Raw genomic sequence first — 56,817 nt, forward strand, 5'->3', positions numbered from 1 at the left:
TGGCGCGCCAGTTCGGCGAGCGCGTTCACGGCGGCGATTTCCATTTCCTTCGTCACCGTCGTCGCGCCGACGTCGAGCGCGCCGCGGAACAGGAACGGGAACACCAGCACGTTGTTCACCTGGTTCGGATAGTCGGTGCGGCCGGTCGCCAGCACCGCGTCCGGACGCACTTCGAGCGCGAGTTCCGGCAGGATTTCCGGCGTCGGGTTCGCGAGCGCGAGGATCAGCGGCTTCGCGGCCATCTGCTTGACCATCTCCTGCTTCAGCACGCCGCCGGCCGACAGGCCGAGGAACACGTCCGCGCCTTCGATGACTTCGGCAAGCGTGCGCGCATTCGTTTCGCGCGCGAAGCGTTCCTTGTCCGGGTCCATCAGCTCGGTGCGGCCCTTGTACACGACGCCCGCGAGGTCGGTCACGGTGATGTTCTCGCGCGGCAGGCCGATGTCGACCAGCAGCTCCAGGCACGCGAGCGCCGCGGCGCCGGCGCCCGACGACACGAGCTTCACTTCCTTGATGTCCTTGCCGACCACCTTCAGGCCGTTCGTCACCGCGGCTGCCACGACGATCGCGGTGCCGTGCTGGTCGTCGTGGAAAACCGGGATCTTCATCCGCTTGCGGCATTCGCGCTCGACGATGAAGCAGTCCGGCGCCTTGATGTCTTCGAGGTTGATGCCGCCGAACGTCGGTTCGAGCGCGGCGATCACGTCGACCAGCTTGTGCGGGTCGGACTCGTTCAGTTCGATGTCGAACACGTCGATGCCCGCGAACTTCTTGAACAGCACCGCCTTGCCTTCCATCACCGGCTTCGACGCGAGCGGCCCGATGTTGCCGAGGCCGAGCACCGCGGTGCCGTTCGTCACGACGCCGACCAGGTTGCTGCGCGCGGTGAAGCGCGCGGCGTCCAGCGGATTTTCGACGATCGCCTCGCACGCGAACGCGACACCCGGCGAATACGCGAGCGACAGGTCGCGCTGGTTGATCATCTGCTTGGTGGGCGCAATCGCGATCTTCCCGGGGGTCGGGAATTCGTGATAATCGAGGGCGGCTTCGCGAAGCTTGGTCGTGGCGGGATTCGACATGAGAGGCAGGTTGTAGTGCAGATTAGAATGGCGATTCGACACGCATTGTAGCGCCATTCCCCGCCACGATTGCTTACAGTTCCGGCGCATGTGCCGCGACCGGGATGCGTGAAGCGCCCCGGCCGCGCGCCGCGCGCAACCTGTCCCGCCGGCGTCGTCCGGCTCTCGCGAGACCGCCGTTCATGCTTTCCGAATTCTCCCTGATCGACCGCTACTTCGCGCAGCGCGCCCGCGCGCACACGCGCCGCGCAACGCTCGGCATCGGCGACGACTGCGCGCTGATCGCGCCGCCGCCCGGCGAGGTGCTCGCGGTGTCGACGGACATGCTGGTCGAAGGCCGCCACTTCCTGCCGAACGTCGATCCGCACGCGCTCGGCCACAAGGCGCTCGCGGTGAACCTGTCGGACCTCGCGGCGATGGGCGCCGCGCCGCTCGGCTTCACGCTCGCGTTCTCGCTGCCCGCGCCGCGCGAGGACTGGCTCGCCGCGTTCAGCGCGGGCCTCTTCGAACTCGCGGACCGCTACGACTGCGAGCTGATCGGCGGCGACACGACCGCCGGCCCGCTGAACCTGTGCCTCACGATCTTCGGCTCGGTGCCGCCGCAGCACGCGTTGCGCCGCGACGCCGCGCGGCCGGGCGACGACGTGTGGGTGTCCGGCACGCCCGGCGACGCGCGCGCGGGCCTCGGCCTGCTGCGCGGCGAATGGACGACGAACGAGACCGACGCGGCCGTGCTGCGCCGCGCGCTGGAGCGGCCCGAGCCGCGCGTCGCGCTCGGCCTCGCGCTGCGCGGCGTCGCGCACGCGGCGCTCGACGTGTCGGACGGCCTCGCGGGCGACCTGCTGCACATCCTCGAACGCTCGAACGTCGCCGCGCTGATCGACGCGGACGCGCCGCCGAAATCGGCCGCGCTCGCGAAGCTGCCGCGCGACGTGCAGCGCCAGTGCGCGCTCGCGGGCGGCGACGACTACGAACTGTGCTTCACCGCGCCGCCGGACCGGCGCGCGGCGGTCGAGGCGGCCGCGCAACAGGCGGGCGTGCGCGCGACCCGCATCGGTACAATTACTGCACTCGACCCGGCCGACCCGCAACGCGCGACGCCGTCGATCTCCTGGCGCGACGCGTCCGGTGCGCCGCTCAACCTGACGCTGCAAGGCTTCGACCACTTTCATGCCGACTGACCCCACGCCCGCTCCGGCCGATCCGCTGCCAAATCTGCCGAATCCGCCCGCGCCGCGTCCGGCCGGACCAGCAGCCGCCGCGCCGCGCCGCGCCGACGCGCCGTTCATGCTCACGCATCCGCTGCACATCGTGTCGCTCGGTTTCGGCAGCGGCCTGTCGCGGCTCGCGCCGGGCACCGCCGGCACGCTGTTCGCGTGGGCGTCGTTCGAAGTGTTGAGCCGCTACCTGACCGTGCTCGACTGGGGCCTGCTGATCGTCGTCGGCTTCTTCGCCGGCATCGGCATCACCGGCTTCACCGCGAAAAAGCTGCGCACCGACGACCCGTCCGCGATCGTGTGGGACGAGATCGTCGCGTTCTGGCTCGTGCTGCTGATGGTGACGCCGATCGGCTTCACCGGCCGGCTGTGGGCGTTCGTGCTGTTCCGCTTCTTCGACATGGTGAAGCCGCCGCCGATCCGCTACTTCGACCGCCGCCTGAAAGGCGGTTTCGGCATCATGTTCGACGACCTCGTCGCCGCGTTCTTCACGCTGCTCGTGATCGCGCTGTGGCGGATGTCGGTCTGACGACCGCGCACCCACCCTTACCGGACCTCACCCGATGCCCACCGACACCGTCGTCCATCAACTGGCGATCCGCGCCGGCAACCGTCTGCGCGACAGCCGCCTGATGCTCGCGACCGCCGAATCCTGCACCGGCGGCATGGTCGCGACCGCGATCACCGACATCTCCGGCAGCAGCAACTGGTTCGAACGCGGCTTCGTCACGTACTCCAACCAGGCGAAGAGCGAAATGATCGGCGTGCCGCCCGAGCTGATCGAAAAGCACGGCGCGGTCAGCGAGCCGGTCGCGCGCGCGATGGCCGAAGGCGCGCTGCGCAACAGCCGCGCGCAGGTGTCGCTCGCGATCACCGGCGTCGCCGGGCCGGGCGGCGGCACGCCGGACAAGCCGGTCGGCATGGTGTCGTTCGCGTGGAGCAACCGGCTGCACACGAGCGTCGAGACGCTGGTGTTCAAGGGCGACCGCGAACAGGTGCGCGTGCAGGCCGCCGCGCACGCGTTGCGCGGGCTGCTCGCGCTGCTCGACGAAAAGGAACGCTGAACGCGTGACGGAGAAGCGAATGGGCAACACACAGGCCGCCGTCGACGAACTGATCCGCCGCTTCGGACTGGAACCGCATCCGGAAGGCGGTTACTACAGCGAGACGTTCCGGTCGCCGACCCAGGTGCTGCGCGACGGCGCGCCGGACAGCGACGGCACGCGCGCCGCATCGACCGCGATCTACTACCTGCTGTGCAACGGCGCGTACTCCGCGTGGCACCGGATCCGCTCGGACGAGGTCTGGCATTTCTATGCGGGCTCGCCGCTCGAAGTGCATGCGATCGACGAAGGCGGCGTGCTGTCGACGCGGCGGCTCGGCCACGCGCTCGAACATGCGGACACCGTGTTCCAGGCGGTCGTGCCGAAGGGTCACTGGTTCGCCGCGCGCTGCTGCGATCCGTCCGCGTATGCGTTCGTCGGCTGCACGGTCGCGCCGGGTTTCGAATTCAGCGAGTTCGAGATCGCGGACACCGCCGCGCTGATAGCCCGCTTTCCGCTGCACCGGGCGCTGATCGAACTGCTCGGCAAGCCCGCGGCATCGAAGGATTGAACGCCGCCGCGCCGGGTTTCGGGTTCCGCGAATTCGAGATCGCGGACGCCGCCGCGCTGTGACGGCCGGCTATCCACGGCATCGGACGCGGATCGAACGGCCCGGCAAGCTGGCGGCGTCGAAAGGTTGAACACCGCCACGCCGCCGATGACCCGCATGGTGGCGGCAACGGCAAAGAACCCGGATCAGCGGAACGCGTTGATCCGGTCGCGCGTGTCCTCTGCGGCGCGCGCGGCGGCTGCCGCGAAGTCGTCGCCCTTGCCCGCATAGATGATCGCGCGCGACGAGTTGATCAGCATCCCGGTGCCGGCCGCGTTGCGCCCCGCGCGCACGGTCGCCTCGACGTCGCCGCCCTGCGCGCCGATTCCCGGAATCAGCAGCGGCATCTCGCCGACGATCCCGCGCACCGTCTCGATCTCCTTCGGGAACGTCGCGCCGACCACCAAACCCAGTTCGCCGCTCGCGTTCCACTTCTGCGCGGCGAGTTGCGCGACCACCTGGTAGAGCGGCTTGCCGCCCGTCTCCAGGAACTGCAGATCGGAGCCGCCCGGATTCGACGTGCGGCACAGCACGATCACGCCCTTGCCCGCGTGCTCCAGATACGGCTCGATCGAGTCGAAACCCATGTACGGGTTGACCGTCACCGCGTCCGCGCGATAGCGGTCGAACGCTTCGCGCGCGTACTGCTCGGCGGTGCTGCCGATGTCGCCGCGTTTCGCGTCGAGGATCACCGGCAGGCCCGGATGCCGCGCGTGGATATGCGCGATCAACTGTTCGAGCTGGTCCTCGGCGCGAAACGCGGCGAAGTACGCGATCTGCGGCTTGAATGCGCACGCGTATGGCGCGGTCGCATCGACGATGTCGCGGCAGAACGCGAAGATCGCGTCCGCGCGGCCGGCGAACGCGGCCGGAAACTTCGCGGGCTCGGGGTCGAGGCCGACGCACAGCAGCGAACCGGTGCGCTGCCAGGCGGCGTCGAGGGTCTGGGTGAAAGAGGACATGGTGAGAAAACTCGCGGCGAGCCAGAGAAGAAAACGGCGCGTATTTTAACCGGGCTCGCCGCCGCGCCGCCGCCCGCGTGCGCAGAGCGGCGGCGCGCGGTCAGCGCGCGCGGACGCCCTTCGCGGCGCGGCCGTCGCGCGCGCCGGCCCGCGACCGGCCCGGCCGGTGCACGCTCGCGGCCGCGCGCATGTCCATCCGCTCGACGGTGAAGTCGAACTGGCGGACCAGCCGCTCGCCGCGCGCGAGCGCGGTCATCCCGTGCGCGTCGCCGCCGCCGGGCATGTTGACCGCGTCGATCGGATGATCGACCGGCTCGAAGCAGAAGAAGTCCGCGTGCTGCGGCGTGTACAGCACGTAGTAGTCGGTGTCCGCGCTGATCGACAGCGACAGCCGCCGCCGCGCCCACACCACCGCCGCGCGCCCGCTCCAGCCGCTGAACGCGTGGTTCACCACGCTGTCCGGCAGCGGATACGCGACGCCGAACTGCCACGCGGGCGGCGCCGGCACGTGGCGCACCGGCAGCCAGTCGTCGCCGGACAGCCACAGGCCGCTCGCCGGCGCGGACAGTTCGGTGGACGCGTCGCGCGCGAGGAACGGATGCAGCCCGAGCCCGAACGGCATCGCGTCGCGGCCCGCGTTCTCGATTTCGAGCGTGACCGACAGCGTGGTGCCTTCGAGCGCATAGGTGAGCGCCGCGCGATACGCATACGGCGCGCCGTCGCTGCGGTCGAGCGCGAGCCGCACGCGCTCGCGCTCCGCGTGCTCGATCTGCCAGTGCGCGAGCCAGCCGTCGCCGTGGATCGGCAGCGGCTCGCACGCGCGGTTGCACGGCACGTCGATGTCGCGGCCGCCGAAGCGGAACCGGCCCCGGCCGATCCGGTTCGAATACGGCAGCAGCGGATAACACGCGAGTTCGTTCGGATCGGTGAGCGAACCCACGTGCTCGCAGCGGCGGAACACCGGTTCGAGCACGCCCTCGCTGCGCCAGTCGAAGCGCGTGAGGCCGCCGCCGAGCTGCGGCGCGACGTCGATGCGCAGATACGGATTCGCGAGCGTCACGCACGCGACCTCGCCGGTGTCCGCGCCGCCGATCGCGACGGCCGACGTGCTCGGCCCGGCGAGCACCGGATGCTGGCTGGCTTCGAGCCGCGCGCGGCGCGCGGCGGCGGGCGAGCCGGTGGAATGAGACGGATGACGCACTGCGGAATTCGCGACGCTCATATCGTGCTCCTTGTCGATGAGAGTGGGCGCTTTAGTACTTACGCTCATCTCATGCAAAGCTGAGAGGCATGGATGGTCGCCGCCGTCGACGGCGGCTCGTGGCCGGCCTGTTTGCACGCGACGATGCCGCGCGGACGGCCGCTTGTTCTGTGGTACTGGCGATGCCGACTGCTACCGACTGCGTCTGTTGCCGTACTGCAACGATCGACCCTCTGTCCGCGAAACCGGCGGGACCGCGCGCGCTGCGCGGCTGCCGTGTTGCGATGCCGACCTGCGTTGTCTCCTCGTGTACCTCGTACCTCGCGTACCGCATGAACCTCGCATACCCCACGCCGCTCAACCGCGCGGCGCGCCGGCGAACACCGGCTCCGGCAATCCGCGCCGGCCGACTTCGGCGGCGAATATGCCGCCCGCATGCGGATTGCCGGCGAGCGCAGCCGGACTCATCTCTTCACGCGCGCTCGTCACGTAGAGCGTCGTCAGCCGCGCACCGCCGAGCGTAACGCAGCTAGGCTGCGGCGTGGGAACGGTTACACGTTCGGTCTCGCGGCCCGACGCATCGTAGCGCACGACGCGCGCGCCGCCCCACTGCGCGTTCCACAGGCCGCCGTCCGCATCGACGGTCGAGCCGTCCGGCACGCCGTCCGCCTCCGCGAGCGCGACGAAGCGGCGGTCGTTCGCGATGCGGCCGTCCGCGCCGTAATCGCACGCGCGGATCTCGCGCCGCGGCGAATCGCAGTAGTACATCGTCGCGCCGTCCGGGCTGAACGCGATGCTGTTCGAGATCGCGGGCGCAGGCAGCGGCAGGCGTTCCAGCGACAGGTCGCGGTTCAGCCGGTAGAAGCCGCCGACAGCCGACAGCGGCGAGCCCTCGTCCTTCGTGCCGAACACGAAGCGGCCCTGGCGATCGCAACGGCCGTCGTTCACGCGCGTGTTCAGGTCCGGCTCGATCTCGACGAGCGGGTCGATCCGCCCGCTGTCCAGATCGAAGAACGCGAGCCGCGATGCGAGCCCGAGCAGCAGTAGTCGCGGGTCGTCGCACAGCGCGAACGTCGCGAGCCGCTCCGGCATCGGCCATCCTTCGCGCGAACCGTCGGACGGATCGTAGCGCCACAGCCGCGCGCCTTCGATATCGACCCAGTACAGCCGGCCCGTGCGCGCACACCACGTCGCGCCCTCGCCGAGCGCGTTGCGCGCATCGACCGCCAGCGTCGCTTCCGTATTGCCGCTCACGCCGCTCATGCCCAGCCTCCATCGACGACGATGTCCTGCGCGGTGATCATCCCGCTGTCGTCGGCCGCGAGGAACAGCGCCATCCGCGCGAGATCGGCGGGCAGCAGTTCCGCGTCGATCAACTGGCCTTCCTTCAGCGCGCGCCGGCCGGCGTCGTCGAGCCACAGCCGCTTCTGCTTGTCCGTCATCACCCAGCCCGGCACCAGCGTGTTCACCCGCACGCCATACGCGCCGAGTTCGCGCGCGAGCCCGCGCGTCAAACCCTGCACCGCCGACTTGCTCATCACGTACACCGGGTACCCGGCGTTCTTCAGCATCCAGCTGATCGAGCCGAGATTGATGATCGAGCCGGCGCGCGCGGCCTTCATGTCTCCGGCAACCGCCTGCGCGGCGAACAGCTGATGCCGCACGTTCACCGCGATGCCCGCGTCGAACGATTCGGGCGTCACCTCCGCGAGCGCGTGGCGGCGGTCGTTCGCCGCGTTGTTCACGAGCACTTCGACCGGGCCGAGCGCGGACTTCACGTCCGCGACCGCCGCGCGCAGCGCGTCGACGTCGGTCAGGTCGCACGGCACGAACAGCGGCGCGTGGCGCAGGTCGCCGAGCGCGTCCGCGAGCGCGGTGCCGGCGCTTGTGTCGATATCGACGAACGCGACGCGCGCGCCCTGCGCCGCGAAATGCTCGACGAACGACGCGCCGATCCCGGTCGCGCCGCCGGTGATCAGCACGACGCGATCGACGAGGCTCGGATAACGCGCGAACCGCTGATGGGCGGCGTCGCGCTGCACGTTTTCTGGAGACGGCATCGTCCGGTTCCTTTCGGTTGCTGCGGTCGGCGCGCCGCTCAGTCGCGCGCGCCGCGGTTCTTCAACTGGTCGAGCAGCACCGCCGCGAGCAGGATCGCGCCGCGCACGAGGTACTGGTAAAACGCGTCGATATTCAGCAGGTTCATCACGTTCTCGACGGTGCCCATGATCAGCACGCCGATCACGACGCCGGAGATCGTCGCGCGCCCGCCGAGCAGCGACACGCCGCCGAGCACGCACGCGGAGATCACGTTCAGCTCGAAACCTTCGGCCGCGTTCGGCTGGCCCGACGTGATCCGCGACGCGAGGATGACGCCCGCGAGCGCGGTCACCGCGCCCTGGATCAGGAAGATCCACACGCGCGTGCGCTCCACGTTGATCCCCGCGAGCCGCGACGCCTCCGGGTTGCCGCCGATCGCGAGCGTGTTGCGCCCGTAGACCGTGTGGTTCAGCATCACGCCGAACACGATGAAGCAGACCAGCGTGACCCAGATCGGCAGCGACACGCCGAAGAACGACGTGACGCCGAGTTCGATGAACGTGTCCGACGACACGCCGACCGCCTGGCCGTGCGACACGATGAACCCGAGGCCGCGCACGATCTCCATCGTCGCGAGCGTCGTAATGAGCGCGTTGATCCGCAGATACGCGATCACCGCGCCGTTCACGAAGCCGATCGCCGCGCCGGCCGCGACCGCCGCGATGATCGCGATGAACGTGTTGTCGGTCGCGTTCAGCACCATCGCGCACAGCACGCCCGCGAACGCGACCGTCGAGCCGACCGACAGGTCGAAGTCGCGCGACGCGAGGCAGAACATCATCGTGCACGCGACCATGCCGATCTGCGAGATCGACAGCGCGAGGCCGAGCATGTTCTCGATCGAGAAGAAATGGTCGACCGTCAGCGACATCGTCACGAACATGATCGCGAAGATCACGATCAGGCTGTATTCGGTGATCTGCTGCCACCACTTCTGGCGATCGCTGGTGCTCGGGACCAGCGCGTCGGCCGCGTTGTGCGCGACGCCCTGCGCGACGTTCTTCGCCGCCTCGGCCGCGAGGTTTTCTCTAGCTTGCATTTGTCGTCACTCCTCCGGTGTGCTGCTGTTTCCCGCTATGCCGCCTGCGCGTGCGAACGCTGCGGCAGCGCGAGATCGAGCACCGCGTGCTCGCTCGCCGCGCTGCGCGGCAACTCGCCCGCGATGCGGCCTTCGCGCATCACGACGATGCGGTCCGACACGCCGAGCACTTCCGGCAGTTCCGACGACACCATCACGATCGCGCAGCCGCGCGCGGCCAGTTGATAGATCACGTTGTAGATTTCGTGTTTCGCGCCGACGTCGATGCCGCGCGTCGGCTCGTCGAGAATCACGACCTTCAGGTCCGGCTCCGCGAGCCAGCGCGACAGGATCGCCTTCTGCTGGTTGCCGCCCGACAGGAAGCGGATCTTCTGGCGGCGGCTCGGCGTGCGGATCTTCAGGAGCTTGATGAAGCGGTCCGCCGTCTCGGCCTCCTTGCGGCGGTCGAGGAACATCCCCGCGCGCAGGAAGTGCCGGCGGCAACTGATGTTGATGTTCTCGGACACCGACGCGATCGCGATGATGCCCTGCTCCTTGCGGTCCTCCGGACACAGCACGATGCCGTGGCGGATCGCCTCGCCCGCGCTCCTCACGCGGATCGGCTTGCCGTCCAGCGCCAGTTCGCCCGCGCGTTTCCTGCGCGCGCCGTAGATCAGCTGCATCAGCTCGCTGCGCCCCGCGCCGACGAGCCCGAAAAAGCCGACGATCTCGCCCGCGCGCACGTCGAAGCTCGCCGGCTCCGCGAGCGGATGCCCTTCCACGCCGCGCACCGACAGCCGCACGTCGCCCGTCTCGCGCGGCGTGTAGTTGTAGATGTCGGTGATCTCGCGGCCGACCATCTCGGCGACGAGCGTTTCGCGCTTCACGCCGTCGAGCGTGTCGTGCGACGCGATCTTGCGGCCGTCGCGGAAAATCGTGCACGCGTCGCACAGTTCGTAGATCTCGTCCATCCGGTGCGAGATGTAGATCAGGGCGCGCTGGTCCGCGCGCAGTTCGCGCACGAGCTTGAACAGCACTTCGGTTTCGCGGTGCGACAGCGAACTGGTCGGCTCGTCGAGCGCGATCACGCGCGCGTTGCGCAACAGCGCCTTGCAGATCTCGACCATTTGCCGCTGCGCGATCGACAGCTTGCGCAGCTTCGCGGCCGGGTCGAGGTCGACGCCCATCGCCGCGAGCCGCTCGCGCACGAACTGCCGCGCCTCGCGCCGGCGCACCCAGCCGAACGCGTTCGGCAGCGCGCCGAGCAGCAGGTTCTCCGCCACCGTCAGATCCGGCACGTACTGCAGTTCCTGGTGGATCACCGCGACGCCCGCGCCGATCGACGCCGCCGCATCCGGAAAACGCACCTCGTTGCCGTCGATCAGGATGCGGCCCGAGTCCGGCTGGTACTCGCCGCCGAGGATCTTCAGCAGCGTGGACTTGCCCGCGCCGTTCTCGCCCATCAGCCCATGCACCTGGCCGGCCTGCACGTCGAACGACACGCCCTCCAGCGCACGCACGCCGGGGAACACCTTGCCGATATTGTCAAAACGCAGCGTCGCTGACACTTCGGTTTCCTCTCATTCAAATCCACTGCGGCCGCGCGGCCCGCTTTGCATCATTTCGCAACGCACGCTCCCGCCCGTGCGCGCGAAGCCGGCCGCGCGGCCGGCACGGCGCTTACTTCGACGCGAGGCCCATCTGCTCGCGCACCTGGCCCACGTTGTCACGCGTCGCGAGCATGCCGGTCGTCAGCGTGAGCTTCGGCGGCTCCTTGCCCTGCGTGATCCACGCGTACATCAGGTCGGAGGTTTCCTCGCCGTGGCGCTTCGGGCTGATGATGACGGTGCCGTAGAAGCCGGTCGGCTCGGGCTTCTTGAACTCGTTCAGCGCCGAGTCCGAGCCGCCGATACCGATGCCGATCATGTTGTCGGCCTTGAAGCCGCGCCCCTCGGCCGCGCGCACCGCGCCGAGCACCGCCTCGTCGTTCAGGCCGTACGCCACCCAGTGCTTGAACTGCGGGTTCTTCGTCAGCGCGATGTTCGCCGCGTTGAACGCGTTCTCCGTGTCGGTCTTGGCCTGCGGCGCGGCGATCACGTTCGCCTTCGGGAAACCCGCGGCGACGAGCGCGTCGGTCGCGCCGGCCGTGCGGTCGTGCGCGGTCGGCAACTGCTCGTAGGTCACGTCGATCGCGCCGACTTCCTTCATGTCCCAGCCGCGCTTCTTGATCTCGGCCGCGATCCCGTCGCCGGCCTGCTTGCCGATGTTGTACGCGGAGATGCCCATGTGCGGGACCGCCTCGATCGGCTTGCCGGAGCCGTCGACGAGACGGTCGTCCACCGTCATCATCTTCAGCTTGTCGGCCTTCGCCTTCGCGACGATGCCCGGTCCGAGCTTCACGTCTGGCGTGCAGATGATGAAACCCTGCGCCTTCTGCGCGGCGAGGTTGTCGATCGCGCTCATCACCTTCTCGCCGGACGGCGCGCCGATCTTCACGAGCGTGAAGCCGTTCTGCTTCGCGGCGATTTCCGCGAACTTCCACTCGTCCTGGAACCACGGCTCCTCGGGCTGCTTGACGAGAAAGCCGATCTTCACCGGATCGGCGGCCTGCGCGATCGGCGCGTGGCACAGCACAGTCGCGGCGGCAGCGGCGAGCGTAAGGAAGATTCTTCGTTGCATGGTGCGTGTCTCCTGTCTCTTCGGTAACGGAAGGTCTCGGCCGCTTCTTGTTGTCTTCCTCGCGGCGCGCGCGGCCGGCGCGCCGTCGGATTGCTGCTTGATCGGGTGACTGCGTCCGCGCGCGTCGCCGCGCGGCGGGTGCTGCGCCGGCGGTCAGTCGTGATACAGCGCGGTCCGGCCGCCGTCGATCGTGATGCACGTCGCGTTGATGAACGGCGCCTCGTCCGACGCGAGGAACACCGCGGTCATCGCGACTTCGTCCGGCCGGCCGATCCGCTTCATCGGCGCAAGCGCGAGCGTCTGCGCGCGCGCCGCGTCCGGGTCCGGCTGGCTGTCCCACCAGTCGCGCGTCAGTTGCGTCTCGACGTAACCCGGCGCGATCGCGTTCACGCGCACGTTGCGCGGCGCGTATTCGATGCCGAGCGCGCGCGTGAGCCCGAGCACGCCGTGTTTCGCGACCGGGTACGGAAAGCAGCCCGGAATGATCTGGAACGCGTGCGTCGACGCGATGTTCACGATGCTGCCCGCGCCGCGCTCGACCATGCCGGGCAACACCGCGCGGCAGCCGTTCCACACGCCGTCCAGATCGACCGCGAAACAGCGGCGCCAGTCGTCGTCGGTCATCGTCAGCGGATCGCAGAACACGTTGATCCCCGCGTTGTTCACCAGCACGTCGAGCGGCCCGAACGCGCGCTCCGCCTCGGCGACTGCCGCGCGCACCGACTCCGGCTTCGTCACGTCGGTCTCGACCGCCAGCACCGGCGCCGACAGGCCGTGCGCGGCGTCGATCTCGCGCGCGGTCGCCCGCGCCGCGTCGCCGTCGAGTTCCGCGAGCACCACCGCCGCGCCCTGGCCGGCGAACGCGTGCGCGATCGCCGCGCCGATCCCGCGTCCGGCGCCGGTGACGAGCGCGACCTTGCCGGCGAGCCGGTTCACCGCTTCACTCCCTTCAGCGCGATGCGCCAGCCGTTCACGAACGCGTCCGCGTGCGAGCGGGTCGCCGCCGCGTCCTGACCCGGCTTGTACAGCGCGGAGCCGAGGCCGAAGCCGCTCGCGCCGGCCGCGAGGAACGGTCCCATGTTGTCCGGCTGGATGCCGCCGACCGGCAGCAGCGGCACCTGCACCGGGAACACCGCGCGCCACGCCTTCAGAACCGCCGGCCCCAGCTGCTCGGCCGGGAACATCTTCAGGCCGTCCGCGCCGTGCTTGAGCGCGGCGAACGCCTCGGTCGGCGTCGCGACGCCGGGCACGCACGCGAGCCCTTCGCGCTTCGCGGCGACGATCACGTCGAGGTCCGCGTGCGGCATCACGATCAGGTTGCCGCCGGCCTGCTTCACGTCGAGCACGCGCGCGGGCGTCAGCACCGTGCCGGCGCCGACCAGCGCGTCGGCCGGCAGCGCCGCGCGCAGCGCCGCGATGCTGTCGAGCGGCTGCGGCGAATTCAGCGGCACCTCCACGATCCTGAAACCCGCGTCGTACAGCGCATGGCCGTGCGCGACCGCGTCCGCCGGCGTCACGCCGCGCAGGATCGCGATCATCCGGCACGCGTCGAACGCGGCCATCAGGCCCGCATGCGGCTGGTACGGCGCGGGCAGGTTCGGTTCGTCTTGCATCTCGTGTGTCCTCTGTTGCATGTCCGTTGTCGATCGTGCGTTCGCGGGCCTCGCGCCGCGCAGGCGCCAGACCGGCGTCAGGCCGGCTTCACCAGGCCGGCCCGCACCGCGATGTTCCACAGCCCGCGCTCGGTCGCGTGGCGCACCGTCTGCGCATTCACGCAGCCGAACTGCGCGAGCGCGGTGCGGTAGCGTTCGCACAGCGCGTCGGCGCCGATCAGCTTCGGCGCGCTCGCGCGCAGCGCCAGGCCGCGCCGCGCGAGCACCGCGTCCAGCCCCGCGAGTTCGTGGCCGATCAGCAGGCCGGACAGATAGTCCGGCTGCTCGTCGGCCGCGAGCTGTCCCGTCAGTCCGAGCGTGCGCACGCTGAACGCCGTCGCGAGCAGCCCGGCCGCGCCGTGCTCGCGCGCGACCGTCACGCCGCGTGCGAACGCGGCGGCGTCCGGCGCGGCCGGCAGCGTCATCGTGCGGCCGAGGATCGTGTGCCCGGTCAGCGCCGCGTACACCTCGCCGGTCATGAACGTGTAGAAACGCTCGATGCGCCCGTCCTCGACCACCACCCACTTCGCGTGCGTGCCGGGCAGGCCGATCAGCGCCGACTGCGGCACGGCCGGCGCGCCCGCGTCTCCATCGCCCGCTTCCAGCGCGCCGACGATCTGGGTTTCCTCGCCGCGCATCACGTTCGGCAGCGCGCCCGGCTCCAGCACGCCGGGCACGACCGCGATCGACAGCCCGCGCGCGGTGCTCACCCGCACGACCGCCGCCGCGAGCGCCTCGGCGCTCGCCGGCGTCTCGATGTACGGCGCCTGCACCCAGCCCTGCGCGCTGCCGACCATGCCGGCCGCGATCGCCGGCAGACCCGGCGACGCCGCGAGCCACGCGCCGCACGCGTCGTCGAACGCCGCGTCGAAACCGCCGTCCTCCGGCGCGCTCGGCAGATTCATGATCCCGGCCGCCGATGTATGGGCCGCGAGCACCTCGCCCGCCGCGCCGAACAGGTACGCGCGCAACGACGTCGTGCCCCAGTCGAGCGCGATCAGCGCGGGCGCCGATGCCGCGCCGGCGACTTCCGCCGCGGACGGCGACGCATCGCGCGCCTTCATCGGCGAATCCTGCGCGCGACCGGCTGCGGCGCGCGCCAGCCGAGTTCCAGCGAGATCGCGCGCGCTTCGTGCTGCACGACCGGAATCAGTTCGTCCATCCGTTCGAGCGGCATGTACGGAATCGTGCTCGCGACCGACAGCGCCGCGACGATCGCGCCGGACGCGTCGCGCACCGGCGCGGCGACGCAGCGGATCGAAATTTCGTTCTCTTCGAGATCGAACGTGTAGCCGCCCGCCGCGTAGGTCGTCATCCGCTTCAGGAACGCATCGGGGTCCGGATGATGGTCGGGCTTGAAACTCGCGCCCGCGAGCGTGCGGCGCGACGCGTCGTACAGCTTGCGCCACGCGTCCGGCGCGAGGTCGAGCATCATCGCCTTGCCGATGCCGGTCGACGCGAGCGGCATCCGGTGGCCGACCCGCGAGCGCATTTCGAGGCCGCGCTGGCCGGGAATCTTGTCGATGTACAGCACGTCGTCGCCGTCGCGCACGCCGAGGTGGATCGTGTCGCGCGTGTGGTCCGCGAGGGCTTCGAGATGCGCGCGCGCCACCGCCGTGAGCGGCATCTGTTCGAGCGCGATCGTGCCGAGTTCGATCAGCTTCGGACCGAGCAGGTAGCCGCCCTGCACCTGGCGCAGATAACGCGCCTGCACGAGGCTGCTGACGAGACGGTGCGTGGTGCTGCGCGTGGTGCCGAGCACCGCGCCGAACGAACGGAGATCGCGCACGCCGGCGGCCGCGGCTTCGAGGATCGCGAGGCCGCGCAGCAGCGTCTGCGTGCCGGCCTGCTGCGGCGAGCCGTCGAGCAGCGTGCCGGGCTGGACGATCTCGTCCGCGGCGGGCTGCGCATCCGGCTGCGCGGCGACGGGGATCGCGCCGTTGGTGGCGGGCGCGACAGCCGGCGACCGGGGTTGACTTGCGTGCTGGGGCATCGCCTTGGTCATGGTCTGGAGCGTGGGAGGGGGCGGAGCGCGTCAGTGCGAGAACGCGAAGTCGCAATGCGTGCGATGCGTGCGACCGGCGCCGCCGATGCGGCGGGAACGTTGCGCGACCCGCTGGTGCGCGGGCGGGCGGCCGTGCGCGGCCCGCGTTGCAAGCTCGAACATGACGGTTGTCTCCGTGTCGATCCCGGCTTCGTCGTCCGTCACGCGGACGGCGGCCGGCATTCGCCTTGATGTGCCTGCCGTCTCGCGGATGCGCGTTGCACGTCCGCTGCGGCTCGTTGGTCCGGATTGTAGGTCGGTTCTTCGTCATCCTCCAATATGTGAATGACGTGCTCATATATTGGGAATTGAGCGTCCGGGCGCAAAAAAGCCGCCGGGGAACGGCGGCTGGGGCGCGCGGCGGCAAAGGCCGCGCGGGGCGGCACCCGCAGGGTCGAAGCGGCCAAAGCGGCGCGCAGCCGGCGCGGCGGCCGGCTGCGCGCGGGGTTACTTGCCCGCGGGCGCCTTGTACGCGACGCAGTCGACTTCGACCTTGCAGTCGACGACCATGCTCGACTGCACGCACGCGCGCGCCGGCGGATGATCGCCGAAGTATTCGCGGAACACCTTGTTGAACGACGCGAAGTCGCGCGCGTCGTCGAGCCACACGCCGCAGCGCACGACGTGCTCCGCGCCGTAACCCGCTTCGTTCAGGATCGCGAACAGGTTCTGGATCGCCTTGTGCGACTGCGCGACGATCCCGCCGTCCACCACTTCGCCCGCTTCCATCGGGGTCTGGCCGGACACGTACAGCCAGCCGTCGGCCTCGACCGCGCGCGCGAACGGCAGATGCTGTCCGCCCTGGCCCTTGCCGCCTTCCACTCCATATCGCTTCATCGTTTTGCTCCTTGCTGGTTCGTTCATGGCGCGCCGCGCGACCACCACGTTATCGCCGCGCGCTTCGGGTCGAAAAGAATGAGGGCCGCCGCCGTGGCCGCAACCGGGCGGCGGCCGGGTTCAGAACGCGGCCGCGTCGCCGCCGGCCGGCGCGCCGCGCGGCACGAAGCGGCCCGCGCGCCCGCCGGTCGCCGCGCCGTCGCGGTACGACAGCACGCCGTTCACCCACACCGCGTCGATGCCGTCCGCGACCTGCTGCGGGTGGTCGAACGTCGCGGTGTCGCGCACCGTCGCCGGGTCGAACAGCACGAGGTCCGCGTGCCAGCCGATGCGGATCTCGCCGCGCTGCGCGATGCCGAAGCGCCGTGCGGACAGGCTCGTCATCTTGCGGATCGCCTCTTCGAGCGGGAGCAGCGCGACGTCGCGCGCATAGTGGCCGAGCACGCGCGGAAACGCGCCCCACAGCCGCGGATGCGGCAGCGGATCGTTCGGCAGCCCGTCCGAGCCGACCATCGTCGCCGGATGCGACAGGATCCGGCGCACGTCGTCCTCGGACATGTTGTGATAAACCGCGCCGGCCGGCTGTAGCCGCTGCGCGGCTTCCTGCTGCGACACGCCCCAGTCGGCGGCGATGTCCTTGATGAGCTTGCCGGCCTGCTCCGGATGCGGCGTGGACCACGTGATCGTGATGTCGATGTCGCCCGTCACCTGCTTCAGGTCGAGCGTCGACGAGCTGCGGCTGTACGGATAACAGTCGCAGCCGACCGGCTGATAACCGCGCGCGCCTTCGAGCGACGCGAGCACCTCGGTGCTGCGCCCCCAGTTCGACGGCCCCGCGCACTTCAGATGCGAGATCACCACCGGCACGCGCGCATGGCGGCCGACGCGGTACGCCTCGTCCATCGCGTCGAGGATCGCGTCGAACTCGGTGCGCATGTGCGTCGTGTACAGCGCGCCGGCGGCCGCGAGCGGCTCCGCGAGCGCCATCACCTCTTCGGTCGGCGCGGCGTTGGCGGACGCATACGCGAGCCCGCTGCTCAGGCCGAGCGCGCCGTGCGCGAGCGCGTCTTCGAGCTGCGCGCGCATCGCGGCGATCTCGTCGGCGGTCGCCGCGCGGGCGAGCGAGTCGAGGTGGTTGCTGCGCAGCGCGGTATGGCCGATCAGCGCGCCGACGTTCACCGCCGGCTGCGCGGCGTTCACCGCGTCGACGTAGGCGGAAAAGGTCGGGTAGCGAAACGCGTCGCGCTCGCCGAGCAGGTTCATCGGATCGGGCGGGTCGCCCGCGAGCGTCACCGGCGACGCGCTGATCCCGCAGTTGCCGACGACCACCGTCGTCACGCCCTGGCTGATCTTCGGCAGCATCTGCGGCGAACGGATCACGTGCGTGTCGTCGTGCGTGTGCACGTCGATGAAACCCGGCGCGAGCGCGCGGCCGCCCGCCTCGACCACCTGCTCGGCGAGCCAGTTCGACAGGTTGCCGATCGCGACGATGCGGCCGCCGCGCAGCGCGACGTCGCGTTCGAGCGGCGGCGCGCCGCTGCCGTCGTAAAGCTGCGCGCCGACGATCAGCGTGTCGGCGGCTTCCGGATGCGAATGCATGGATCAGTCTCCCAGCGGTTGGCGCTCGCCGCCGCCTCGGTGCGCGTCGAGCGTATGCTTCATGCGGCGCAGCAGTTCGCGGCTTTCGTCCGGCTGACTGAGCGCGAGTTCGGTGACGAGCACGTCGAGCGCCATCATCATCGCGTAGCGGGACGACGACGGCTTGTAGATGAAATCGGTCTCGCTCGCGACGATGGGCAGGAGCCAGTCGGCGAGGGCGGCGAGCGGCGACGCGGGCGCGGTCAGTGCGATCACGGTCGCGCCGTAGTCGCGCGCGATGCGGCACGCATCGAGCAATTCCGGCACCCGGCCGCTGATCGACAGCACGACGATCACGCAGTCGCGCGACACGGTGCTCGCGACCATCCGCTGCAGCAGGCTGTCCTGGTACGATGCGACGGGACGGCCGAGCCGCACGAGCCGGAAGCGCAGTTCGTCCGCGAGCGCGGTCGAGCCGCCGCCGAGGCCGAACGCGTAGATCATCCGCGCGTCGCGCAGCGCGGCGGCGGCCTGCGCGACCGGCGCCTGGCACAGCAGTTCGTGGTTGCGCGCGAGCGCGGCGTGCACCTCGTCGAACACGCGCGTCGCGAGCGGCTCGGGCGCGCCCGGCGCGGGCGGCGCGCTGGCGCGCAGGAACCGCTGGCCGACCGCCGCCGCCTGTGCGAGCCGCAGCTTCAGTTCGCGCACGTCGAGGCAGCCGACGGCCTTCGCAAAACGCGTGACGGTCGCGATACTGACGCCTGCGCGCTCCGCCAGTTCGCCGATCGGCGCGCGCGCGGCCTGCACGAGATCGTCGAGGATCAGCGCGGCGACCTGGCGCTCGGCCGGCCGGAGGCCTGGCGCGCATTCGGTGATGCGTGCCACGATATCGAAATTGACAGCGTCGAGACTGACGGGTCCGGCAGCGGTGTTCATGGGCAGGCGGGGGTCGCCGGAGCAACGCGGCGAGTTTTTGTTAAAAAATAACATTTCACGTGGAGATGGTACTTCGCGTACCATCTCCGAGTCAACTTCAGTGCAGAAATAGCGGGAAACGGAGTATACGGAGATGAAAGTTACAAACTACCACGGCGCGACCATCGACCCGTACGGCAAAGGTCTCGGCAACGTGCCGGGCACGACGATCCAGCTTGCGGACGCCGCGCGTCTCGAATGGAACCTGCTCGACGAGGACGTGAGCCTGCCGGCGGCGGTGCTGTATGCGGACCGCGTCGAGCACAACCTGAAATGGATGCAGGAGTTCGTCACGCGCTACGGCGTGAAGCTCGCGCCGCACGGCAAGACGACGATGGCGCCGCAACTGTTCCGCCGCCAGCTCGACACCGGCGCGTGGGGGATCACGCTCGCGACCGCACACCAGACCCGCGCCGCCTATCGCGGCGGCGTGCGGCGCGTGCTGATGGCGAACCAGCTGGTCGGCCGGCGCAACATGATGATGATCGCGGAACTGCTGAGCGATCCGGAGTTCGAGTTCTTCTGCCTCGTCGATTCGGTCGACGGCGTCGAGCAACTCGGCCAGTTCTTCGGCTCGGTGCGCCGCAAGCTGCAGGTGCTGCTCGAACTCGGCGTGCCGCGCGGCCGGACCGGCGTGCGCGACGCTCAAACCCGCCGCGCGGTGCTCGACGCGATCGCGCGTTATCCGGACACGCTGCAACTGGCGGGCGTCGAGATCTACGAAGGCATCCTGAAGGAAGAAAGCGAAGTGCGCACCTTCCTGCGCGACGCGTTGAACGTCGCCGACGAACTGACCGCGGCCGGCCGCTTCGCGCGCACGCCGGCGCTGCTGTCGGGCGCCGGGTCCGCGTGGTACGACGTGGTGGCCGAGGAATTCGCCGCGGCCGCGCGCGCCGGCCGCATCGACGTGGTGCTGCGCCCCGGCTGCTACGTGTCGCACGACGTCGGCGTGTACCGGAAGGCGCAGAACGACATCCTCACGCGCAATCCGGTCGCGAAGGAAATGGGCGGCGCGCTGCTGCCGGCGTTGCAGTTATGGGCTTACGTGCAGTCGATTCCGGAGCCGGGCCGCGCGATCGTCGGCTTCGGCAAGCGCGACGCCGCGTTCGACGCAGGCTACCCGGAGCCGTCGCGCCACTTCCGGCCGTCGCGCGACCGCGCGGCCGACGCGCTGCCGCGCGAGGTGAAGCCGGAGGAAGGCTGGGAAGTGTTCGGGATGATGGACCAGCACGCGTATCTGCAGATCCCGGCGGGCGCGGACCTGAAGGTCGGCGACATGATCGGGTTCGACATCTCGCATCCGTGCCTGACATTCGACAAGTGGCGCCAGTTGCTGATGGTCGATCCGTCGTATCGCGTGACCGAGGTGATCGAGACGTACTTCTGAGGACGTCTCGCGGAGTGTCGCCTGCGTCGCCTGTGTCGCCTGTGTCGTTCGACAGCGCGGGCGGCGCGCGGGTTACAGCCCGCGGCCGTTACGCTTCGCGCGGTTCGGCCGCCGACGCGGCCGCGGTGGCGGCGGCAGCGGCCGCCGTCACTTCGCCGATGCGGATCTCGACCATCCGCAGCGCGTTCGACAGCGCGGTCAGCAGGTCGTCCGGCAACGACATCGTGTCGTTCAGGAACGCGTTGCGGCGCGGCAGCCCTTCCTCGGTGACCGCGCGGCCGGTGTCGGTGAGCCTCACGTTCGTGATCCGGTTGTCGCGCGCGTCGACGCTGCGCGCGATCCAGCCGAGCGACTCCAGCAGCTTCAACTGACGCGTCAGCGCGCCCGGATCGACCTTCAGCCGCTCGACGAGCCGCTTCTGCGACGACTCGCCGTCCAGCTCGTACAGCGCGAGCAGGATGCGCCAGCGCGGCATCGGCTGCCCCACCTGCGACTCGAACGCGGCCATGAACGCGCGGTACGTGCGGCCGAACTGCTGAACGATGGCGATGCGGTCCTGGGATTCCATGTGGGCTCGTCGTGTCGTGAACGCTCGTGAGAGCGGGAGTCAGTCGGCCTGCACCGTCGGCTCGACGCGACGACGCAGCCGGATCGGCGGCACGCGGCGGCTCTGCCAGATCGCGACCACCGCGATCGCGGCCGCGACCGCGATGCCGAGGTGGATCGCGCCGACCAGCGCGTCGCGCGCCGCTTCGAGCAGCGCCTCGCCATTGTGCCCTGCATGGGCGAGTTCACCGATCAGCGACGTCTGCGCGTCGCGGTTGATCAGAATCTGCGGGTCGGCCAGTTGCGGGAACCAGTGCGCGGCGTTATCGGCAGTCAGCGCGCCGCGCACGCCGTTCGCGTACAGGTGCGACACCAGCGTGCCCGTCAGCGCGGTGCCGAACATCCCGCCGATCATCCGCAGCGACTGCAGCAGCGCGGTCGCGATGCCGAGGTGCTCGCGGCCCGCCGTCTGCTGCGCGAACACGGTCAGGTTCGGCATCACGAAACCGAGGCCGAGGCCGCCGACGATCATCACCGTCATCAGCATCGACCGCGGCGCGGAGCGCGTGGCGATCGCGATCGCGATGCACGCGCACGCGATCATCGTGAAACCGACATACAGCATCAGGTTCGGATTGCGGATGCGCGACACGATCCGGCCGTTCGCGATACTGCCGATCGTGATGAACACGACGAGCGGCGTAATCACCAGACCCGCCTCTTTCGGCGACATCCCGAACCCGCCCTGGAACAGCAGCGGCGCGTAGAACAGCAGCGAGAACATCGAGAAACCGCCGAGCACGGCAAGCGTGAAGAGCGCGTTCAGGCCGGGGTTGCGGAACATGTCGACCGGCAGGATCGCGTGCGGCGAGCGCAGCTCCCAGCGCCACAGCGCGTACCCGCCGGCGACGCTCGCGACGAGCAGCCCGGCCGCGGTCGGCGTGAGGCCATGCTTCGGCACCATCTCGACGAACAGTTGCAGGCTGCCGAGCACGATCGCGATCAGCAGCGCGCCGGGCCAGTCGAGCCGCATGCGCCCGACGTGCGCGGTCTGCCGCAGGTGCGGCAGGTAGCGCAGCACGAACAGGAGCGACAGCAGTCCGACCGGCAGATTCACGTAGAACACCGAGCGCCAGCCCGCGTACTGCGTGAGAAAACCGCCGAGCGACGGGCCGACCGCGTTCGCGATGCCGAACGCGGAACTCATCAGCACCTGCCAGCGCAGCCGCACGACCGAATCGGGGAACAGATCGGGAATGCACGCGAACGCGGTGCCGACCAGCATCCCGCCGCCGATCCCCTGCAAGCCGCGCGCAATCACGAGGAACAGCATGCTGTTCGCCATCCCGCATAGCACCGACGCGCCGGTGAACACGACGATCGACGCGATCAGGAACGGCTTGCGGCCGTAATAGTCGCCGAGCCGCCCGAAGATCGGCACGGTGATGACGGAGGCCAGCAGGTACGACGTGGCGACCCACGCGTACAGCTCGAAGCCCCGGAGTTCGGCAACGATGGTCGGCAGCGCGGTGCCGACGACGGTCTGGTCGAGCGCGACCAGCATCGTCACGAACGAGACGCCGAGCATCGCGAGCAGCGACTCCCGGAACGGCAGAACCTGCCCGCTTGAATGATGGGCGGCGGTATGGACGGCCATTTTTGATCCAGCAACGGTTGACGTGTCAACGGAGCAAAATCATAGCATGCCTCGATCGACTACACTGGCACGTCCGAGGTACGGCAACCGCCGTGCGCTCCGCCCGATCCGGGAGGCTAACAGGGATGCAACCAGACTTTCCGCCGGTCGTCGGCCCGCTGACCGACGCCGACCTCGACGCGCTGCGGCGCGCGAAGCAACAGCTCGAAACGCCGCCGCTCGGGATGAAGCTCGCGGCGCTGATCGGCGCGCCGATCGAAAAGCTGCTGGGCCGGCTGCCCGGCGTCGCGAGCGACAAGGTGAGCGACGCGACCCAGACCGCGCTGCGCAAGTGCCTGCAGATCGCGCTGAAGACGCTCGGCAAGAACGCCGGCGACGCGGCGCGCGCGGACGGCGGCGCGCCGGAAAAGCCCGGCAACCTGCTGCACAAGTTCGCGGTCGCGACGACCGGCGCGGCCGGCGGCGCGTTCGGGCTGCTCGCGCTGCCGGTCGAACTGCCGGTCACGACGACGCTGATGTTCCGCTCGATCTGCGACATCGCGCGCAGTGAGGGCGAGAACCTCGCGTCGCCGGACGCCCAGCTGCAATGCCTGACCGTGTTCGCGATGGGCGGCCGCTCGGCCGCCGACGACGAAGCCGAGTACGGCTATTTCGTGGTGCGCGGCGCGCTCGCGCAGGCGGTGTCGAAGGCGTCGTCGGAACTCGCGACGAAGGGTTTCGCCGCGCACGGATCGACCGCTTTGCTGCGGCTGATGCAGAACGTCGCCGCGCGCTTTTCGGTGCAGGTCAGCGAGCAGGTCGCCGCGAAATCGATTCCGGCGATCGGGGCGGTGCTCGGCGCGATGGTCAACACGGTGTTCATCCATCACTTCCAGCAGGTCGCGCACGGCCACTTCACGGTGCGGCGCCTCGAACGGCGCTACGGCGAGGCCGCGGTGAAGGCCGCGTATCAGGCGATCGACGTTTCGCTCGACTGAGCCGCGCGCGGGTCGCCGCCGCCCGGCGCATGGCCGCCGCCGGTGACGCGGCGCGCAAAGCCGGCCGCCTCGTCGAGCACGCGCCGCGCCTCGGGCATGAACGGCGCATAGATCGGCCAGATGTGCGGCATGTCAGGCCAGATCGCGCAGTCGATTTCGACGCCCGCGTCGGCCGCCCGCGCGGCGACGCGCCGGGTGTCGTCGACCAGCACCTCGGTGCTGCCCGCCCGCAGGAATAGCGGCGGCAGCCCGTGCAGTTCCGCATAGAGCGGCGAAGCGAGCGGATGCGTGGCGGGCGTCACGCCGAGATACAGGGGGGCGACACGTTCGAACACTTCGCCGCGAAACATCGGATCACGGCCGTCGTTGTCGCGCAGCGACGCGCCGGTCGCCGCGAGATCCGTCCACGGCGAGAACAGCACCGCGCCGGCCGGCAACGGGCCGCCGGCGTCGCGCAACGCAACCAGCGTCGCGAGCGCGAGACCGCCGCCCGCCGAGTCGCCGCCGATGACGATGCTGTCCGCCCGCACGCCGCTGTCGAGCAGGCTGCGCCAGGCGGCGAGCGCGTCATCGAGCGCGGCGGGGAACGGATGCTCGGGCGCGAGACGGTAGTCGAGCGAGAACAGGTCGGCGTCGGCGCGCATCGCGAGGCCGAACGTGATCGCGCGATGCGTCTTCGGCGAGCAGAAGTAATAACCGCCGCCATGCAGATAGAGGATCGTGCGCGGCGCCGGTTGACCGGGCGCGCGCCGGCGTTCGAGCCACTCGCCGCGCAACGGCGCGGCATCGTACTGCTCGCGCAGACGCCAGCCCGACGGCGCGCGCGGCGTCCACAGCCGTTTCGACGTGCGCGTGCGCACGTAGTCGACGTCGATCGGCTGTTCCGTCGCCGGGCGAAACGTCCTGCGCAGCGTCCAGCGGATCACCGCTCCCTGCCAGCTCATCGGACAGGCTCCGGCTGCGGCGGCCGGCGCGACCCTGGCCACGGTCGCACGGCCGCCGCGCGCTCAGTTCGCCGGCAGCACCTGGCCGCGGATCTCGCCGGCCGGGTTCTGCGACGTATGGATGTTGAAATACCACTGACCGGCCATCAGGTCGGTCGCCTGCTGTTCGGTGAGCGTCGCCGAACCCTTGATCGGGCTTGGCAGATCGGCCTTCGCGATCGGCACCTGCACCTTCGCGTTCTGCCCGACCGGTGCGGGGCCGTGGAAGTGCGCGGCGGTGATCGGCGTTGACAGGCCATCGTAAGTCGCGGTCCATTGCAACGTTCTGGACGACGTATCGAACGTCGCATTCAACGCGCCGTGACCCTGCGTGGCGCGCGGCGGCACCTCGCTCGACGGTTCGAGATCGGCCTTCAGCGCGACCGTGTCGGCGAACGCGGCGCCGGATGCGAGCACGCACAGGGCCACGGCGACGCGCAGTGGGCGAAGCACATTCATGAGCTTTCTCCGTTGTTGTGACGCGCCACGGCAGACGATCCGGACGCAGCGCCATCACATGCTAGTGCAAATTGCATGTCGATGTCCGACGCGGCTCGCGTCATGATGGACCGAATTCTGAATCGCGATGTCGCGCGGCTTTCGGAATAACGGAATACGGAATACGCTCGTTCGTTAATTCGGCGAATGCGGCGAATGCGGCGAATGGGCCGATTGACGATGCAATACGAATCGCATTCGATTACCTGTATATCCGTTAACAGTCAATTGATTGATTTCCACTCGATTTCTTCACAATCCGCGATTACCCTAATGCCTGCGAGAAGTGACTCTTCATCGAAGGGTCTCCAAGCTTGAACGCGGCTTCGGCCGCGTTTTTTTTCATCTGCGCTTTTTCATCCGCCTTTCTTGCACGCGTGTGACATCGGCTCACATCGACGATGCCGCCATTACGCCAGCCATGCGGCCTGCTTCTCGATGTCGTTCAGCAGCGCCTCGCAGGTATGGATCAATTGCAGTCCTTCTTCCCGCAGTTGATCCGCGCTGTGATCGTCCATGTGCCACCGATACGTTTCGAGCACCGACAACAACGCCGGATATTGCAGCACGCCGACCGCGCCCGCGAGCCGGTGATGCCATTCGCGCAGGCGCGCGACGTTCACGTCGTCGAGCAGCGGCAATAGCGCAAGCAGATCGTCGCGCACCGCCGACACGAACGAATCGAGCAGCGCCTTCACCGTCGCTTCGCTGCCCCATACGTGGATCATGTGATCGAGGTCGAGCGGTTCGAAGTCCCCGCCCGATCCGGCAGCATGCGCCAACGTTTTCGCGCGCGCCGGCGCACTTGCCGGCATAGGGCGGCGCGCCCCCTCCGTCACGCCGAACCAGCGCGCGAGCGCATCGCGCAGCGTCGCGAGCCGCATCGGCTTCACGAGGCAGTCGTCCATCCCCGCATCGAGACACAACCGCAGATCGTCGCTCGCGGTGCTGGCCGTGATGCCGAGCACCGGCAATCGCTGCGCGCCGCTTTCGCGTTCCCGCTCGCGCAGCTTGCGCACGAGGCCGTAGCCCGACAGCTTCGGCATATGGCAATCGGTAATCAGGCAGCCGTAGTCGTTGCACGCCAGTTCGGCCAATGCCTCTTCGCCGTCGTTGACCACGTCGCAGGCGAAGCCGAGCAACGCAAGCTGATGGCGGATCAACTCCTGGTTCACCGGATGATCTTCGGCGACGAGAATCAGGCGGCCGGCCAGGCGTTCCTTGTCGCGGTCCGGCGCGGCCAGCGAGTCGCCCGCTTCCGCATGACGAGACACCGACGATGACACCGCGACTGGCAACCCCGCGAGCGCCACCGCGCATGCGGTGCCGAGCCCGCACCATGAAACCGGATTCGCGCTCAACAGCACGCCGCTGTCGGTCACGCGATAGCCGGTCGGCTTCGGACTCGCGGTCACGCGAATCACCGGCGCATCGGTCGGCAACGACGGCGCCGATACATCGTCGGACATGAAGATCAGATCGACGTGATCGGCTTGCGCGTCGGCACCCTCGTTTTCGAACAGCGCGGACGACGCGACGTGCGTCATCCGCATGCCGAGCGCCGTGCCGAAATGCGTCAGCGCGCGCGCGGTGCGTTCGTCGTCGCATGCGACCAGCGCGTGTTTGCCGAGCAGGCCGTCCGCGGGGCCAACCGGCATTTCGACCGGCAATTCGATATGCAGCGTCATGCACGTGCCGCGGCCCGACTCGCTGCGCAGCGCCAGCGTGCCGCCCATCAATTCGGCGAGCTTGCGGCAGATCGCGAGTCCGAGGCCCGTGCCGCCGAAGCGGCGCGTCGTCGACGATTCGGCCTGCACGAACGGCTCGAACAGATGCGCCTGCATATGCGGCGCGATGCCGATGCCGGTGTCCTCGACGCTCAACGCAACAAGCTGCCGCGCGCCGTCCCCGTCGATCGCAGTCGCGCTCACGTTCACGCAGACCTCGCCGCGCGGCGTGAACTTGATCGCATTGCTCAGCAGATTGAACAGGATCTGCCGCAGCCGCACGCTGTCGCCACACAGCACCGCGGCGACGTCCGGCTCGACATCGACGCGCAGCTTCAATCCCTTCTCGTGCGCGCGCCCCGCGAGCAGCCCCACCGCGCGATCGACGAGTTCGCGCACGTCGAACGGCTCCGACTCGATCGCGAGCCGCCCCACTTCGATCTTCGCGTAGTCGAGCAGGTCGTCGAGGATCTGCAGCAGCGCGCCCGCCGACTCCTGCACCATGCCGACCATCTCCGACTGCTCGACGTTGAGCGGCGTGCGCTCCAGCACCTCGACGAGCCCGAGCACGCCGTTCATCGGCGTGCGGATCTCGTGGCTCATCATCGCGAGAAAGTTGTCCTTCGCGCGCGACGCCGCCTGCGCAATGTCCCGCGCGCGCGCCAGTTCGTCGGCGCGCGCACGCTCGACGCTCACGTCGGCCGCATAACCGCTCCACACGACCGAACCGTCGTCCTTCCGGTGCGGGACGAACTCCGCGCGCAGCCACAACGTCCCGTCGGACGCGAAATAGCGGAACTCGACGTGCACCGGCGTCAGCCGCCGCGCGGAACGTTCGAGCCACACGATCAGACGCTTGCGATCCTTCGGATGCACGCGCTGCATGTCGAGCGCGTTCGCGCGGATCAGTTCGCTGCCGCCGTCGCCGAACAGCCGCTGCGTGTCGCCGCCGATGTACGGGAACGCATAACGGCCGTCCGGCGTGCGCCGAAGCTGGAACACGATCGCCGGCAGCGAGTGCGTGACGTCGGACAGCAGCCGCTCCGTTTCGCGCGCGCGCAGTTCCGCGCGACGGATGTCGGTGATGTCGATCATCGTGCCGAGCACGCAGAACGGCTCGTTGCGGCTGTCGCTGCACAGACGCGTCGCGAAGATGCCGTGCCGCGCTTCATCGTCGCGGTCGGCGCGGCCATCGTGGCCGTCGAGCACGAGTTCGACGCGCCGCGCGCCGCCATCGGCGACGGTCTGCCGGTACATGCCGTCCACGCGCCGGCTGTTCGCTTCGCCCCACGGCGCGACGCTGGTGCTGGACCGGCCGAGCAGTTGCACGCGCGACAGGCCGGTCGCTTCCTCGTAGGCGTGGTTCACCGCGAGATAGCGGTTCTGGAGATCGCGCGCCGCCAGCGGATACGGAATCATCTCCATCATCGTGTTCTGCAATTCGACCTGCCGCGCGAGCACACGCTCGGCGCGGCGGCGGCGCTTCATCTCGCGCTGGAGCAGCACGTACGCGCGCAGCGTGACGAGCAGCACCACGCCGAACACGATCAGCAACGGCAGCAGCCGCAGCGCGTTCACGCTCCAGCCGCTACGCCCGGCGACAGCCGCCGTCACCCAGCGGTGACGGATGCGCTGCGCCTCGCCCGCCGGCATCGCGCGCAGCGCGCGGTCGATCAGCCCGGCGAGCGGCGCGAGATCGCCGCGCACCGCGAAGCTCACCTCATCGTCGTGGCCGGCCGGCCCGACGATCTGCAGTTCGTCGTCGTGATCCCGCCGCAGCGGGCCGGCGACCGCCGCGGCGTCCGCGATCAGCACGTCCGCGCGCCGGTCGGCGACCATCGTCAGCCCTTCGTCGAGCGTCGCCGCGCGGACGATCTGCGAACCCGGCAGATCCGTCGCGAACAACTCGGCGGCCGGCGCGTGCGGCGTCAGCACGACGCGCCGGCCCGCGAAGTCCTTGAGGCCGCGCACGACCGGCTCGTTCCGGCGCGCGACCAGCGCGAACGGATAGTGCTCGTACGGCTGCGTGAACTGCGCGCCGGGCAGCCGCGCATCGTCGCGCATCGCCGTCGCGAGCAATGCGAAGTCGCCGTGCCGGAACGCGCCGGTCGTTTCGATCCAGCCCGGCGTGGGTATCCGGCGGAACGTGACGCCGAGCACATGGCCGAGATAGTCGAGGTAGTCGCTGGCGATCCCGGACGGCTGCCCGGACGGACCGACGTAGCTGAACGGCGCCCAGTCGTCGTCGAAGCCGACCGACAGCGGCGGCAGCGCGCGCAGCCACGCGCGCTCGTCCGCCGACAGCGCGAGCGGCGACGTCGGCATCCGCGGCGCGCCGTCGAGCCAGCGCGCGCGCAGCGCGGTCGCCGCGGCGGGCCGCACGCCGCTCAACGCGACGTTGAGCCGGTCGCGCAGCGCCTTGGCCGACGCCGGCACCGCAAAGCGCATGTCGCGCACGACCATGCGTTCCTCGTAGGCGATGCGCAGCCCGCGAAACGCTTCCGCCGACAGCTGATAACGGACGACCGCCGCGAAACCCGCATAGACGTCGGCCGAGCCCGTGGCGACCGAATCGAGCGCATCCCACGTGGTCGCATACGGTTCGATGGTCGCCTGCGGGAAACGCTTGCGCAGCAGTTGTTCGAGCGCGAAGCCCCTCTCGGTCGCGATGCGCGCGCGGGCGATCCGGTCGGGCGACGTGAGCGCGTCCGCATCGTCGCTGCGCGTGACGAACGCGGCCGCGCCGTTCAGATAAGGCGTCGTGAACGCGAGGCAGCGTTCGCGCTCGGGCGTGCGCGCGACGCTCATCAGCAGATCGACTTCCCCCGCGCACGCGGCCGCGATCAGCCGCGGCATGTCGGGATAACGCTTCGGCACGAGTTCGACGTCCGTCCCGACGAGCAGGCGCAGATAGTCGGCGCTGAAGCCGGTGACCCGGTCGCCGTCGAGCACTTCGAGCGGCGGCCAGCCGTCGGCCAGCACGCCGACCAGCAGCCTCGGCGGAAACGGCGTCGAAACCGGCTGGCTCGCGGCCGGCTTCGATACGTCGGCAGGCGATTGCGCGGTGGCTTGCGGGTGCGCGAATACGACGAGCAGCGTGAACGCCGATGCGATCAGCCGGCGCCAGCGCGAACCGTGCATGCGGAACTTCATCGGACGCGGCGAGCCGGCGACGCGGATCAGGCGGAACCGCCGGGTTCCGCCGTGACCGGCCGCACCCGGCCGGCGCGCGCGGCGAGCGCCGCGTGGCACAAGCCTGCGCCGATGCCGCCGAGCATCGGCGCGGCCCAGAACAGCCAGAGTTGATCGAGCGCCCAGCCGCCGACGAACAGCGCGGGGCCGGTCGAGCGCGCCGGGTTGATCGCGCCGTTCGTGACCGGCATCGTGATCAGATAGATCGTCGCGAAACACGCGCCCGTCGCGATCGCCGCGACGCGGCGGCGATCGGGTGTGCCTGACATTACGAGGTGCGTCGTCACGAACGCGAGCGTCATCGCGAGTTCGATCACGAATGCGGACGACAGCGAATAATCGGACGGCGAATGCGCGTCATAACCGTTGACGCCGAATTCGGAAATCGACAGCGAGAAACCGGGACGACCACTCGCGATCCATACGAGCAACGCGGCGCCGAGGATCGCGCCGGCCGTCTGCGCGGCGAGATAAGGCGCGACGTCGCGCACCGGGAAGCGCCTCGCCACCGTGTAGCCGATGGTCACCGCCGGGTTGAAGTGCGCGCTTGCGGCGCGCGCGGCGACGAGATTCGCCGCGAGCAGCGCGAGACCGAATGCGACCGGCGTCCCGAGCAGGTTCCAGCCCTGCACCGGAATGCCGGCATTCAGCGCGGCGCCCGCGCAGCCCGCGAAAACGAGCCATCCGGTTCCCACGCATTCGACCAACAGTCGCCTTCCCAACTTCATCTCACCGTCTCCGTATCTACGCCAGTCCGTGCCGTCTAGCCGGTGCCGTCCTGTGATGCCTCGATACAAGAGCAGTAAAAGATTCAGCGGAAATGTCCGGCAGTTCGCGCACCTATCCTTAAATTCTGATCAGAACCCGATAGCCACTGGATAGGACGATTCTGAAAAGGCGAGCGCTGCGACACGATGCCCTGGTGAAATCAATCGGGGCTCGAAGCCGTGCGGCGCGTTTATCCGAACATCCGCGACACGATGCCGGACTCGACCGCGAACCGGTACAGCTCGACGTCGTTCGCGAGCGACAGCTTTTTCATCGCGGAGCATTTCTGCGCGCTGATCGTCTTCACGCTGCGGCCGAGGCGCACGGCGATCTCCGTCACGCTCAGGCCCGACGCGTAATGAACGATCACTTCGATCTCGCGCCTCGATAGCTGACGCGCGCTGCCGTCGTCGGCCGCCGCGGGCCAGTCGCGCGCGAGCAGATCGCGGACGAGCGGGCCGAGATACCGCTCGCGCGCCATCGCGGACGCGATCGCATCCGGAATCAGGTCGACGCAGTCTTTCTTGCTGAGGATGCCGTCCACCTGCATCCGCAGCAGGCGATGCAGCACGGCCGGAGCCGTTTCGCCCGTCAGCACGATCAGCGACGCGTGCGCGAAGCGCCGCCTGAAGTCGAGCAGCATGTCGTGTGCGTCGAGGTCGCCCGCGCAGGGCATGTAGAGATCGGTGATGACGACGTCGAAGTCGACCCGCGCGGCTTCGTCGAACAGTTCGGCAAACGTCGTCGCGCGGCCGACCACGCGCAGGCGAGGCCAACGGCCGATCAGCCGTTCAAGCGCGTACAGCACGACCGGATGATCGTCGGCGACGATGATGCGCGCGGGCGTTAGCGGTCCGCTCATCGCACGCGGCGCCTTTCGGCGAACGAAGAAACCGCCGAACCGGAAGCCGCATCGGCATCGGCCAGCACGTCGTGCGCCAGCCGCGTAGACGCGCCCGTCTCGTCATCCGGACAACGCGTGACGACCACGCAGTCGTGGATCGTCTGCCGAAACGCGCCGTGTCCGAGCAGGCACAGCTGCCGCACGCTGACGCCGGCCGTCTCCAGATCGCAAAGAATCTGCGCGCTGACGCTCACGCAGCCTCGGCACGCATCGCGGACCACCGTCGTCAGCGCGCCGGCCACGTCGCTTTTGCGCAGCATGCCCGCGATGCCGGTGCTCAACGCCGCGCTCAGCAGCGACGCTTCGGTTTCGACGGTCAGCACCACGACGGGCAACGACGGCCAGCCGCTACGCAGACGCTCGACGAACCCGCGGCATTCGGGACCGTCGCCCGCGCCGTCGAGCATCGCGAGGCTGGTGACGACCACGTCGCACGGCATCGCGCCGAGCAGCGCAAGCAGTTCGCCGGGACTCGACGCTTCTCCGACGACGTCGATGCCGTCCGCCCCCAGCGCGCAACGCACGCCGAGGCGGACGAACGGATGATCGTCGGCGAGGATCACGCGTAGGTTCACAGGGGTTCTCTGTCGTTGTCGGGAGCCTTTTGTGCGGCTCCCGCTGTTCGATGATCTGAAGACTCGTTTTGCGAGTGCGTGCCATCAGACCATCGAAGCTCGACGGCAGAAATCGGAGATTTCCGAAATGTTAAGCCCTTGTTAAATCAACGCGCGGGCACCACGGGCATACGACAGACGCCGGCGCATCGGGCCGGCGAAATCGCAACGGATTGCGAAGGAATACGCGCCAGGCCGCGTGCTCCGTGCGCGGTCAACCCGCGTAACCGACCAGTTCCGCGAAACGCAGCAGATCGACGTTGCCGCCCGACACGATCACGCCGACGCGCTTGCCGCGCACATCGACCTTCCGTTGCAGCACCGCCGCCGCCGCGAGGCAGCCGGTGGGCTCGACGACGGCCTTCATCCGGCTCGCGAAGAACTTCATCGTATCGACGAGTTCCGCGTCGCTGACCGTCACGATGTCGTCGACCAGTTCGCGGATCACCGCGAACGTGTATTCGCCGAGGTGCTGCGTCTGTGCGCCGTCGGCGATCGTCTTCGGCGTGTCGATGTGCACGATCGCGCCCGAACGCAGGCTGCGCTGGCCGTCGTTGCCCGCTTCCGGTTCCACGCCGATCACCTTGCAGTCAGGGTTCAGCGCGCGCGCCGCGGTCGCGCAGCCCGACAGCAGGCCGCCGCCGCCGAGGCACACGAACAACAGGTCGAGCGGGCCGGCGTCCTCGATCAGTTCCTTCGCGGCCGTGCCCTGCCCGGCCATCACGTGCGGATGGTCGTACGGCGGGATCAGCGTGAGGCCGCGTTCCGCCGCGAGCCGGCGGCCGAGCGCCTCGCGGTCCTCGGTGTAGCGGTCGTAGAACACGAGTTCGCCGCCGTAGCCGCGCGTCGCTTCGACTTTCACCGCGGGCGCGTCCTGCGGCATCACGATCACCGCCTTCACGCCGAGCAGCCGCGCGGACAGCGCGATCGCCTGCGCATGGTTGCCGGACGAAAACGTAATCACGCCGCCGGCCTTCTGCTGCGGCGTGAACTGCGCGATCGCGTTGTACGCGCCGCGAAACTTGAACGCGCCCATCCGCTGGAAGTTCTCGCACTTGAAGAACAGTTGCGCGCCGGTCAGGTCGTTCGCAGTGGTCGAGGTCAGCACCGGCGTGCGGTGCGCGACGCCGCGAATGCGCTCGTGCGCGGCGACGACGTCGTCATAGGAAATCGGCAAGGTGCTCATGGTCGGGATTCCGTCGGCAGGTAGGTATAGACGGTCGAGCGCGCAACGCCCAGCGTGCGCGCGACCTCGGAAAGCGCATGGCGCAGGTTGAGCAGGCCGGCGTCGGCGAGTTCGCGCACCGCGTCGCGGCGCTGCGCGAGCGTGAGGCCGATCGGCGTCGTGTTGCGCGCGGCCGCGAAACGTTCGAGCGTCGCGCGCACGTCGCCGAGCTGGCGCGATGCGAGCGTCTCGACGACCGGCGCGCTCGACGGCGCGGTGCTCATCAGCTGGCCGAGGCCGGCCGTGACCGCGCCGAGCAGCGACACGTCCATGTTCAGGCAGATCGCCGCGACGTAGTCGCCGGCGCTGTTCTTCAGGCCGATCGACGTGCTCTTCGCGGGGCGGCCGTCCGGGAAGCGGTTCGGGTAGTTCTGCACGACTTCCGGGAAGCCCGGATCGGTGATCCGCGCGAGACCCATTTCGGTGACCGCGTCGCCGACGCTGCGGCCGGACAGGTTGTTCGCGATCGCGACGACCGAATGCCCGGGACGCGACAGGTCGTGCAGCACCACCTCGACGAGCGGCGCGAGCGTCTGCCCGAGCGCCTCGACGATCTTGCGGCCTTCGCGCAGCAACAACTGGTTTTCGCGGTCGACGTTTCTCATGGGAGAAATTTTGCCGGATATTGACGATTTGTCAATATCGCGACGGGTGAGGCCGTTGGGCGACGCGGGCGGCGGCTTCCAGGTCCGAAAAAAAACCCGCGCGGAGGCGGGGCGGCGTCGATCGTCGAAGGGCTTCCCTAACGCTGCTGCCTCCCGGCGGTCGCGCGATCCAGTTCGCAAAACTCGAAATCGGACAACGCGATCTCGCCGGCCGCCACGTTCTCCTCCAGATGCGCGACGCGCGAGGTGCCCGGTATCGGCAGGATCACCGGGCTGCGCTGCAACAGCCACGCAAGGGCGATCTGTCCGACGCTCGCCTGATGGTTGCGCGCGATGGTGTCGAGAAGCGAACCGGGACGGGTCAGTTCGCCGGCGGCCAGCGGGAACCAGGGGATGAAGCCGATCCCATGGGCGGCGCAGTAATCGAGCACGTCTTCGCTGCCGCGGTCGCCGAGGTTGAAGCGGTTTTGCACAGTCGCCACGTCGAAGTATTTCGAGGCCGCCTTGATGTCGGCCACCGACACTTCGCTCAGGCCGGCGTGACGGATCACGCCGCTATCGATCAGATGGCGCACGGCGCCGAACTGCTCGTCCCGCGGCACCGACGGATCGATGCGATGCAACTGCCACAGGTCGATCCGTTCGACGCCCAGCCGTTGCAGGCTGCCGTGCGCCTGCCGGATCAGATAGTCTGGCCGGCCCTGCGGCGTCCACTGGTCGGGACCGGGGCGCGTCAGTCCCGCCTTGGTCGCCACGACCATGCCGGCGTCATACGGATGCAGCGCCTCGCGGATCAATTCCTCCGAAACGTTCGGCCCGTACGAATCCGCCGTGTCGATGAAATTCACGCCGAGTTCGGGCAGGCGGCGCAGCACGCGGATCGCCTCGTCGCGATCGGCGGGCGCGCCCCAGATGCCGGGGCCGGTGATCCGCATCGCGCCGAATCCGAGCCGCCGGATTTCGATGTCGCCGCCGATTCTGAAAGTACGGTGTGGGATAGTCATGTTCATCCTCGCTGCCTGAGTAAGAGCCCTGCGTCATGGGGCGGTGACCGCCGCTGCCTGTGTCTTGACCACGTACCTGCCGATGCCGACCGTGAGGATCAACGCCGCGACTTCGCACGCGGCGGCGGTCCAGCCGAGATTGTTCACCGACGTGAGACTCAAGGTCAGCGAACCGAGCGCCGCGCCGAGCGAAAAGCCGAGATACATGAACGATGCGTTCAGCGACAGCGCAATGGGCGTGCCGCGCAGCCCGGCCTGATGGATGAGGCCGGCCTGCTGGGCGGGATAAAAAGACCAGTGCGCAATGCCCCAGGCCACCACGCCGATCAGAATGGGGACCAGCGCCCACGTCGTCGGCAGCCAGTGCGCGCTGGCCGACATCAGCGAAAACGCGACGATCGATACGCCGAGGCACGGGACGATCACGCGGCGCGGGCCGACGCGATCCACCGCCCTGCCGCCGCTGAACACGCCGATCGCGGCCGCGACGCCCCACGTGAACAGCACGTAGCCGATCTGTCCACCATGCAGCGGCGTGGTGCGGGCAATGAACAGCGCGAGGTACGTATAGATCGTGTACGCGCCCATGGCCCAAAGCGTGGTGACGAACAGTGTCATCAGGATGACCGGCTGGCGGGCGACGTGGATGCGCTCGCGCAGCGTCGCGCCCGGCAAGCCTGCGCCGATGCTGCGCGGCAGGCCGAACAGCAGGCCCGCCGTGGCCGCGGCGGACAGCGCGGCCACGCCCGCAAAGGTCATGCGCCAGCCGAGCCGGTCCCCGACCAGCGCGCCGAGCGGCACGCCGAACGCCACGGCGATCGTGATCCCGCCGTTGACGATGGCGAGCGCCGTGCCGCGCCGCTCGGGACCGGCGATCGCGCCGGCCAGCGCGTTGGCGCCGGGCACGTACAGGCCGGCAGCGGCCGCGAGCAGGATGCGGGCCGCCAGCAGCGCCCAATAGCTCTGGGCGGCCCACGCAACGACGTTCGCCGCCGTGAACGCACAGAGCGCGACGATCATCAGCGTGCGGCGATTGAATGCGCCGGTCAGCGCGGTCAGGATCGGCGAGCTGAGTGCGTAGGCCAGCGCGAACACCGTGACCAGTTGGCCCGTGGCGATGACGCTCGTATGCAGATCCGCGGCGATGTCGGGCAGCAGGCCGGCGATCATGAAACTCTCGGTGCCGACGGCGAACGTCCCCAGCGCCAGCCAGTACAACGGCGCCAGAGACGGGGGCGAGGTCGTGGGACTCACCATGCGCTCCGCTTACGCCGCTGCCGCGTTGCGGCCGTGGAACGGATAGTCGGTATAGCCGACGTCGGTGCCGCCGAAGAAGGTCGCGCGGTCGTACGGGTTCAGCGGCAGCTTGAGGCGCAGCCGTTCGGGCAGATCCGGGTTCGCGATGAAGTCGCGGCCAAAGGCGACCAGGTCGGCGTTGCCCGCCTGCAGGATCGCTTCAGCCGTGTCGCCCTTGAAGCCGCCGGCGGCGATGATGACGCCGTTGTAGTGCTGGCGGATCAGTTGCGCCGCGACCGGGTTCGGGTCCTTGCTGTCGTCGTCGACGTTGCCCAGCACACGCGGCTCGATCAGGTGCAGGTAGGCGAGGTTCAGCTTCGCCAGTTCCCCGGCGACGTAGGTGAAGAGCCCTTCCGGATCGCTGTCGGACATGTCGCCCCACGTGCCGCTGGGGCCGAGGCGCACGGCCACGCGCTCGCTGCCCCACACCGGGATGATCGCCCGGGTGACTTCCATCAGGAAGCGGGTCCGGTTTTCGAACGACCCGCCGTAGAGGTCGGTGCGCTTGTTGCTGCCGTCCTGCAGAAACTGGTCGAACAGATAACCGTTGGCGGCGTGCAGTTCGACGCCGTCGAAACCGGCCTCCTTGCCGCGAACCGCGGCCGTGCGGAAGCTTTCGACCAGTCCGGCGATTTCGGGAAGAGTCAGCGCGCGGCTCGGCGTGTTCGGAACCCAGCCGGCTTCGGTATACGCGACGCCGCCGTGCAGCACGGCCGACGGCGCCACCGGCTGGCCGCCGCCCGGCTGCAACTGGCTGTTGGACTGGCGTCCGGCGTGATAAAGCTGCAGGAAAATGCGGCCACCCTTCGCATGCACGGCGTCCGTCACCTGCTTCCAGCCGGCGATCTGGCTGTCGTCGTAGAGGCCGGGCGCACCGAGGTAGCCGTTGCCGTCGGGCGCGGCGATCGTCGCTTCGCTGATCAGGAAGCCGCCTGCCGACGTGCGCTGCGCGTAGTACTCGGCCATCAGCGGGCCAGGCTTCGCGCCCTGTTCCGCACGCATGCGGGTGAGCGGAGCCAGCACCACGCGATGGGAAAATTCGTAGGGACCGACCTTAACTGCCGAAAGAAGTTTGGACATGATTTCCTCAAGGTTTGAGTGGCTGCTGACGTTCGATCAACAGCGGGTTTCGAACTTGAGGGCAAGTGTATGAACGGCGCGGCAGAAGAAAAATGGGCCGAGGTTCCGAATATCCAGGACGGAAGTGTCCGCAATCAGCAAACGAGCGGGCAGTGTCGTCCGCCGATGTGTCGTTTGCGAGCGCCGGAAAATAAGGCTAAGGTAGCCGCCATATCGGACAAATGTGTCTTTAACGGACCTCGGGACACGCGAATGGACAGCCTCAGCGGTATCTCCGTGTTCGTGCAGGCGGCGGAAACCCGCAGTTTTACCCAGGCCGGACGGCTGCTCGGCGTATCGTCGTCGGCGGTCGGCAAAAGCATTGCGCGCACCGAGGAACGGCTGGGCGTGCGGCTCTTTCACCGCAGCACGCGCAGCATCACGCTGACCGCCGAAGGGCTGTTGTTCCTCGAACGGTGCCGGCGCATCCTCGGCGAAGTCGAAGCGGCGGAAGCCGAGTTGTCGGACGCCGCCGGCAGTCCGCGCGGCCGGCTGCGGATCGGCACGCCGCAACTGTCCGGGCTGTTCATGCCGGCGCTCGACGGCTTCATGCAGCAATACCCGGACATCGAACTCGACGTCGATCTGTCGGACCGCATGGTGGACATCATCGAAGAAGGCTTCGATGCGGTGATCCGCACGGGCGAGCAGCACGACTCCCGGCTGGTGTCGCGGCGTCTCGGTTCGTGCGCCCAGGTGCTGGTCGCGTCGCCCGGTTATCTGCAGCAGCGCGGGCTGCCCACGCACCCTTCCGAACTCGTCCGGCACGCGTGCCTGCTGCACAAGTTTCCCGCCAGCGGCAAGCTCGAACGCTGGCCCTTTCAGCTTGAAGTCTCCGAAGCGGAGCCGGAACTGCCGCAGACCTTCGTCAGCAGCACCATCGAAGTGCTCGGCTTTCTCGCGCTTCAGAACAAGGGGCTCGCGTTCCTGCCGACCTTCCTCGTGCGCGACGCGCTGGCAAGCGGCGCGCTTCAGATCGTGCTCGACGATTTCATCGACCAGACCGTTACGTTCTGGATCCTGTGGCCAGCGAGCCGTTATGCGTCGCCGAAGCTGCGCGTGTTCATCGACTATATGAGCCAGAACCTGAAGATCTAGCGCGAGCGCATACCGGACCTCGACGTCCGGAATGATCGGAGCAACAGCCCGTTTATTTCCGGCTCCCGGGACCCTACTCTTTGCCCGACGCCGCGCGGATGGTCCGCGAGGCGTCGACAGGAGAGTTCTTGTGAACGGAATCGTCAGGCGGGCTACGGGCTCCGACAAAATCAGGGTGGGTGTCGTCGGGCTCGGCCACTGGTCGGAATATGGGCACTTGCCTTCACTCAAACTGCTGCCGGACTACGAACTGACGGCGGTGTACAGCCGCAGTCCGGAAAAAGCGGCGGCGCTGGTCGCGCGCCACGGGTTCAGGTACGCGGCGGCGTCGCTGCACGACCTGGTCTCGCATCCGGAAGTCGATCTCGTGCTCGTGCTGACGCCCGCGTTCCAGCACGAAGAAGGGATCCGCGCCGCGATCGGGGCCGGCAAGGACGTCTACTGCGAATGGCCTCTCACGCCGAACACCGCGCTGTCCAGAGCGTTGCTCGCGCTGGCCGATAAAGCCGGTGTGCGCACCATCGTCGGTTTGCAGCGGCGGCTCAATCCGGGCTACCGCTACGTGCGCGATCTGCTGGACCAGGGCGAGATCGGCGAGATCCGTTCGGTGCGCCTGCACGTGAGCGTGGAGTATTTCCAGCGCGAACGGCCTGCTTCGCTTTACTACACGATTCCCGAAGAAAATTTCTCAAGCCTGCTGTCGATCTACGGCGGCCATTTTCTGGACGCGCTGTTCACGACGCTGGTCGGTTATCCGCAGAGCCTGTCGGCGCTGACCGTCAACCAGTTCAAGGAAGTCACGCTGCGGGAAACCGGCGAAACACTGCCGCACAGCAACCCCGATCAGGTAGTGCTGGCAGGGACGTTCGCCAACGGCGCCGTGCTGACGGCCCATATCGAGGCGGGAAAGCGCAACAACTTCGGCGTGCAGCTCGACGTGACGGGCAGCAAGGGCGACCTGAAAATCTCGAACACCACCAGCTTCGGCGACGCGTTCAACCGCATCCAGATCGCGCGGGGCGACGGCCAGCCGCTGACCGAACTGGCCATTCCGGCGCAATACGAATGGCTGCCGCCGAGCGAACGCGGCGCGAGCGTGCTCGAACTGGCGCACCTGTACGCCGCCCATGCCCGCGACGTGAAGACCGGTTCGACGCTTGCGCCCACTTTCGCGGACGCGGTTCGCATGCACGAACTGATGGACCGGATCGTGGAGTCGGATCGCACGGGCCGGCGGATCCCGCTTTCGTTCAGCACGGCCGGTTGAGGGGATAGCCGGTCGGTCGTCGAGCGGCTGCATCGGACTGCCGCGCGGACAGTCGATTGTCGAACGCCGCCATCGATCAATACTGCGCGACGGCAGCGCGGATGCGCTCCGCGGTCTGGGCGTCGAGCGGCGTGTAGACGATCATCCCGAGGTCCGGCCGACCGTCGACCGCGAACAGCGAATACTCCAGCTCGACAGGCCCCAGCCGCGGATGCAGCAGGCGCTTCACGTTCTCGCCCCCGCTGTGTCCCAGCACCTGATTGTCGCGCCACATGCGGTCGAAGTCGGGGCTGGCGCGGCACAGGTCGTCCACCAGATCGCCCACTTCGGACGCGAGCCCCGCGCGCGCCACGTCCGCGCGGAACGCTCCCACGACGAAGCGCGCGACGCTCTCCCATTCGCGCTGTTTCGCGCGCACGGCCGGATCGCTGAACAGAAAGCGGAGGATGTTGCGCTGACCGGCCGGCAGCATGCTGTAGTCGGTGAGCACGACGGCCGCGGCGCGATTCCACGCGACGACGTCCCACGTCGCGGTCTTGATGATCGACGGGCTGGCGTCGAGCGAATCGAGCACGCGCTGCAACCGCGGATTCACGCCGTCGACGGAACGGTAGCGCACTTCCGGCGGCCGCCCGAGGCCCAGCATGAAGAGATGCTCGCGCTCGATATCCGTCAGCATCAGCGCCGCGCAGATGCGCTCCAGCACCTCCGCGGACGGCGCGCCGCCACGGCCCTGTTCGAGCCACGTGTACCAGGTGGAACTGATGTTCGCGCGCTGCGCGACCTCTTCGCGGCGCAGCCCCGGCGTGCGCCGGCGGCCCGCAAAGCCGAAGCTGGCCGGATCGAGCCGCGTGCGGCGGCTGCGCAGAAAATCGCCGAGAGTCTGGGCGGCGGTCACGGACATGATGAGCCTGTTAGTCGTTTTACCGGGATAACGTCACTACTTCAACAGGATAACGGATGGCCGCATAGTGCGTGGGTCACGACGCAGCAACCTTCTTCATAGGATCGGGGCAGGTGCTGAGGCGCTTACTGCGGTCGGCAGCTTTGCATGGGATCGGAGTAGGCGCTAAAGCGCCAACTCTGATCGACAGCTTTGCATGGGACCCAAGTAAGCGCTAAAGCGCTAACTCGGGTCGACAACCGGAGACTTCACAATGCGTATCTTTCTAACGGGCGCTACCGGCTTCATCGGCTCGGCGCTGGTGCCCGAACTCATCAACGCCGGTCATCAAGTGATCGGCATGACCCGCTCCGACGCGGGCGCGCAAGCACTGACCACAGCGGGCGCCGAAGTCCATCGCGGCACGCTCGAAGACACCGACAGCCTGCGCAGCGGCGCGGCAAAAGCAGATGCCGTCATCCACCTCGCGTTCGACCACGACTTCTCGCACTTCGTCGAGAACTGCGAAAAGGACAAACGCGCGATCGCGGCGCTCGGCTCGGCGCTGGCCGGCTCCGGGCGTCCGCTGCTCATCACGTCAGGCACCGGCGTCGGCAGCCGCGACGACGGGCAACCGGCCACCGAGGACGTGTTCAACACCACTCATCCGAATCCGCGCATCGGCTCGGAACTGGCCGGCAACGCGCTGCTGGAAGCCAGCGTCAACGTGTCGGTGATGCGCCTGCCGCAAGTGCACAACCCGTTCCGCCAAGGCCTCATCACGCCGCTGATCCAGATCGTGCGCGAGAAAGGCGTGTGCGCATACGTGGAGGACGGCCGCAACCGCTGGCCGGCGGGTCATCTGTCGGACGTCGTGCGGCTGTACCGGCTCGCGATCGAAAAGGGCGAACGCGGTGCGCGCTATCACGCGGTCGGCGAAGAAGGCGTCAGCGCCCGCGAAATTGCCGAGGCGCTGGGACGCGGGCTGAAGCTGCCGGTCGTGTCGATCGCGCGCGACGAAGTACAGGCGCACTTCGGATGGATGGCGATGTTCGCAGCACTCGACATGCCGGCATCGAGCGCGCAGACACAGGCCCGCCTGGGCTGGAAGCCGACAGGCCCGACGCTCATCGCCGACCTGAACGAAGCGCGCTACGTCGAGGCGTCGGCGTAACGTTCGCGGTCGTCGTCAGCCGAATGGCCGCGCACGTCGAAACCCGACGCAGGCCTCTGCAAACAGCGCGCACCCGATACGAACGGTAAAATCCAGCAAACCTACCGTCGTGTTGGAGCAGGTGTTTGACAGCGCAGAACCAGGGCTTCATCTTGACCCGTCACTGGCGAGACACGCCGGCCGGCACGGAGGTCGTGTTCTGGCTGGCGACGGACGACGGTCCGCGCCAGCTTCGCCTGCGCCCGCAGGAATCCGTTGCGTTCGTCCCCGCCGCGCAGCGCGACCAGGTCGAATCGGCCCTGAGTCGCGAATCGCCGTCCGCGCGGATCGAACTGCGTCCGCTCGAACTGCGCGACTTCCATCATCGCCCGGTGCTGGGGCTGTACAGCCAGCAATACCGGCAGCTTACCCAGTTCGAAAAGCGTCTGAAGCAGGCCGGCGTCGACGTCTACGAAGCGGACGTGTTCCCGCCGGACCGGTACATGATGGAGCGCTTCATCACGGCGCCCGTCTGGTTCGGCGGTCGATCCACCGGCAACGGCCCGTTGCTCGACGGCGACATGAAACCCGCACCGGACTATCGGCCGCAGTTGCGGCTGGTGTCGCTCGACATCGAGACCAGCGCGCAGGGAGAGCTTTATTCGATCGCACTCGAAGGCTGCGGGCAGCGTCAGGTCTACATGCTCGGGCCGGCGAACGGCGACGGCGGCCCGGTCGATTTCGACCTCGAATACTGCGAGAGCCGTCCGCTGCTGCTCGAACGGCTGAACGCATGGATGGCCCGCCACGATCCCGACGCGATCATCGGCTGGAATCTGGTGCAGTTCGATCTGCGCATCCTTCATCAGCACGCCGAGCAATATCGCGTGCCGTTGCGTCTCGGCCGCGACGGCAGTGCGATGGGCTGGCGGGAACACGGCCTCACGCAAGGGCATTTTTTCGCGGATGCCGCCGGCCGGCTGATCATCGACGGCATCGAGGCGCTGCGCTCGGCGACCTGGAGTTTCCCGTCGTTCAGCCTCGAATACGTGTCGCAGTCGGTGCTCGGCGAAGGCAAGGCGATCGACAACGCGTATCAGCGCATGGACGAAATCCAGCGCCGCTTCGACGAGGACAAGCCGGCGCTCGCGCGCTACAACCTGAAAGACTGCGAGCTGGTGACGCGGATCTTCGCCAAAACCGAACTGCTCGCGTTCCTGCTGGAACGCGCGACCGTGACGGGCCTGCCGGCGGACCGCAGCGGCGGATCGGTGGCCGCGTTCACGCATCGCTACATGCCGCTCATGCACCGGCTCGGCTACGTCGCGCCGAACCTCGGCGACGTCGCGGGCGCGCCCAGTCCGGGCGGCTTCGTGATGAATTCCCGACCGGGTCTCTACGACTCGGTGCTCGTGCTCGACTACAAGAGCCTGTACCCGTCGATCATCCGCACCTTCCTGATCGATCCGGTCGGTCTTGTCGAAGGTTTGCGCAGTCCCGATGACGCGCACTCGGTCCCCGGCTTTCTCGGCGCGCGTTTCTCGCGGACCCGGCATGGCCTGCCGTCAGTCGTCGCGCAGATCTGGGAAGCGCGCGAGGCAGCCAAGCGCGATCACGACAAGCCGCTGTCGCAGGCGCTGAAGATCATCATGAACTCGTTTTACGGCGTGCTGGGTTCGACCGGCTGCCGGTTCTTCGACCCGCGCCTCGCGTCGTCGATCACGATGCGCGGACACGAGATCATGCGCAAGACGCGCGAACTGATCGAGGCGCAGGGTTACGAGGTCATCTACGGGGATACGGATTCGACGTTCGTCTGGCTGAACCGCGCGCGCACGGAAGAAGAGGCCGCCCAGACAGGCCGAACCCTGGTCGGGCATATCAACGACTGGTGGCGGCAGCATCTGCGCGAACGGTTCGGTCTGGAAAGCGCACTGGAACTACAGTTCGAGCGGCACTATCGCCGCTTCTTCATGCCGACCATTCGCGGCACCGAAGAAGGCAGCAAGAAGCGTTATGCCGGTCTCACGCTGCATGACGATGGCACAGAGGAAGTCGTCTACAAGGGACTGGAGACGGTGCGCACCGACTGGACGCCGCTGGCTCAACGGTTCCAGCAGGAACTGTATCTGCGTGTGTTCAGGCAGGAACCCTATCAGGATTACGTGCGCGATTATGTGCGCCGGACGTTGAGCGGAGAGTTCGACGAACTGCTCGTCTATCGCAAGCGGCTGCGTCGTCCGCTCGCGGCTTACCAGCGCAACGTGCCGCCGCACGTGCGGGCCGCCCGCATGGCGGATGAATTCAACCGGCAGCAGGGACGGCCGCTGCAATATCAGAGCGGCGGCTGGATCAGCTACGTGATGACCAGCGCCGGGCCGGAGCCGCTCGAAACCTGGCGATCCGGACTCGATTACCAGCACTATCTGAGCAACCAGTTGCAGCCGGTGGCAGACGCGATATTGCCGCTGCTGAACGACGACTTCGAGACGCTGACGAGCGGTCAGCAGAAGCTTTTTTGACCCGGACGACGAACGACATCCGCGTCGAACGACGCGAGCCCATCGACGCCGTGGATTAGCCGTTGAACAAGCACCGCGACCCGACGCCAGGTATCCGGGTCGATCGGAGCCGCCATCGTTTTCAGCGGCAGCCACGTTTCGTCGGGGTGACCGGACTGCCGCGTGCGGGCTCCACCCTGCTGTGCCAGTTGCTGGCGCAACATCCTGACATCGACTGTGAAGGGCACAGTTCGCCGCTGTGCAACACGATGCCCGGCATCCCACGGTTCGCACGGTATCCGCTAGCGTTTATCGGCATCTGCGCCTGCTTTCTTGACTGGCGGCGCGTCGTGTGTTGTCCGGATCGCCTGCCGCCGATTAATTCGGCTACTCGACATTCACCGCGCCGATCAACGGCTTGCAGACAGCGTTAGTACCGGGCGGCAGGTCACGAACCGGGTCGGCGAGGGCCGTGGAGGAAAGCGTCTGGAAAGGTTCGCAGGGGTCGCAAGTCGGACCACGGGACACGGGAAAATCGGAAATGATCGGAGGGCCGCCGCATGCGGCTCGATACTTGAGCGTCCGAAGCTTCGCGCAGCTTCCTATTGTGCTGCATCAACCGGCTGAATCCGCAGCCTGCTTGTGACGTTCCGCCTGGCATTTCCGCGGAGTCAAAAAAACAACCCCGGCATCCCCTCGCAAATCGTTGAACCGAGAGAAGAAACCGGGGTGTGCTTTACAACAGACTGAGATAGTCCGGTCAGAACGGAATATCGTCATCCATCTCGTCGAACCCGCCGCCAGCCGGCGCATTCGAGCGGCCGCCGCCGCTGCCACCCGAGCCGCCGCTGCGCGCCGCGCCACCGCCGCCGCCCGAAGCCGCCCGACCGCCGCCGCGCGGCTGTTCAGCCGGCTCGCGGCTGTAACCGCCGTCGTCGCCGCCCATCGACGCGCCGCCGCTGCGGCCGCCGAGCATCTGCATCTGGTCCGCGACGATCTCGGTCGAGTAACGGTCGGTGCCGTCCTGCGCCTGCCACTTGCGCGTGCGGATGCGGCCTTCGATGTACACCGACGAGCCTTTCTTCAGATATTCCGACACGATCTCCGCCAGGCGTCCGAAGAACGCGACGCGGTGCCATTCGGTCATTTCCTTGAAGTCGCCGGACGCCTTGTCCTTGTAGCGGTCGGTCGTGGCAAGCCGGATGTTCGCGACCGCGTCGCCGCTCGGCAGATAGCGGACTTCCGGGTCGGCGCCGAGGTTGCCGACGAGAATGACCTTGTTCACGGATGCCATGAGTTTCTCCTGTTGATTCCGTTGCGAGGAGCGGCCGCGCGACGCCCGCGGCCGGCGTCGCGATGACGCGCGCCGCGGATGCGCCGCCTCCGCGAAAAATTACCGGGTTCGATGCTCAGGCGCGACGCGGCGGAGCCTTCATATTGGCGGCGATTATAAGCCAGCACAATACGAGGCCGGAGCACGCGTAAAACACCGCGCTCGGACCGTCCACCTTCAGCAGCCAGCCGCCGACGACGCCGCCGAGCGCGAGGCCCACCGACTGCGTCGTGTTGTACACGCCGGCCGCCGCGCCCTTGCGGGTGCCCGGCGCGAGCTTCGACACCAGCGAAGGCTGCGACGCCTCCAGAATGTTGAAGCCCAGAAAATAGACGAGGAGGATCGCCGCCACGATCGATATGGTATGCGGCGCGGCGCCGAGCGCCAGCTGGCCGATCAGGATAAGGGCGACCGCCGACACCAGCACCGGCTTCATCTTGCCCCGTTTTTCGGCCACGATGATCGCCGGGACCATCAGCACGAACGACAGCCCCATCACCGGCAGGTAGATCATCCAGTGCGAGCGGACCGGCAACCCGGCGTCTTCGAGCAGGCGCGGCACGACGAGGAAAAGCGCGGTCTGCGTCGCATGCAGCACCAGCACGCCGAAATTCAAACGCAGCAGTTCGACGTTGTGCAACACTTCCGCGAACGGTGCCCGCACGTGCACGGGTTTCGGCGCGTCCGGCACGATCCACAGCACGACGCCGACCGCGAGCAGAGACAGGGCGCCGACGATCGCGAAAAGCCCGCTCATGCCGACCCAGTGATAGACGACCGGCGCGCCGACGATCGCGACTGCGAACGACATGCCGATCGAGCCGCCGACCATCGCCATCGCTTTCGTCCGGTGTTCCTCGGCGGTCAGATCCGCGATGAACGCGATCACCGCGGACGACACCGCGCCCATCCCCTGGATCACGCGGCCCACGATGATCCACGTCATGTCGTGTGCGAACGCGGCGACGAAGCTGCCGAGCGCGAAGATCACGAGACCGGTCGCGATTACCGGCTTGCGGCCGATCTTGTCCGACACCCAGCCGTAGAAGATGTACAGCAGCGATTGCGTGACGCCATACGCGCCGAGCGCGATGCCGACAAGCAGCACGTTGTCGCCGCCCGGAATCGTCTTCGCATAGACCGAGAACACCGGCATGATCATGAAGAGACCCAGCATGCGCAGCGCGAAGATCGCGGCGAGCGACACGGTCGCGCGCAGTTCGGGCGCGCTCATGCGTGTGGATGTAGCGGACGGATTGGACATCGGGACGATTGTTCGATTTGAGCCGCGCTCGCCACGCGCAGCGAACGCGGGCAAAGGCAGGCTTCGTTGTGGCCGCGGCGCGGCCCATGCGGACGTCGCGCGGACCGCCGCGCAGCCGGTCGTCCGGCCTTGCAACCGGATGGAACGCATCCATCTACGGTGGCCCGGCGAACATGCGGCACCGCGCCCGTGACACGTCCGCGGCAGGCAGCGCCCGACACCCTTTCAGGAGCTTTCGAGGACCGTCAGCAAGCCGTAACGGCGGTCTGGAAAAGTCGTTATAGTAGCAGGTTTAGCCTCCCTTCCTTCCGGCAGGTTCATGGAACAAATCCGTATCCGTGGGGCCCGAACCCACAACCTGAAGAACGTTAATCTCGACCTGCCGCGTCACAAGCTGGTCGTGATCACCGGGCTGTCGGGTTCCGGCAAGTCGTCGCTTGCGTTCGACACGCTCTACGCGGAAGGCCAGCGGCGCTACGTCGAAAGCCTGTCCGCGTATGCGCGCCAGTTCCTGCAACTGATGGAGAAGCCGGACGTCGATCTGATCGAAGGTCTGTCCCCGGCGATCTCGATCGAGCAGAAGGCGACGTCGCACAATCCGCGCTCGACGGTCGGCACGGTCACCGAGATTCACGACTATCTGCGTCTGCTGTACGCGCGCGTCGGCACGCCGTACTGCCCAGACCACGAGATTCCGCTCGAAGCGCAAAGCGTGTCGCAGATGGTCGACGCGGCGCTCGCGCTGCCGGAGGAAACGCGGCTGATGATCCTTGCGCCGGCCGTGTCCGACCGCAAGGGCGAACACGCGGAACTGTTCGACGAGATGCAGGCGCAGGGTTTCGTGCGGTTCCGGGTGCGCTCGGGCGGCGGCACCGCGAACGAAGGCGAGGCGAAGATCTACGAAGTGGATTCGCTGCCGAAGCTCAAGAAGAGCGAGCGGCACACGATCGACGTCGTCGTCGACCGGCTGAAGGTGCGCGCGGACATGAAGCAGCGGCTCGCCGAGTCGTTCGAAACAGCGCTGCGCCTGGCCGACGGCCGCGCGATCGCGCTCGAAATGGACACCGGCCGCGAGCATCTGTTCAGCTCGAAGTTCGCGTGTCCGATCTGCTCGTACTCGCTGCCGGAACTGGAGCCGCGCCTCTTCTCGTTCAACAACCCGATGGGCGCGTGTCCGGAATGCGACGGCCTCGGCCAGATCACGTTCTTCGACCCAAAGCGGGTGGTCGCGCATCCGTCGCTGTCGCTCGCGGCGGGCGCGGTGAAGGGCTGGGACCGGCGCAACCAGTTCTACTTCCAGATGCTGCAAAGCCTCGCGGCGTTCTACGACTTCGACATCGACACGCCGTTCGAGGACCTGCCGGAAAAAGTCCGCAAGATCCTGCTGTACGGCTCGGGCAAGCAGCAGATCCCGTTCTCGTACATCAACGAACGCGGCCGCACGTCGGTGCGCGAGCACGTGTTCGAGGGGATCATCCCGAACCTCGAACGCCGCTACCGCGAAACCGATTCGGTCGCGGTGCGCGAGGAACTCGCGAAATACCAGAACAACCAGGCGTGCCCCGCGTGCGAGGGCACGCGGCTGCGCCGCGAGGCCCGCTTCGTGCGGATCGGCTCGCAGGACAACGCACGCGGGATCTACGAGGTGAGCGGCTGGCCGCTGCGCGACACGCTCGGCTACTTCCAGACGCTGCGCCTCGAAGGCTCGAAGCGCGAGATCGCCGACAAGGTCGTGAAGGAAATCGTCGCGCGGCTGATGTTCCTGAACAACGTCGGGCTCGACTATCTGTCGCTGGAGCGCAGCGCGGAAACGCTGTCCGGCGGCGAGGCGCAGCGCATCCGCCTGGCGTCGCAGATCGGCTCGGGGCTGACCGGCGTGATGTACGTGCTCGACGAGCCGTCGATCGGCCTGCACCAGCGCGACAACGACCGGCTGATCTCGACGCTCAAGCATCTGCGCGACCTCGGCAATTCGGTGATCGTCGTCGAGCACGACGAGGACATGATCCGGATGGCCGACTATGTGGTCGACATGGGGCCGGGCGCCGGCGTGCACGGCGGCATGGTGATTGCGCAGGGTACGCCGGACGAAGTCGAGGCGGACGCCGCGTCGATGACCGGCCAGTATCTGTCCGGCGCGCGCCGCATCGAATATCCGGAAGAACGCCGGGAGCCGGACGAGCGCCGGCTGCGCATCGTCGAGGCATACGGCAACAACCTGAAGCACGTGACGCTCGACCTGCCGGTCGGCCTGCTGACCTGCGTGACCGGCGTGTCCGGCTCGGGCAAGTCCACGCTGATCAACGACACGCTGTACCACGCGGTCGCGCAGCATCTGTACGGGTCGTCGGCCGAACCCGCGCCGTTCGAGGCGATCGAGGGGCTGGAGCATTTCGACAAGGTCATCAACGTCGACCAGTCGCCGATCGGCCGCACGCCGCGCTCGAACCCGGCGACCTACACCGGCCTCTTCACGCCGATCCGCGAGCTGTTCGCCGGCGTGCCGGCCGCCAAGGAGCGCGGCTACGATCCGGGCCGCTTCTCGTTCAACGTGAAGGGCGGCCGCTGCGAGACGTGTCAGGGCGACGGCGTGCTGAAGGTCGAGATGCACTTCCTGCCGGACGTGTACGTGCCGTGCGACGTATGCCACGGCAAGCGCTACAACCGCGAGACGCTCGACATCCAGTACAAGGGGAAGAACATCAGCGAGGTGCTCGACATGACCGTCGAGCAGGCGCACGAGTTCTTCAAGGCAGTGCCGGTCGTCGCGCGCAAGCTGAAGACGCTGCTCGACGTGGGCCTCGGCTACATCCGGCTCGGCCAGTCGGCGACGACGCTGTCCGGCGGCGAGGCGCAGCGCGTGAAGCTGTCGCTCGAACTGTCGAAGCGCGATACCGGCCGCACGCTGTATATACTCGACGAGCCGACGACCGGCCTGCACTTCCACGACATCGCGCTGCTGCTCGAAGTGATTCACCGGCTTCGCGATCAGGGCAATACGGTGGTGATCATCGAGCATAATCTCGATGTGATAAAAACAGCGGACTGGGTGATCGACCTCGGTCCGGAAGGCGGCGCGGGCGGCGGGCAAATCGTCGCGCAAGGCACGCCGGAGCAGGTGGCGAAGTCGAAGGCGAGCTTTACCGGCCGTTATCTGGCGCCGCTGCTGAAGCGTCCGGCGGTCACCGCGGCGGCGGACGCCGCGGCAGGAAAATAAATCAGAGCAGGGAATACGCCGGCGCCGCCGGGGTTTGGAAACGGAACAGCAACGAAATATGGCCAAACGCACTGAAGCGTCCGGCGACACCGAGGTGCGCGACCTGCGTCCGCGGGCAGTCAGGCTCACGAGCGACATGAGCCTGCCGAAGCTGTCGGCCGTCGAGATCGGCAGTTATATCGCCGCGCTCGCCGGCATGTGGCTGGTGCTGCATCTGAACCTGCTCGGCGCGCTGCTCGCCGGCATGTTGGTCTATCAACTCGTCCATACGATCGCGCCGCGCATCGAGCGGCGCATGTCGAGCCAGCGCGCGCGCTGGGCGTCGGTCGTGCTGCTGTCGATCCTGATCGTCGGCGCGCTGACGGGCGTCACGGTCGGCGTGATCGAGCATTTCGAGGACGACGTGCCGAGCGTGCAGAAGGTGATGGGCCAGATGATGGTGTTCGTCGACCAGGCGCGCAGCCGCATTCCGGACATCGTCGCCGAATACCTGCCGCTGAACGTCGACCAGATGAAGGTGAAGGCGCTCGCGCTGATGCACGAGCACGCGAACCAGTTGCAGCAGGGCGGCAAGAACGCCGCGCGGATCTTCGGGCATATCGTGATCGGCATGATCATCGGCGCGATCATCGCGATCGGCGCGCAGAAGAACACGCAGCGGCTGCCGCTGTCGACCGCGTTCGTCGCGCGCGTGACGCGCTTCGCGGACGCGTTCCGCCGCATCGTGTTCGCGCAGGTGAAGATTTCCGCGATCAACACGGTGTTCACCGGCATCTTCCTGCTGGCGATCCTGCCGACCTTCCACGCGCCGCTGCCGCTCGCGAAAACGCTGGTCGCGGTCACGTTCATCGTCGGACTGCTGCCGGTGGTCGGCAACCTGATCTCGAACACGCTGATCGTCGCGATCGCGCTGACGGTGAGCCTGCCGGCCGCGATCACGTCGCTCGCGTTCCTGATCCTGATCCACAAGCTCGAATACTTCCTGAACGCGCGGATCGTCGGCGGCCAGATCGAGGCGCGCACGTGGGAACTGCTGGTCGCGATGCTCGTGATGGAAGCGGCGTTCGGCCTCCAGGGCGTGATCGCCGCGCCGATCTTCTATGCGTACATCAAGCGCGAGCTGATCTATCTGCGGCTCGTGTAGATCGCGGCGCGCATCGCGCGCGCCGGCGCCTTACCGGAACACGACGGTCTTGCTGCCGTTGACCAGAATCCGGTGTTCGACGTGCCACTTCACCGCGCGCGCGAGCGTCACGCATTCGACGTCGCGGCCGATCGCGGTCAACTGGTCCGGCGTCATGCTGTGATCGACGCGCTCCACTTCCTGCTCGATGATCGGGCCTTCGTCGAGGTCGGTCGTCACGTAGTGCGCGGTCGCGCCGATCAGCTTCACGCCGCGGTCGAACGCCTGGTAATACGGCTTCGCGCCCTTGAAGCTCGGCAGGAACGAGTGATGGATGTTGATCGCGCGGCCCGCGAGCTTGTCGCACAACTGCGGCGACAGGATCTGCATGTAGCGCGCGAGCACGACGAGATCCGCGCCGTGGCCGTCGATCACTTCGAGCACGCGCGCTTCCTGCGCGGCCTTCGCTTCCGGCGTCGCGTTCAGCAGCGGGAAATGATGGAACGGAATGTTGTAGCTCGCGGCGAGCTGGTAGAAGTCCTTGTGGTTCGAGATGATCGCCGGAATCTCGATCCCCAGTTGCCCGGTGCGGTAGCGGAACAGCAGGTCGTTCAGGCAGTGGCCGATCTTCGACACCAGGATCACGACGCGCGGCTTCACTTCCGCGTCGTGTAGTTCCCACTTCATGCCGAACTGCGCGGCGAGCGGCGCGAAGTCCGCGCGCAGCGCGTCGAGGCCCGGATCGCCGCCGACCTGCTGGAAATGCACGCGCATGAAGAACGCGCCGGTGTGGCTGTCGCCGAACTGCGCGGAGTCGAGAATGTTGCTGCCGCGCTCGAACAGAAAGCCCGACACCGCATGCACGATGCCCGGCCGGTCGGCGCAGGCCAGGTTCAGAATAAAGCTGTGATCGGTCGACATGACCTTGAAACTCCCTGATTCAATCCTTGTAGATGTCCAGCCCGTGCCGGGCCGTCGCACCGTGTATCGCTAGACGGCCGGCGGCGCGAACAGCGTGTCGATGCCTTCGCACGCGTCGTCGTCGATCCAGCGGCGGCGCAGCAGGCAGTCGAGCGTCGCGAGGCCCGCGTCGACGGTCAGCGCGCCTTCCTCGATCCAGCGCGCGACCTCGTCGATGCGCGCGAGCCGGTGCTCGCCGACTTCGCCGTCCTGGTTGTGCGGCGCGAAGTCCTCGGGCAGCGCGAGGTCGTACACGAAAATCTGCTCCGCCTGGGTGCCCTCGGGCAGCGATTGCAGCACGTGCACGGTGCGGCCGGCCTGCGCGCGCGAAGCGATCTCCGCCGCAATGCCCGCCTCTTCCCAGCATTCCTTGACGATCGTGGCCTCGATCCCGAAACCCCAGCCGATGCCGCCCGCGACGACGTTGTCCAGCATGCCGGGGTCGGTGGCCTTGGTGTCGCTGCGCCGCGCGATCCACAGTTGCGGCGCCCGCGGCGCCGACGAATCCGCGTATTCTACGATGCCGTTCAGATGCACCGCGTACGTCATCGTGCCGAAGAAGCGCGACGCGGCCCGCTCGATGTACGCGAGCGGCGGCGCGTCGAACTCGTTGCGGATCGCGTAGGTCTCGTCGCGCCAGCCCGGAATCAGGCCGTCCGCGGCGAGCGCGCCGATCACCGCGCCGAGCGCGGCGCTGCGCGAAGCCGGGTTGTCGAACGTCGCGGACAGCACGACGCGCGCGCCGTCCTGCTGGAACACGTCCGGCCAGCGCGCGAGCAGCGGCGCGTCGGTCCTCCTGATCCAGCCGACCCGTTCGCCGCCGATCCAGAACGGCAGATGCGCGGCCGGATCGAAGCGGCGCGCGGCGCGAATGCAGGGCAAGGTCATCGGTATCGCTCCGTCCGGTTCAGTCGCGCAGCGCGACGCGGATGCCGATCGCGATGAAGGTGAGCCCCGCGATCCGGTCGAGCCACACGCCCGCGCGCGGCCGGCGCTTCAGCCAGCCGCCGATCATCCCCGCGCACACGCCGAACAGCGAGAACACGACGACCGTCTGCAGCATGAACAGCAGCCCGAGTTCGAGCATCTGCACGGTCACGGGCTGCGCGCCGGCCGGATCGACGAACTGCGGCAGGAACACGACGAAGAACAGCGTGACCTTCGGGTTCATCACGTTGCCGAGCACGCTCTGACGGAAGATCGACGCGAGCGGCTGGCGCGGCCGGTCGCCGGCCGCCGCGAGCCCCTGGCTGCGCAGCGCCTTCACGCCGATCCACACCAGATACGCGGCGCCCGCGAGCTTCAGCACCTCGAACGCGACCGGCGACGAGCGCAGCAGCGCCGCGATGCCGAGCGCCGCGAGCGTCGTATGGAACGTGACGCCGGCCGCGAAGCCGAGCGCCGACACGAAGCCGGCCATGCGCCCCTGCGAGATGCCGCGCGCGAGCACCTGAAGATTGTCGGGGCCGGGCGCGAACGTGATCGCGAGCGACGTCGCGAGAAAGAGAGCGAAATTCGGCATGTCGGCGCGAATCAGTGGCCGCCGAACGACGTGACGGTGAAGAGCGGCAGGCCCGCTTCGGCGAGCAGCTTCGAGCCGCCGAGGTCCGGCAGGTCGATGATCGCCGCGCCCTCCACCACCTCCGCGCCGAGCCGCTCCAGCAGCAGCTTGCCGGCGAGCATCGTGCCGCCGGTCGCGATCAGGTCGTCGACGATCACCACGCGGTCGCCCGCGCCGCACGCATCCTCGTGGATCTCGACGGTGGCGCTGCCGTATTCGAGCTTGTACGTCTCGGACACGGTGCGGTACGGCAGCTTGCCGATCTTGCGGATCGGGATGAAACCGACGTTCAGCTCGTACGCGACGATCGGCCCGATGATGAAGCCGCGCGCGTCGAGGCCCGCGACGTAGTCGAGCCGCGCGTCGATGTAGCGCTGCACGAACAGGTCGATCAGCACCCGCAGTCCCTTCGCATTGCCGAGCAGCGGCGTGATGTCGCGAAACTGCACGCCCGGCTGCGGCCAGTCGGACACCGTGCGGATCTGGCTTTTCACGAACTGCGCGACGTCGGCGGGCGCGTTCGCAGGTGCGTTGGACATGATTTCTCCGGGTAGGAATGGGGATCGTGATTCGGTGCCGGACGCGCGCGCCGCAAGCGGCGCACCCGCGCGCCTGCGCGCACCGCTGCGGCCGTCAGGCGGCGGCCGCGCCCGCGCCGGCCGTCGCGCCGCGGCGGTGCCGCAGCAGCCGCTCCTCGGCCTGCGCGAGTTGCTCGGGCAGGCCGCGCAGCACGACGATGTCGCCTTCGCGCAGTTTCGTCTCCGGGTCCGGCTCGACACCGCGGATGCCGTGCCGGCGGATCGCGGTCACCTCGACGCCGAGGTCGTACAGCCCGAGGTCCGCCAGCGTGCGGCCGACCGCGTCCGCGCGCGGATCGACCGGCACCGATTGTAGCCGCACCTGGTCGCGGCCGTCGTCGCCCGCGTCGTCGGTGCCGTGGAAATAACCGCGCAGCAGGCTGTAGCGCGCGTCGCGCATCTCCTCGACGCGCCGCACGACGCGCCGCATCGGCACGCCCATCAGCACCAGCATGTGCGAGGCGAGCATCAGGCTGCCCTCGACGATCTCCGGGATCACCTCGGTCGCGCCGGCTTCGAGCAGCCGTTCGAGGTCCGCGTCGTCGACGGTGCGCACGGTCACCGGCAGCGTCGGCTCCAGTTCGTGCACGTGATGCAGCACGCGCAGCGCCGACTGCGTGTTCGCGTACGTGATCGCGACCGCCGCCGCGCGATGGATCCCCGCCGCGACGAGCGACTCGCGCCGCGCGGCGTCGCCGAACACGACCGATTCGCCGGCCGCCGCGGCCGCGCTCACGCGGTCCGGGTCGAGGTCGAGCGCGACGTACGACAGCCCTTCGTTTTCGAGCATCCGTGCGAGGTTCTGGCCCGAGCGCCCGTAACCGCAGATGATCACGTGACCGCTCTGCTTCAGGCTCTGCGTCGCGATGCGCGTCATCTGCAGCGACTGCTGCATCCATTCCGTCGACGACAGCCGCAGCACGATCCGGTCGGCGTTCTGGATCAGGAACGGCGCGGCGAGCATCGACAGCAGCATCGCGGCGAGGATCGCCTGCAGCAGCGTCGGATCGACGAGATGCTTGTCGAGGATCAGGTTCAGCAGCACGAAACCGAATTCGCCCGCCTGCGCGAGCCCGAGGCCGGTGCGCATCGCGACGCCCGGCGACGCGCCGAACACCCGCGTGAGCGCGGTGATCATCACCGCCTTCAGCACGACCGGGCCGACGAGGAACGCGAACACCATCAGCGGGTGCTGCCAGATCACGTGCGGATCGAGCAGCATGCCGGTCGTCACGAAGAACAGGCCGAGCAGCACGTCGCGGAACGGCTTGATGTCCTCCTCGACCTGATGCCGGTACGGCGTCTCGGCGATCAGCATCCCGGCGATGAACGCGCCGAGCGCGAGCGACAGCCCGAACCGGTCGGTGATGAACGCCGCGCCGAGCGTGACGAGCAGCACGTTCAGCACGAACAGTTCCTGCGAGCGCCGCCGCGCGACCACGTTGAACCAGCGCGTCATGAACTTCTGCCCGACGATCAGCAGCAGCGCGAGCGCGAACACGATCTTCACCGCGGCGAAACCGAGCGCGCTCACGAGCGATTTCGAATCGCCGCCGAACGCCGCGATGATGATGAGGAGCGGCACGACCGCGAGATCTTGGAACAGCAGCACGCCGAAGATGTTGCGGCCGTGCTCGGACTCGATCTCCAGCCGCTCCGCGAGCATCTTGCTGACGATCGCCGTGGACGACATCGCGAGCGCGCCGCCGAGCGCGACGCACGCCTGCCACGTGATGTGCACCCATGGCTCCAGCACGAACCCGACGAGCAGCGCGACCGCGATCGTGCCGAGCACCTGCAGCAGCCCGAGCCCGAACACCGCGCGCTGCATCGCGCGCAGCTTCGCGAGCGAAAACTCCAGCCCGATCGAGAACATCAGGAACACGACGCCGAATTCGGCGAGGTGCTGCGCGCCCTGCGGGTCGCCGACGATCCCCAGCGCGCGCGGGCCGACGAGAATGCCGACGGTCAGGTAGCCGAGCATCGGCGGCAGGTTCAGCGAGCGAAACAGCACGACGCCGACCACCGAGGCAAGCAGCAGGAACAGCGTCATTTCCAGCGGGGAAATCATTATGAAGAGCGTCCTCGTTCGTCAGCGGAACCTGGGTGCGCGATGCCCGGAACGATGCCCGGGGCTGGCCGGTGGAAACCGGTGCGCCGCAAGGTCGAGCGGCCGGCGAAGGCAGCCGCCGGCGCTCACTGCGAGAGCGGGTGGGCCGGCGCGGCGAACAAACGCCTTTTGCTATACTCCGCGAATGATAGCGAAAATCAATGGCGATCGGGCACTGACGCTCGCTCGCGACGTGCTCGACATCGAAGCTGACGCCGTGCGCGGGCTTCGCGACCGGCTCGACGGCGGCTTCGTCGGCGCGGTCGATCTCA

General features: G+C 68.2%; 52 protein-coding genes (2 of these 52 only partly in view). 14 read left to right on the forward strand and 38 right to left on the reverse strand.

What is annotated here, in order from left to right:
• Positions 1 to 1,079 carry the 5' portion of an NADP-dependent malic enzyme gene (locus tag BLV92_RS15530; protein ID WP_110332444.1) on the reverse strand. The gene continues 1,216 nt to the left of window position 1, outside the view, so the window shows 1,079 of its 2,295 coding nt (coding positions 1-1,079); the start codon lies at positions 1,077 to 1,079; its stop codon lies beyond the left edge, outside the window.
• Between the two features lie 182 nt (positions 1,080 to 1,261).
• On the opposite strand from BLV92_RS15530, the gene thiL reads away from it, so the two are divergent.
• From thiL to BLV92_RS15550, 4 genes are read left to right on the forward strand one after another with little or no spacing between them, the layout of a single operon-like run.
• Positions 1,262 to 2,260 (forward strand): thiamine-phosphate kinase, encoded by a 999-nt coding sequence (gene thiL, locus BLV92_RS15535; RefSeq protein ID WP_090546333.1) that lies wholly within the window; start codon positions 1,262 to 1,264, stop codon positions 2,258 to 2,260.
• Positions 2,250 to 2,825, forward strand: coding sequence for a phosphatidylglycerophosphatase A family protein (locus BLV92_RS15540; RefSeq protein ID WP_090546335.1), 576 nt, complete (start codon positions 2,250 to 2,252; stop codon positions 2,823 to 2,825). The genes thiL and BLV92_RS15540 overlap by 11 nt, the downstream gene beginning before the upstream one ends.
• Positions 2,826 to 2,859: 34 nt before the next feature.
• Positions 2,860 to 3,360: a CinA family protein gene (locus tag BLV92_RS15545; RefSeq protein ID WP_090546336.1), complete on the forward strand. Its 501-nt coding sequence runs from the start codon at positions 2,860 to 2,862 to the stop codon at positions 3,358 to 3,360.
• A 19-nt stretch (positions 3,361 to 3,379) separates the two neighbouring features.
• Positions 3,380 to 3,910, forward strand: coding sequence for a cupin domain-containing protein (locus tag BLV92_RS15550; RefSeq protein WP_090546338.1), 531 nt, complete (start codon positions 3,380 to 3,382; stop codon positions 3,908 to 3,910).
• A 185-nt stretch (positions 3,911 to 4,095) separates the two neighbouring features.
• Here the strand turns inward: BLV92_RS15550 and pyrF are convergent, their stop codons facing one another.
• The 15 genes from pyrF to BLV92_RS15625 all read right to left on the reverse strand — a co-directional run bounded on the left by pyrF (position 4,096) and on the right by BLV92_RS15625 (position 18,956).
• Complete coding sequence (pyrF, locus tag BLV92_RS15555) at positions 4,096 to 4,911, reverse strand: orotidine-5'-phosphate decarboxylase (RefSeq protein WP_090546340.1); 816 nt, start codon at positions 4,909 to 4,911, stop codon at positions 4,096 to 4,098.
• A 100-nt stretch (positions 4,912 to 5,011) separates the two neighbouring features.
• Positions 5,012 to 6,133, reverse strand: a complete 1,122-nt coding sequence (locus BLV92_RS15560; protein WP_090546343.1) for an aldose 1-epimerase — start codon at positions 6,131 to 6,133, stop codon at positions 5,012 to 5,014.
• A 336-nt stretch (positions 6,134 to 6,469) separates the two neighbouring features.
• Positions 6,470 to 7,375, reverse strand: a complete 906-nt coding sequence (locus BLV92_RS15565; RefSeq protein WP_090546345.1) for an SMP-30/gluconolactonase/LRE family protein — start codon at positions 7,373 to 7,375, stop codon at positions 6,470 to 6,472.
• Entirely contained in the window at positions 7,372 to 8,172 is an 801-nt protein-coding gene (locus BLV92_RS15570) for an SDR family NAD(P)-dependent oxidoreductase (protein WP_090546347.1), read from the reverse strand. The genes BLV92_RS15565 and BLV92_RS15570 overlap by 4 nt, the downstream gene beginning before the upstream one ends.
• A 38-nt stretch (positions 8,173 to 8,210) precedes the next feature.
• Positions 8,211 to 9,251 (reverse strand): L-arabinose ABC transporter permease AraH, encoded by a 1,041-nt coding sequence (gene araH, locus BLV92_RS15575; protein ID WP_090546349.1) that lies wholly within the window; start codon positions 9,249 to 9,251, stop codon positions 8,211 to 8,213.
• Between the two features lie 35 nt (positions 9,252 to 9,286).
• Entirely contained in the window at positions 9,287 to 10,798 is a 1,512-nt protein-coding gene (gene araG, locus BLV92_RS15580; RefSeq protein WP_090546351.1) for an L-arabinose ABC transporter ATP-binding protein AraG, read from the reverse strand.
• 112 nt (positions 10,799 to 10,910) lie between these two features.
• Positions 10,911 to 11,909, reverse strand: coding sequence for an arabinose ABC transporter substrate-binding protein (locus tag BLV92_RS15585; RefSeq protein ID WP_090546353.1), 999 nt, complete (start codon positions 11,907 to 11,909; stop codon positions 10,911 to 10,913).
• 153 nt (positions 11,910 to 12,062) lie between these two features.
• On the reverse strand, positions 12,063 to 12,845 hold the full coding sequence (locus BLV92_RS15590; protein WP_090546355.1) for an SDR family oxidoreductase: 783 nt from the start codon (positions 12,843 to 12,845) through the stop codon (positions 12,063 to 12,065).
• Positions 12,842 to 13,522, reverse strand: a complete 681-nt coding sequence (locus BLV92_RS15595; RefSeq protein WP_090546357.1) for a 2-dehydro-3-deoxy-6-phosphogalactonate aldolase — start codon at positions 13,520 to 13,522, stop codon at positions 12,842 to 12,844. The genes BLV92_RS15590 and BLV92_RS15595 overlap by 4 nt, the downstream gene beginning before the upstream one ends.
• A 77-nt stretch (positions 13,523 to 13,599) precedes the next feature.
• Entirely contained in the window at positions 13,600 to 14,625 is a 1,026-nt protein-coding gene (locus tag BLV92_RS15600; protein WP_090546359.1) for a 2-dehydro-3-deoxygalactonokinase, read from the reverse strand.
• On the reverse strand, positions 14,622 to 15,566 hold the full coding sequence (locus BLV92_RS15605; protein WP_090546361.1) for an IclR family transcriptional regulator: 945 nt from the start codon (positions 15,564 to 15,566) through the stop codon (positions 14,622 to 14,624). Before BLV92_RS15605 ends, BLV92_RS15600 begins: the two co-directional genes overlap by 4 nt.
• A 30-nt stretch (positions 15,567 to 15,596) precedes the next feature.
• Positions 15,597 to 15,728 (reverse strand): hypothetical protein, encoded by a 132-nt coding sequence (locus BLV92_RS32910; RefSeq protein WP_256216037.1) that lies wholly within the window; start codon positions 15,726 to 15,728, stop codon positions 15,597 to 15,599.
• A gap of 324 nt (positions 15,729 to 16,052) precedes the next feature.
• The gene (locus tag BLV92_RS15615; RefSeq protein WP_090546365.1) at positions 16,053 to 16,442 is read right to left on the reverse strand and encodes a RidA family protein; all 390 of its coding nucleotides are present in this window, start codon (positions 16,440 to 16,442) and stop codon (positions 16,053 to 16,055) included.
• Between the two features lie 120 nt (positions 16,443 to 16,562).
• Positions 16,563 to 18,041, reverse strand: coding sequence for an N-acyl-D-amino-acid deacylase family protein (locus BLV92_RS15620; RefSeq protein WP_090546367.1), 1,479 nt, complete (start codon positions 18,039 to 18,041; stop codon positions 16,563 to 16,565).
• Between the two features lie 3 nt (positions 18,042 to 18,044).
• Positions 18,045 to 18,956 carry a MurR/RpiR family transcriptional regulator gene (locus BLV92_RS15625; protein ID WP_090546369.1) on the reverse strand — a complete coding sequence of 304 codons (912 nt, stop codon included), beginning with the start codon at positions 18,954 to 18,956 and terminating at the stop codon, positions 18,045 to 18,047.
• A gap of 133 nt (positions 18,957 to 19,089) precedes the next feature.
• Between BLV92_RS15625 and BLV92_RS15630 the strand changes: the two genes are divergently transcribed.
• Complete coding sequence (locus tag BLV92_RS15630; RefSeq protein WP_090546370.1) at positions 19,090 to 20,382, forward strand: amino acid deaminase; 1,293 nt, start codon at positions 19,090 to 19,092, stop codon at positions 20,380 to 20,382.
• A gap of 88 nt (positions 20,383 to 20,470) precedes the next feature.
• On the opposite strand, the gene BLV92_RS15635 is transcribed toward BLV92_RS15630, so the two are convergent.
• Both BLV92_RS15635 and BLV92_RS15640 read right to left on the reverse strand, forming a co-directional pair.
• Positions 20,471 to 20,950, reverse strand: a complete 480-nt coding sequence (locus BLV92_RS15635; RefSeq protein WP_090546372.1) for a MarR family winged helix-turn-helix transcriptional regulator — start codon at positions 20,948 to 20,950, stop codon at positions 20,471 to 20,473.
• Positions 20,951 to 20,989: 39 nt separating this feature from the next.
• Complete coding sequence (locus BLV92_RS15640) at positions 20,990 to 22,585, reverse strand: MDR family MFS transporter (protein ID WP_090546374.1); 1,596 nt, start codon at positions 22,583 to 22,585, stop codon at positions 20,990 to 20,992.
• A gap of 125 nt (positions 22,586 to 22,710) precedes the next feature.
• On the opposite strand from BLV92_RS15640, the gene BLV92_RS15645 reads away from it, so the two are divergent.
• Positions 22,711 to 23,562: an EcsC family protein gene (locus BLV92_RS15645; protein WP_090546376.1), complete on the forward strand. Its 852-nt coding sequence runs from the start codon at positions 22,711 to 22,713 to the stop codon at positions 23,560 to 23,562.
• On the opposite strand, the gene BLV92_RS15650 is transcribed toward BLV92_RS15645, so the two are convergent.
• The 11 genes from BLV92_RS15650 to BLV92_RS15700 all read right to left on the reverse strand — a co-directional run bounded on the left by BLV92_RS15650 (position 23,535) and on the right by BLV92_RS15700 (position 37,458).
• On the reverse strand, positions 23,535 to 24,506 hold the full coding sequence (locus tag BLV92_RS15650) for an alpha/beta hydrolase (protein ID WP_090546378.1): 972 nt from the start codon (positions 24,504 to 24,506) through the stop codon (positions 23,535 to 23,537). The genes BLV92_RS15645 and BLV92_RS15650 overlap by 28 nt on opposite strands.
• A gap of 63 nt (positions 24,507 to 24,569) precedes the next feature.
• A complete protein-coding gene (locus BLV92_RS15655) occupies positions 24,570 to 25,004 on the reverse strand; it encodes a CHRD domain-containing protein (protein WP_090546380.1) in 435 nt (144 codons plus the stop codon).
• A 449-nt stretch (positions 25,005 to 25,453) separates the two neighbouring features.
• Positions 25,454 to 29,911, reverse strand: a complete 4,458-nt coding sequence (locus tag BLV92_RS15660) for an ATP-binding protein (RefSeq protein WP_167627067.1) — start codon at positions 29,909 to 29,911, stop codon at positions 25,454 to 25,456.
• Between the two features lie 38 nt (positions 29,912 to 29,949).
• A complete protein-coding gene (locus tag BLV92_RS15665; protein WP_090546384.1) occupies positions 29,950 to 30,690 on the reverse strand; it encodes an aquaporin in 741 nt (246 codons plus the stop codon).
• A gap of 230 nt (positions 30,691 to 30,920) precedes the next feature.
• A complete protein-coding gene (locus tag BLV92_RS15670; protein ID WP_090546386.1) occupies positions 30,921 to 31,592 on the reverse strand; it encodes a response regulator in 672 nt (223 codons plus the stop codon).
• Positions 31,589 to 32,209, reverse strand: a complete 621-nt coding sequence (locus BLV92_RS15675; protein WP_090546388.1) for a response regulator — start codon at positions 32,207 to 32,209, stop codon at positions 31,589 to 31,591. The genes BLV92_RS15670 and BLV92_RS15675 overlap by 4 nt, the downstream gene beginning before the upstream one ends.
• A 253-nt stretch (positions 32,210 to 32,462) precedes the next feature.
• Positions 32,463 to 33,434 carry a threo-3-hydroxy-L-aspartate ammonia-lyase gene (locus BLV92_RS15680; protein ID WP_090546390.1) on the reverse strand — a complete coding sequence of 324 codons (972 nt, stop codon included), beginning with the start codon at positions 33,432 to 33,434 and terminating at the stop codon, positions 32,463 to 32,465.
• The gene (locus BLV92_RS15685; RefSeq protein ID WP_090546392.1) at positions 33,431 to 34,078 is read right to left on the reverse strand and encodes a helix-turn-helix transcriptional regulator; all 648 of its coding nucleotides are present in this window, start codon (positions 34,076 to 34,078) and stop codon (positions 33,431 to 33,433) included. Before BLV92_RS15685 ends, BLV92_RS15680 begins: the two co-directional genes overlap by 4 nt.
• A 137-nt stretch (positions 34,079 to 34,215) precedes the next feature.
• The gene (locus BLV92_RS15690) at positions 34,216 to 35,082 is read right to left on the reverse strand and encodes an aldo/keto reductase (RefSeq protein ID WP_208328233.1); all 867 of its coding nucleotides are present in this window, start codon (positions 35,080 to 35,082) and stop codon (positions 34,216 to 34,218) included.
• 33 nt (positions 35,083 to 35,115) lie between these two features.
• Positions 35,116 to 36,336, reverse strand: a complete 1,221-nt coding sequence (locus BLV92_RS15695; protein WP_244283803.1) for an MFS transporter — start codon at positions 36,334 to 36,336, stop codon at positions 35,116 to 35,118.
• A 12-nt stretch (positions 36,337 to 36,348) separates the two neighbouring features.
• Entirely contained in the window at positions 36,349 to 37,458 is a 1,110-nt protein-coding gene (locus BLV92_RS15700) for an alkene reductase (RefSeq protein WP_090546398.1), read from the reverse strand.
• Between the two features lie 252 nt (positions 37,459 to 37,710).
• Here BLV92_RS15700 and BLV92_RS15705 point away from each other — a divergent pair, with 252 nt between their 5' ends.
• Complete coding sequence (locus BLV92_RS15705) at positions 37,711 to 38,595, forward strand: LysR family transcriptional regulator (RefSeq protein WP_090546399.1); 885 nt, start codon at positions 37,711 to 37,713, stop codon at positions 38,593 to 38,595.
• A gap of 175 nt (positions 38,596 to 38,770) precedes the next feature.
• A complete protein-coding gene (locus BLV92_RS15710; RefSeq protein ID WP_258400173.1) occupies positions 38,771 to 39,862 on the forward strand; it encodes a Gfo/Idh/MocA family protein in 1,092 nt (363 codons plus the stop codon).
• Positions 39,863 to 39,938: 76 nt separating this feature from the next.
• On the opposite strand, the gene BLV92_RS15715 is transcribed toward BLV92_RS15710, so the two are convergent.
• Entirely contained in the window at positions 39,939 to 40,766 is an 828-nt protein-coding gene (locus BLV92_RS15715) for a helix-turn-helix transcriptional regulator (RefSeq protein WP_090546403.1), read from the reverse strand.
• Positions 40,767 to 41,019: 253 nt separating this feature from the next.
• Here BLV92_RS15715 and BLV92_RS15720 point away from each other — a divergent pair, with 253 nt between their 5' ends.
• A complete protein-coding gene (locus tag BLV92_RS15720; protein ID WP_090546404.1) occupies positions 41,020 to 41,919 on the forward strand; it encodes an SDR family oxidoreductase in 900 nt (299 codons plus the stop codon).
• 125 nt (positions 41,920 to 42,044) lie between these two features.
• Positions 42,045 to 44,420: a DNA polymerase II gene (locus BLV92_RS15725; protein ID WP_090546406.1), complete on the forward strand. Its 2,376-nt coding sequence runs from the start codon at positions 42,045 to 42,047 to the stop codon at positions 44,418 to 44,420.
• Here BLV92_RS15725 and BLV92_RS32350 read toward each other — a convergent pair.
• Complete coding sequence (locus BLV92_RS32350; RefSeq protein ID WP_208862121.1) at positions 44,402 to 44,623, reverse strand: hypothetical protein; 222 nt, start codon at positions 44,621 to 44,623, stop codon at positions 44,402 to 44,404. The two genes, BLV92_RS15725 and BLV92_RS32350, sit on opposite strands and share 19 nt — an antisense overlap.
• Here BLV92_RS32350 and BLV92_RS32355 point away from each other — a divergent pair.
• A complete protein-coding gene (locus BLV92_RS32355; protein ID WP_244283830.1) occupies positions 44,567 to 44,833 on the forward strand; it encodes a sulfotransferase in 267 nt (88 codons plus the stop codon). The two genes, BLV92_RS32350 and BLV92_RS32355, sit on opposite strands and share 57 nt — an antisense overlap.
• 326 nt (positions 44,834 to 45,159) lie before the next feature.
• Here the strand turns inward: BLV92_RS32355 and BLV92_RS15735 are convergent, their stop codons facing one another.
• The gene (locus BLV92_RS15735) at positions 45,160 to 45,693 is read right to left on the reverse strand and encodes a single-stranded DNA-binding protein (protein ID WP_090546407.1); all 534 of its coding nucleotides are present in this window, start codon (positions 45,691 to 45,693) and stop codon (positions 45,160 to 45,162) included.
• A gap of 115 nt (positions 45,694 to 45,808) precedes the next feature.
• Positions 45,809 to 46,996 (reverse strand): MFS transporter, encoded by a 1,188-nt coding sequence (locus BLV92_RS15740; RefSeq protein WP_090546409.1) that lies wholly within the window; start codon positions 46,994 to 46,996, stop codon positions 45,809 to 45,811.
• A 319-nt stretch (positions 46,997 to 47,315) separates the two neighbouring features.
• Between BLV92_RS15740 and uvrA the strand changes: the two genes are divergently transcribed.
• Complete coding sequence (gene uvrA, locus BLV92_RS15745) at positions 47,316 to 50,213, forward strand: excinuclease ABC subunit UvrA (protein ID WP_090546411.1); 2,898 nt, start codon at positions 47,316 to 47,318, stop codon at positions 50,211 to 50,213.
• 58 nt (positions 50,214 to 50,271) lie between these two features.
• The gene (locus BLV92_RS15750) at positions 50,272 to 51,357 is read left to right on the forward strand and encodes an AI-2E family transporter (protein WP_090546412.1); all 1,086 of its coding nucleotides are present in this window, start codon (positions 50,272 to 50,274) and stop codon (positions 51,355 to 51,357) included.
• 30 nt (positions 51,358 to 51,387) lie between these two features.
• Here BLV92_RS15750 and purU read toward each other — a convergent pair whose 3' ends face one another.
• From purU to BLV92_RS15775, 5 genes are all read right to left on the reverse strand, one after another.
• Positions 51,388 to 52,257 carry a formyltetrahydrofolate deformylase gene (gene purU, locus BLV92_RS15755; protein WP_090546414.1) on the reverse strand — a complete coding sequence of 290 codons (870 nt, stop codon included), beginning with the start codon at positions 52,255 to 52,257 and terminating at the stop codon, positions 51,388 to 51,390.
• Between the two features lie 69 nt (positions 52,258 to 52,326).
• A complete protein-coding gene (locus BLV92_RS15760; RefSeq protein WP_090546416.1) occupies positions 52,327 to 53,184 on the reverse strand; it encodes an NUDIX hydrolase in 858 nt (285 codons plus the stop codon).
• A gap of 19 nt (positions 53,185 to 53,203) precedes the next feature.
• Complete coding sequence (locus BLV92_RS15765) at positions 53,204 to 53,818, reverse strand: LysE family translocator (RefSeq protein WP_090546418.1); 615 nt, start codon at positions 53,816 to 53,818, stop codon at positions 53,204 to 53,206.
• Positions 53,819 to 53,829: 11 nt separating this feature from the next.
• On the reverse strand, positions 53,830 to 54,396 hold the full coding sequence (locus tag BLV92_RS15770) for an adenine phosphoribosyltransferase (RefSeq protein ID WP_090546419.1): 567 nt from the start codon (positions 54,394 to 54,396) through the stop codon (positions 53,830 to 53,832).
• A gap of 94 nt (positions 54,397 to 54,490) precedes the next feature.
• The gene (locus tag BLV92_RS15775; RefSeq protein WP_090546421.1) at positions 54,491 to 56,506 is read right to left on the reverse strand and encodes a monovalent cation:proton antiporter family protein; all 2,016 of its coding nucleotides are present in this window, start codon (positions 56,504 to 56,506) and stop codon (positions 54,491 to 54,493) included.
• Between the two features lie 184 nt (positions 56,507 to 56,690).
• Between BLV92_RS15775 and kdsD the strand changes: the two genes are divergently transcribed.
• On the forward strand, positions 56,691 to 56,817 hold the start of the coding sequence (gene kdsD / locus BLV92_RS15780) for an arabinose 5-phosphate isomerase KdsD (protein WP_090546423.1). Its footprint extends 857 nt past the window's final position; the window shows 127 of its 984 coding nt (coding positions 1-127); the start codon lies at positions 56,691 to 56,693; its stop codon lies off the right edge, out of view.

Origin of the sequence: Paraburkholderia caballeronis (genome assembly GCF_900104845.1) — a bacterium.
Taxonomy (GTDB): domain Bacteria; phylum Pseudomonadota; class Gammaproteobacteria; order Burkholderiales; family Burkholderiaceae; genus Paraburkholderia; species Paraburkholderia caballeronis.

Coding starts and splice junctions, on each gene's coding strand:
- thiL (WP_090546333.1), top strand. CDS start 1,262: ATGCTTTCCGAATTCTCCCTGATCGACCGCTACTTCGCGCAGCGCGCC.
- BLV92_RS15540 (WP_090546335.1), top strand. CDS start 2,250: ATGCCGACTGACCCCACGCCCGCTCCGGCCGATCCGCTGCCAAATCTG.
- BLV92_RS15545 (WP_090546336.1), top strand. CDS start 2,860: ATGCCCACCGACACCGTCGTCCATCAACTGGCGATCCGCGCCGGCAAC.
- BLV92_RS15550 (WP_090546338.1), top strand. CDS start 3,380: ATGGGCAACACACAGGCCGCCGTCGACGAACTGATCCGCCGCTTCGGA.
- pyrF (WP_090546340.1), bottom strand. CDS start 4,911: ATGTCCTCTTTCACCCAGACCCTCGACGCCGCCTGGCAGCGCACCGGT.
- BLV92_RS15560 (WP_090546343.1), bottom strand. CDS start 6,133: ATGAGCGTCGCGAATTCCGCAGTGCGTCATCCGTCTCATTCCACCGGC.
- BLV92_RS15565 (WP_090546345.1), bottom strand. CDS start 7,375: ATGAGCGGCGTGAGCGGCAATACGGAAGCGACGCTGGCGGTCGATGCG.
- BLV92_RS15570 (WP_090546347.1), bottom strand. CDS start 8,172: ATGCCGTCTCCAGAAAACGTGCAGCGCGACGCCGCCCATCAGCGGTTC.
- araH (WP_090546349.1), bottom strand. CDS start 9,251: ATGCAAGCTAGAGAAAACCTCGCGGCCGAGGCGGCGAAGAACGTCGCG.
- BLV92_RS15585 (WP_090546353.1), bottom strand. CDS start 11,909: ATGCAACGAAGAATCTTCCTTACGCTCGCCGCTGCCGCCGCGACTGTG.
- BLV92_RS15595 (WP_090546357.1), bottom strand. CDS start 13,522: ATGCAAGACGAACCGAACCTGCCCGCGCCGTACCAGCCGCATGCGGGC.
- BLV92_RS15600 (WP_090546359.1), bottom strand. CDS start 14,625: ATGAAGGCGCGCGATGCGTCGCCGTCCGCGGCGGAAGTCGCCGGCGCG.
- BLV92_RS15605 (WP_090546361.1), bottom strand. CDS start 15,566: ATGACCAAGGCGATGCCCCAGCACGCAAGTCAACCCCGGTCGCCGGCT.
- BLV92_RS32910 (WP_256216037.1), bottom strand. CDS start 15,728: ATGTTCGAGCTTGCAACGCGGGCCGCGCACGGCCGCCCGCCCGCGCAC.
- BLV92_RS15615 (WP_090546365.1), bottom strand. CDS start 16,442: ATGAAGCGATATGGAGTGGAAGGCGGCAAGGGCCAGGGCGGACAGCAT.
- BLV92_RS15620 (WP_090546367.1), bottom strand. CDS start 18,041: ATGCATTCGCATCCGGAAGCCGCCGACACGCTGATCGTCGGCGCGCAG.
- BLV92_RS15625 (WP_090546369.1), bottom strand. CDS start 18,956: ATGAACACCGCTGCCGGACCCGTCAGTCTCGACGCTGTCAATTTCGAT.
- BLV92_RS15630 (WP_090546370.1), top strand. CDS start 19,090: ATGAAAGTTACAAACTACCACGGCGCGACCATCGACCCGTACGGCAAA.
- BLV92_RS15635 (WP_090546372.1), bottom strand. CDS start 20,950: ATGGAATCCCAGGACCGCATCGCCATCGTTCAGCAGTTCGGCCGCACG.
- BLV92_RS15640 (WP_090546374.1), bottom strand. CDS start 22,585: ATGGCCGTCCATACCGCCGCCCATCATTCAAGCGGGCAGGTTCTGCCG.
- BLV92_RS15645 (WP_090546376.1), top strand. CDS start 22,711: ATGCAACCAGACTTTCCGCCGGTCGTCGGCCCGCTGACCGACGCCGAC.
- BLV92_RS15650 (WP_090546378.1), bottom strand. CDS start 24,506: ATGAGCTGGCAGGGAGCGGTGATCCGCTGGACGCTGCGCAGGACGTTT.
- BLV92_RS15655 (WP_090546380.1), bottom strand. CDS start 25,004: ATGAATGTGCTTCGCCCACTGCGCGTCGCCGTGGCCCTGTGCGTGCTC.
- BLV92_RS15660 (WP_167627067.1), bottom strand. CDS start 29,911: ATGCACGGTTCGCGCTGGCGCCGGCTGATCGCATCGGCGTTCACGCTG.
- BLV92_RS15665 (WP_090546384.1), bottom strand. CDS start 30,690: ATGAAGTTGGGAAGGCGACTGTTGGTCGAATGCGTGGGAACCGGATGG.
- BLV92_RS15670 (WP_090546386.1), bottom strand. CDS start 31,592: ATGAGCGGACCGCTAACGCCCGCGCGCATCATCGTCGCCGACGATCAT.
- BLV92_RS15680 (WP_090546390.1), bottom strand. CDS start 33,434: ATGAGCACCTTGCCGATTTCCTATGACGACGTCGTCGCCGCGCACGAG.
- BLV92_RS15685 (WP_090546392.1), bottom strand. CDS start 34,078: ATGAGAAACGTCGACCGCGAAAACCAGTTGTTGCTGCGCGAAGGCCGC.
- BLV92_RS15690 (WP_208328233.1), bottom strand. CDS start 35,082: ATGACTATCCCACACCGTACTTTCAGAATCGGCGGCGACATCGAAATC.
- BLV92_RS15700 (WP_090546398.1), bottom strand. CDS start 37,458: ATGTCCAAACTTCTTTCGGCAGTTAAGGTCGGTCCCTACGAATTTTCC.
- BLV92_RS15705 (WP_090546399.1), top strand. CDS start 37,711: ATGGACAGCCTCAGCGGTATCTCCGTGTTCGTGCAGGCGGCGGAAACC.
- BLV92_RS15715 (WP_090546403.1), bottom strand. CDS start 40,766: ATGTCCGTGACCGCCGCCCAGACTCTCGGCGATTTTCTGCGCAGCCGC.
- BLV92_RS15720 (WP_090546404.1), top strand. CDS start 41,020: ATGCGTATCTTTCTAACGGGCGCTACCGGCTTCATCGGCTCGGCGCTG.
- BLV92_RS32350 (WP_208862121.1), bottom strand. CDS start 44,623: ATGTTGCGCCAGCAACTGGCACAGCAGGGTGGAGCCCGCACGCGGCAG.
- BLV92_RS15735 (WP_090546407.1), bottom strand. CDS start 45,693: ATGGCATCCGTGAACAAGGTCATTCTCGTCGGCAACCTCGGCGCCGAC.
- BLV92_RS15740 (WP_090546409.1), bottom strand. CDS start 46,996: ATGTCCAATCCGTCCGCTACATCCACACGCATGAGCGCGCCCGAACTG.
- uvrA (WP_090546411.1), top strand. CDS start 47,316: ATGGAACAAATCCGTATCCGTGGGGCCCGAACCCACAACCTGAAGAAC.
- BLV92_RS15750 (WP_090546412.1), top strand. CDS start 50,272: ATGGCCAAACGCACTGAAGCGTCCGGCGACACCGAGGTGCGCGACCTG.
- purU (WP_090546414.1), bottom strand. CDS start 52,257: ATGTCGACCGATCACAGCTTTATTCTGAACCTGGCCTGCGCCGACCGG.
- BLV92_RS15760 (WP_090546416.1), bottom strand. CDS start 53,184: ATGACCTTGCCCTGCATTCGCGCCGCGCGCCGCTTCGATCCGGCCGCG.
- BLV92_RS15765 (WP_090546418.1), bottom strand. CDS start 53,818: ATGCCGAATTTCGCTCTCTTTCTCGCGACGTCGCTCGCGATCACGTTC.
- BLV92_RS15770 (WP_090546419.1), bottom strand. CDS start 54,396: ATGTCCAACGCACCTGCGAACGCGCCCGCCGACGTCGCGCAGTTCGTG.
- BLV92_RS15775 (WP_090546421.1), bottom strand. CDS start 56,506: ATGATTTCCCCGCTGGAAATGACGCTGTTCCTGCTGCTTGCCTCGGTG.